Source organism: Streptomyces sp. NPDC006551, assembly GCF_040611675.1.
Classification (GTDB): Bacteria; Actinomycetota; Actinomycetes; order Streptomycetales; family Streptomycetaceae; genus Streptomyces.
The window spans coordinates 112,310-169,980 of sequence record NZ_JBEXOT010000005.1 but is presented as its reverse complement, the minus strand read 5'-3'; the positions used below and the strand labels follow the sequence as shown (position 1 = coordinate 169,980).

At 71.2% G+C, this 57,671-nt stretch carries 47 protein-coding genes, 1 tRNA gene and 4 pseudogenes (2 of these 52 running past the window's edge); 28 read left to right on the top strand and 24 right to left on the bottom strand.

The annotated features are described in order from the left end of the window. From ABZY12_RS08280 to ABZY12_RS08260, 5 genes are all read right to left on the bottom strand, one after another. Positions 1-563, bottom strand: the 5' end (the start) of a protein-coding gene (locus ABZY12_RS08280) for an alpha/beta hydrolase (RefSeq protein WP_356888426.1). It extends 607 nt beyond the left edge of the window; only the first 563 of its 1,170 coding nucleotides appear in the window; it begins with the start codon at positions 561-563; its stop codon lies off the left edge, out of view. A gap of 1 nt (position 564) precedes the next feature. Then, positions 565-1,506: a chlorinating enzyme gene (locus tag ABZY12_RS08275; protein WP_356888424.1), complete on the bottom strand. Its 942-nt coding sequence runs from the start codon at positions 1,504-1,506 to the stop codon at positions 565-567. An 11-nt stretch (positions 1,507-1,517) separates the two neighbouring features. Next, positions 1,518-3,368: an amino acid adenylation domain-containing protein gene (locus tag ABZY12_RS08270; protein WP_356888422.1), complete on the bottom strand. Its 1,851-nt coding sequence runs from the start codon at positions 3,366-3,368 to the stop codon at positions 1,518-1,520. 198 nt (positions 3,369-3,566) lie between these two features. Then, positions 3,567-3,896, bottom strand: coding sequence for a hypothetical protein (locus tag ABZY12_RS08265; RefSeq protein WP_356888420.1), 330 nt, complete (start codon positions 3,894-3,896; stop codon positions 3,567-3,569). A 120-nt stretch (positions 3,897-4,016) separates the two neighbouring features. Beyond that, positions 4,017-5,054, bottom strand: coding sequence for a helix-turn-helix transcriptional regulator (locus tag ABZY12_RS08260; RefSeq protein ID WP_356888418.1), 1,038 nt, complete (start codon positions 5,052-5,054; stop codon positions 4,017-4,019). 546 nt (positions 5,055-5,600) lie between these two features. On the opposite strand from ABZY12_RS08260, the gene ABZY12_RS08255 reads away from it, so the two are divergent. From ABZY12_RS08255 to ABZY12_RS08185, 15 genes are all read left to right on the top strand, one after another. Beyond that, positions 5,601-6,674 (top strand): lytic transglycosylase domain-containing protein, encoded by a 1,074-nt coding sequence (locus ABZY12_RS08255; RefSeq protein WP_356888416.1) that lies wholly within the window; start codon positions 5,601-5,603, stop codon positions 6,672-6,674. A gap of 100 nt (positions 6,675-6,774) precedes the next feature. Beyond that, the gene (locus ABZY12_RS08250) at positions 6,775-7,845 is read left to right on the top strand and encodes a sigma-70 family RNA polymerase sigma factor (protein WP_356888414.1); all 1,071 of its coding nucleotides are present in this window, start codon (positions 6,775-6,777) and stop codon (positions 7,843-7,845) included. Positions 7,846-7,930: 85 nt separating this feature from the next. Then, positions 7,931-8,881 carry an ABC transporter ATP-binding protein gene (locus tag ABZY12_RS08245; protein WP_356888412.1) on the top strand — a complete coding sequence of 317 codons (951 nt, stop codon included), beginning with the start codon at positions 7,931-7,933 and terminating at the stop codon, positions 8,879-8,881. Beyond that, positions 8,878-9,648, top strand: a complete 771-nt coding sequence (locus tag ABZY12_RS08240; protein ID WP_356888410.1) for an ABC transporter permease — start codon at positions 8,878-8,880, stop codon at positions 9,646-9,648. The genes ABZY12_RS08245 and ABZY12_RS08240 overlap by 4 nt, the downstream gene beginning before the upstream one ends. A 2-nt stretch (positions 9,649-9,650) precedes the next feature. Beyond that, positions 9,651-10,493: an ABC transporter permease gene (locus tag ABZY12_RS08235; RefSeq protein ID WP_356888408.1), complete on the top strand. Its 843-nt coding sequence runs from the start codon at positions 9,651-9,653 to the stop codon at positions 10,491-10,493. A 4-nt stretch (positions 10,494-10,497) separates the two neighbouring features. After that, on the top strand, positions 10,498-11,742 hold the full coding sequence (locus ABZY12_RS08230) for an MCE family protein (RefSeq protein WP_356888406.1): 1,245 nt from the start codon (positions 10,498-10,500) through the stop codon (positions 11,740-11,742). After that, complete coding sequence (locus tag ABZY12_RS08225; protein WP_356888404.1) at positions 11,739-12,779, top strand: MlaD family protein; 1,041 nt, start codon at positions 11,739-11,741, stop codon at positions 12,777-12,779. The genes ABZY12_RS08230 and ABZY12_RS08225 overlap by 4 nt, the downstream gene beginning before the upstream one ends. Next, the gene (locus tag ABZY12_RS08220; RefSeq protein ID WP_356888402.1) at positions 12,776-13,759 is read left to right on the top strand and encodes an MCE family protein; all 984 of its coding nucleotides are present in this window, start codon (positions 12,776-12,778) and stop codon (positions 13,757-13,759) included. Before ABZY12_RS08225 ends, ABZY12_RS08220 begins: the two co-directional genes overlap by 4 nt. Further along, complete coding sequence (locus tag ABZY12_RS08215) at positions 13,756-14,913, top strand: MCE family protein (RefSeq protein WP_356888400.1); 1,158 nt, start codon at positions 13,756-13,758, stop codon at positions 14,911-14,913. The genes ABZY12_RS08220 and ABZY12_RS08215 overlap by 4 nt, the downstream gene beginning before the upstream one ends. Further along, on the top strand, positions 14,910-16,205 hold the full coding sequence (locus tag ABZY12_RS08210) for an MCE family protein (protein WP_356888398.1): 1,296 nt from the start codon (positions 14,910-14,912) through the stop codon (positions 16,203-16,205). Before ABZY12_RS08215 ends, ABZY12_RS08210 begins: the two co-directional genes overlap by 4 nt. Then, positions 16,202-17,470: an MlaD family protein gene (locus tag ABZY12_RS08205; protein WP_356888396.1), complete on the top strand. Its 1,269-nt coding sequence runs from the start codon at positions 16,202-16,204 to the stop codon at positions 17,468-17,470. The genes ABZY12_RS08210 and ABZY12_RS08205 overlap by 4 nt, the downstream gene beginning before the upstream one ends. After that, positions 17,467-17,988, top strand: coding sequence for a hypothetical protein (locus tag ABZY12_RS08200; RefSeq protein WP_356888394.1), 522 nt, complete (start codon positions 17,467-17,469; stop codon positions 17,986-17,988). Before ABZY12_RS08205 ends, ABZY12_RS08200 begins: the two co-directional genes overlap by 4 nt. A gap of 28 nt (positions 17,989-18,016) precedes the next feature. Then, the gene (locus tag ABZY12_RS08195) at positions 18,017-18,766 is read left to right on the top strand and encodes a hypothetical protein (protein WP_356888392.1); all 750 of its coding nucleotides are present in this window, start codon (positions 18,017-18,019) and stop codon (positions 18,764-18,766) included. 184 nt (positions 18,767-18,950) lie between these two features. Next, a complete protein-coding gene (locus ABZY12_RS08190; protein WP_356888390.1) occupies positions 18,951-19,775 on the top strand; it encodes a BTAD domain-containing putative transcriptional regulator in 825 nt (274 codons plus the stop codon). A gap of 163 nt (positions 19,776-19,938) precedes the next feature. Further along, positions 19,939-21,912, top strand: coding sequence for a helix-turn-helix domain-containing protein (locus ABZY12_RS08185; RefSeq protein WP_356888388.1), 1,974 nt, complete (start codon positions 19,939-19,941; stop codon positions 21,910-21,912). On the opposite strand, the gene ABZY12_RS08180 is transcribed toward ABZY12_RS08185, so the two are convergent. The 4 genes from ABZY12_RS08180 to ABZY12_RS08165 form a co-directional block, all read right to left on the bottom strand. Beyond that, positions 21,873-23,105 (bottom strand): transposase, encoded by a 1,233-nt coding sequence (locus ABZY12_RS08180; protein ID WP_356888386.1) that lies wholly within the window; start codon positions 23,103-23,105, stop codon positions 21,873-21,875. The genes ABZY12_RS08185 and ABZY12_RS08180 overlap by 40 nt on opposite strands. A 721-nt stretch (positions 23,106-23,826) precedes the next feature. Beyond that, on the bottom strand, positions 23,827-24,042 hold the full coding sequence (locus tag ABZY12_RS08175; protein ID WP_356888384.1) for a hypothetical protein: 216 nt from the start codon (positions 24,040-24,042) through the stop codon (positions 23,827-23,829). 17 nt (positions 24,043-24,059) lie between these two features. Then, positions 24,060-24,275: a hypothetical protein gene (locus tag ABZY12_RS08170; protein WP_356888382.1), complete on the bottom strand. Its 216-nt coding sequence runs from the start codon at positions 24,273-24,275 to the stop codon at positions 24,060-24,062. Between the two features lie 235 nt (positions 24,276-24,510). After that, positions 24,511-25,449, bottom strand: a complete 939-nt coding sequence (locus ABZY12_RS08165; RefSeq protein WP_356888586.1) for a ScbA/BarX family gamma-butyrolactone biosynthesis protein — start codon at positions 25,447-25,449, stop codon at positions 24,511-24,513. 129 nt (positions 25,450-25,578) lie between these two features. Here ABZY12_RS08165 and ABZY12_RS08160 point away from each other — a divergent pair, with 129 nt between their 5' ends. After that, positions 25,579-26,205, top strand: a complete 627-nt coding sequence (locus ABZY12_RS08160; protein WP_356888380.1) for a ScbR family autoregulator-binding transcription factor — start codon at positions 25,579-25,581, stop codon at positions 26,203-26,205. Beyond that, positions 26,202-27,176, top strand: coding sequence for an NAD-dependent epimerase/dehydratase family protein (locus ABZY12_RS08155; protein WP_356888378.1), 975 nt, complete (start codon positions 26,202-26,204; stop codon positions 27,174-27,176). Before ABZY12_RS08160 ends, ABZY12_RS08155 begins: the two co-directional genes overlap by 4 nt. Before the next feature lie 59 nt (positions 27,177-27,235). Here ABZY12_RS08155 and ABZY12_RS08150 read toward each other — a convergent pair. Continuing rightward, a pseudogene (locus tag ABZY12_RS08150) lies at positions 27,236-27,490 on the bottom strand (transposase); the annotation flags it as partial. A gap of 289 nt (positions 27,491-27,779) precedes the next feature. On the opposite strand from ABZY12_RS08150, the gene ABZY12_RS08145 reads away from it, so the two are divergent. The 7 genes and pseudogenes from ABZY12_RS08145 to ABZY12_RS08115 all read left to right on the top strand — a co-directional run bounded on the left by ABZY12_RS08145 (position 27,780) and on the right by ABZY12_RS08115 (position 32,992). Then, the gene (locus tag ABZY12_RS08145) at positions 27,780-28,214 is read left to right on the top strand and encodes a hypothetical protein (protein WP_356888376.1); all 435 of its coding nucleotides are present in this window, start codon (positions 27,780-27,782) and stop codon (positions 28,212-28,214) included. Between the two features lie 111 nt (positions 28,215-28,325). Then, positions 28,326-29,015 carry a hypothetical protein gene (locus tag ABZY12_RS08140; RefSeq protein ID WP_356888374.1) on the top strand — a complete coding sequence of 230 codons (690 nt, stop codon included), beginning with the start codon at positions 28,326-28,328 and terminating at the stop codon, positions 29,013-29,015. A 710-nt stretch (positions 29,016-29,725) separates the two neighbouring features. Beyond that, a pseudogene (locus tag ABZY12_RS08135) lies at positions 29,726-29,845 on the top strand (DNA primase); the annotation flags it as partial. Positions 29,846-30,029: 184 nt separating this feature from the next. Continuing rightward, a complete protein-coding gene (locus ABZY12_RS08130; protein ID WP_356888372.1) occupies positions 30,030-30,194 on the top strand; it encodes a hypothetical protein in 165 nt (54 codons plus the stop codon). Further along, positions 30,191-31,296 (top strand): annotated as a pseudogene (locus ABZY12_RS08125) (DUF3631 domain-containing protein); the annotation flags it as partial. The gene ABZY12_RS08130 and the pseudogene ABZY12_RS08125, both read left to right, overlap by 4 nt. Positions 31,297-31,330: 34 nt before the next feature. Then, positions 31,331-31,519, top strand: coding sequence for a helix-turn-helix domain-containing protein (locus ABZY12_RS08120; protein WP_356888585.1), 189 nt, complete (start codon positions 31,331-31,333; stop codon positions 31,517-31,519). Between the two features lie 63 nt (positions 31,520-31,582). Further along, positions 31,583-32,992, top strand: coding sequence for a tyrosine-type recombinase/integrase (locus ABZY12_RS08115; protein WP_356888370.1), 1,410 nt, complete (start codon positions 31,583-31,585; stop codon positions 32,990-32,992). Positions 32,993-33,037: 45 nt separating this feature from the next. Here the strand turns inward: ABZY12_RS08115 and ABZY12_RS08110 are convergent. The 11 genes from ABZY12_RS08110 to ABZY12_RS08060 form a co-directional block, all read right to left on the bottom strand. Next, a tRNA-Thr gene (locus tag ABZY12_RS08110) sits at positions 33,038-33,111 on the bottom strand. A 74-nt stretch (positions 33,112-33,185) separates the two neighbouring features. Then, positions 33,186-34,721: an alpha/beta hydrolase gene (locus ABZY12_RS08105; protein ID WP_356888368.1), complete on the bottom strand. Its 1,536-nt coding sequence runs from the start codon at positions 34,719-34,721 to the stop codon at positions 33,186-33,188. Positions 34,722-34,782: 61 nt separating this feature from the next. Continuing rightward, entirely contained in the window at positions 34,783-35,988 is a 1,206-nt protein-coding gene (locus tag ABZY12_RS08100) for a DNA polymerase III subunit delta' (protein ID WP_356888366.1), read from the bottom strand. A gap of 261 nt (positions 35,989-36,249) precedes the next feature. Further along, entirely contained in the window at positions 36,250-39,504 is a 3,255-nt protein-coding gene (gene tmk, locus ABZY12_RS08095; RefSeq protein ID WP_356888364.1) for a dTMP kinase, read from the bottom strand. A 134-nt stretch (positions 39,505-39,638) separates the two neighbouring features. Continuing rightward, positions 39,639-42,494, bottom strand: coding sequence for a type I DNA topoisomerase (gene topA, locus ABZY12_RS08090; protein WP_356888362.1), 2,856 nt, complete (start codon positions 42,492-42,494; stop codon positions 39,639-39,641). Between the two features lie 246 nt (positions 42,495-42,740). After that, positions 42,741-42,938 carry a hypothetical protein gene (locus tag ABZY12_RS08085; RefSeq protein WP_356888360.1) on the bottom strand — a complete coding sequence of 66 codons (198 nt, stop codon included), beginning with the start codon at positions 42,936-42,938 and terminating at the stop codon, positions 42,741-42,743. A 531-nt stretch (positions 42,939-43,469) separates the two neighbouring features. After that, the gene (locus ABZY12_RS08080; protein WP_356888358.1) at positions 43,470-45,008 is read right to left on the bottom strand and encodes a methyltransferase; all 1,539 of its coding nucleotides are present in this window, start codon (positions 45,006-45,008) and stop codon (positions 43,470-43,472) included. A 290-nt stretch (positions 45,009-45,298) separates the two neighbouring features. Further along, positions 45,299-45,928, bottom strand: coding sequence for a small secreted protein (locus tag ABZY12_RS08075; protein ID WP_356888356.1), 630 nt, complete (start codon positions 45,926-45,928; stop codon positions 45,299-45,301). Positions 45,929-46,115: 187 nt separating this feature from the next. Further along, positions 46,116-48,512 (bottom strand): sodium-translocating pyrophosphatase, encoded by a 2,397-nt coding sequence (locus ABZY12_RS08070; RefSeq protein ID WP_356888354.1) that lies wholly within the window; start codon positions 48,510-48,512, stop codon positions 46,116-46,118. Between the two features lie 303 nt (positions 48,513-48,815). Further along, on the bottom strand, positions 48,816-49,274 hold the full coding sequence (locus ABZY12_RS08065; protein WP_356888352.1) for an ATP-binding protein: 459 nt from the start codon (positions 49,272-49,274) through the stop codon (positions 48,816-48,818). A gap of 83 nt (positions 49,275-49,357) precedes the next feature. Beyond that, positions 49,358-49,711: an STAS domain-containing protein gene (locus ABZY12_RS08060; RefSeq protein WP_137988538.1), complete on the bottom strand. Its 354-nt coding sequence runs from the start codon at positions 49,709-49,711 to the stop codon at positions 49,358-49,360. Between the two features lie 79 nt (positions 49,712-49,790). Here ABZY12_RS08060 and ABZY12_RS08055 point away from each other — a divergent pair, with 79 nt between their 5' ends. Then, positions 49,791-52,268 (top strand): DEAD/DEAH box helicase, encoded by a 2,478-nt coding sequence (locus tag ABZY12_RS08055; protein ID WP_356888350.1) that lies wholly within the window; start codon positions 49,791-49,793, stop codon positions 52,266-52,268. On the opposite strand, the gene ABZY12_RS08050 is transcribed toward ABZY12_RS08055, so the two are convergent. The 3 genes and pseudogenes from ABZY12_RS08050 to ABZY12_RS08040 form a co-directional block, all read right to left on the bottom strand. Further along, positions 52,210-52,551, bottom strand: a complete 342-nt coding sequence (locus ABZY12_RS08050; RefSeq protein ID WP_356888348.1) for an Rv3654c family TadE-like protein — start codon at positions 52,549-52,551, stop codon at positions 52,210-52,212. The genes ABZY12_RS08055 and ABZY12_RS08050 overlap by 59 nt on opposite strands. A gap of 14 nt (positions 52,552-52,565) precedes the next feature. After that, on the bottom strand, positions 52,566-52,922 hold the full coding sequence (locus tag ABZY12_RS08045; RefSeq protein ID WP_356888346.1) for a TadE family type IV pilus minor pilin: 357 nt from the start codon (positions 52,920-52,922) through the stop codon (positions 52,566-52,568). Then, positions 52,909-53,046 (bottom strand): annotated as a pseudogene (locus ABZY12_RS08040) (DUF4244 domain-containing protein); the annotation flags it as partial. The pseudogene ABZY12_RS08040 and the gene ABZY12_RS08045, both read right to left, overlap by 14 nt. A gap of 95 nt (positions 53,047-53,141) precedes the next feature. On the opposite strand from ABZY12_RS08040, the gene ABZY12_RS08035 reads away from it, so the two are divergent. The 3 genes in view from ABZY12_RS08035 to ABZY12_RS08025 are tightly spaced (each overlapping or abutting the next) and all read left to right on the top strand, a layout consistent with a single transcriptional unit that may run on beyond the window. Continuing rightward, entirely contained in the window at positions 53,142-54,590 is a 1,449-nt protein-coding gene (locus ABZY12_RS08035) for a site-specific integrase (RefSeq protein ID WP_356888344.1), read from the top strand. After that, a complete protein-coding gene (locus ABZY12_RS08030) occupies positions 54,584-56,332 on the top strand; it encodes a hypothetical protein (protein ID WP_356888342.1) in 1,749 nt (582 codons plus the stop codon). Before ABZY12_RS08035 ends, ABZY12_RS08030 begins: the two co-directional genes overlap by 7 nt. Further along, positions 56,329-57,671 carry the 5' portion of a hypothetical protein gene (locus ABZY12_RS08025; RefSeq protein ID WP_356888340.1) on the top strand. Its footprint extends 892 nt past the window's final position, so 1,343 of the gene's 2,235 nt are visible here — the first part of the coding sequence; it begins with the start codon at positions 56,329-56,331; its stop codon lies off the right edge, out of view. Before ABZY12_RS08030 ends, ABZY12_RS08025 begins: the two co-directional genes overlap by 4 nt.

Sequence of the window (57,671 nt, the reverse complement as noted above, 5' to 3'; positions counted from 1 at the left end):
TCCCCCTCCGGGGTGTCGAGGGAGCGCCACTCACCGAACAGATAGGGGTTCTCGTAGGTGATGACGAGCCGGTCCGCCGACAGCTCCTCCAGCCAGGGCCGGAACAGCGTGGCCGGCACCCCGGACGGCAGGATCAGGACGATCGCCTCTCCACCGGCCGGTCCCGCCGAGAAGGAGTCGAAGGCGGGCACGCCCTCGGCCTCGATCCGGCGGCGGCCGGGGAGGGCGGCGAGCCCGGCGAGGCCCGCCGCCCCGCCGGCCGGGTCCCCCGAGCGGTCGGCGACCGGCTGCCAGCCGCCCAGTTCCAGGTCGCAGAAGTTGCTGAGCGCCACTTCCAGGCTGGAGGGCCTCTCCGGGGCCGGCCAGACGAACCGGGGCACCGTCAGGCCGTACGCGGCGCCGATGCCGGCCAGGACCTCGTTGCACCGTTCGACGTCCTCGGGGGCGAAGCCCGCGCCGTCCCGGTCGTGCGCCGGGAACACCCGCAGCGTCTCGCGGGCCGATCCCAGCAGGGGCTGGCAGAGCTCCAGCACATCGACCACGCTCAGGGTCTTCGTGGTCATCTCAGAACTTTTTCCCGCGCGTGGTCTCGGTGACCATGCGGTTGGACGGGTTGTTGTTGGCGCCGTTGACCAGGACGCTGCCGTAGCGCTCCAGGCTGATGCGGCCGCCGTACTCCTCGATGTGGTCGCTGCCGGGGTAGACGGAGACCGAGGAGGGGACGTAGCGGGAGGCGAAGCCCATCCGCATCTCGTTGGTCAGGCCGTCGTGCGGGTGGGAGGCGTGCATCAGCGTGGACCAGAAGATGATGAACTGGCCCGGCTCCATGATCTGCGAGACGGCGGAGTCCTCGTCGGGCTTCCAGTCCGGGTCGACCTGCAGCTGGCGGTAGTCGTAGCCGAAGAAGCCGCGGCGGACGCCGTCCTTGTCGACCCCGTTGATCGAGTTCGGGTCGTAGTGCATCCGCTTGGTCTCGTCGTAGTTCATCTGCTGGTGCGTACCGGGGATGAACTGCAGGCAGCCGTTCTCCACCTTCGCCTCGGTGAAGGCGGACCAGACGGTGATCGTGCCGCCGAACTCGGCGTTGTCCGGCCAGAGGATCTGCGGGGTGCCGGAGGCGTTGGCGAAGGTGTCCGCCTGGTGCCAGTCGGTGCCCTCGTCGCCGGGGTGCTTGGGGAAGAACTCCGTACGCCAGCAGATGACGTCCGGGCCGAGGATGGAGGCGACCCGGTCGACGATCTCCCGCTTGCCGACGTGGGCTGCGAGGAAGTCGTTGTCGAGGTGGCGGTCGTAGTTGGAGATGTTGGTGGCGCCGGACAGCTCGTCGTCCGGGTAGACGGCGTGGCTGCGGTCGAGCATCTGCAGCCGGGTCTTGCGCCAGATCTCACGCATCTCGTCGGGCTGGTAGAGCGTGAAGGGGCCGATGAATCCCTGCCGGTGGAAGGTGGCGAGCTCTTCCTCGGAGAGGGCGAACGACTGCTGTGTCTGCTGGGCTTCCGTGGTCATGTGCTGCGCTCCTAGCGGGAGGTGAGGGCGAGCTGGTTCTTGACGGCGGCGGCGAGGGCGGCGATGTTCGCGCCTTCGGCGAGCGTGCCGACGCTGAGGCTGAGACCGAATCGGTCGTTGACGACGCTGAGCATGTGGATCAGGGAGAACGACGTGCCGCCGAGGTCGAAGAACTCGTCGGTGTCCTTGATGCCGTCGGTGCCGAGCACCTCCGACCAGATCGCGCGCAGGCTTTCCTCGACGGAGCCCCCTTCGGCCTCGCCCTTCGACGTCTCGGCGAGCTTCAGCTCCAGCCGCTTGCGCAGCACGCCCTCGTCGAGCTTCCCGTTCACGGTGACCGGGAGTTCGTCGAGCGGGAGGTAGGCCGAGGGCGCCATGTAGGCGGGAAGCGCGGCGGCGACCGCGTCCTTGAGCTCGGCGACCAGCTGCTCCGGCGCCGCCGTGGTCACGGGGTACGCGACCAGGCGCGGGTCGCCCTCGCCGAAGTCGGCGGCGATGACGACGGCGTCCCGGACGGCGGGGTGCCGGCTGAGGACGGCCTCGATCTCACCGGGCTCGACGCGGTAGCCGCGGACCTTCAGCTGGCGGTCGGCGCGGCCGGTGTAGGCGAACGTGCCGGGGGCGGTCTGGACGCCGCGGTCGCCGGAGTCGTACCAGCGCAGGGTGGTGCCCTCGGCGTCGGTGCGCTCGACGAACCGTTCGGCGGTGAGCTCGGGGTGGTTCAGATAGCCGCGGGCGACACCGGCGCCGGCGACGTGGATGACGCCCTCCTCGCCGAGCGGCAGGGAGCGCCCCCGCTCGTCGAGGATGTCGAGGCGCAGGTCGGCGATGGGCTCGCCGATCGGGCTGGGGCCCTCGTCGGCCAGGTCGGCGGCGGCGATCCGCTTCCACGTGACGTGCACGGTGGTCTCGGTGATGCCGTACATGTTGATCAGCGCGGGCGTGTCGAGGCCGTGCCGGTCGGTCCACGGCGTCAGGGCGCGGCAGTCCAGCTTCTCGCCGCCGAAGATGACGTACCGGAGGCTGAGCGCCGCGGTGGCCTGGTCGGCGGCGTGGGCGTCGAGGTCCGCGCTGATGAGGTTGCGGAAGGCCGACGGCGTCTGGTTGAGGACCGTCACCCGCTCGCGGCGCAGCAGGGCGTGGAAGGCCCGCGGGTCGCGGGCGGTGTCGTGGTCGACGACGACGAGGCGGCCGCCGTGCAGCAGCGCGCCCCAGATCTCCCAGACGGAGAAGTCGAAGGCGGCGGAGTGGAAGGCGGTCCAGACGTCGTTCTCGTCGAAGCCGAAGACCGGCGCGGTGGCGGTGAAGAGCCGGACCGCGTTGCGGTGCTCGATCATGACGCCCTTGGGCTCGCCGGTGGAGCCCGAGGTGAAGATCGTGTACGCGAGGCTCGACGGCTCCGCGGCCTGGTGGCCGTCCGGGATCCCGGTGTCGTCACCGTCGCCTTCGGGCAGTGCGTCCACGAGGACGACGCCCTGTCCGGTCACCAGACCGGCCGTGGCGCCGCTCGCGACGACGACACCGGCGTCACACGCGGCGAGGACGAAGTCACGGCGGTCGGCCGGGTAGGCGGGGTCGACCGGAACGTATCCGGCACCGGACTTGAGGATGCCGAGCAGACCGACGACGAGGTCGGTTCCGCGCTCCACGCAGAGCCCGACCCTCCGGTCCCGGCCGGCACCGGCCGCCCGCAGCGCACGGGCCACCCGCTCGGCGCGGGCGTCGAGCTCGCCGTACGTCAGCCGGGTCCGGCCATCGGTGACGGCCACGGATTCCGGGAATCGCGCGGCGATCCGCTCGAAGTTCTCGTGCAGGGTGAGCGAATCATCGAGCGATTCGCTGGAAATCGCACCAGGATTCATAGACGTGGAGCCTTTCCCAGTCATGGAGCAGGAGGTTTCGGAATTCGCGGTATTCGCGGGATTCTCATGATTCTCGGAATTCGTGGCGCTCTCGGCGGCACCTTCCGCCGTCCGCCTTCACCGAATGTGTCAGCCGCCTCAGGGGCCCTTCAAGGGAATCTCCTGGCACCAAGGTGCAGTGGCTGCAAGTGGCCAGCGTCAGGGCGCCCCGGCGTCGACGACGCACACGATCCCGTGGCAGAGCCCGAGGTCCCGGCCCTCCTGGGGCACCCTCAGCTCGACCCGTACCCGCTCGGCCGGGGGCCGCAGCAGGAACTGGACGGCCGCGAGGACGCTCGTGCCGGCCTCGGGCGCGGAGGCGGCGGAGACGAAGACCACCGAACGCCGGTCGGTCTCGGGCGGCTTGGGCAGATAGACGTGCTCCACCTGGCAGCTGGAGACCTGGGGGACCACACTGGCCAGATCATCGGGATCGATCCGCGCGACCCCGAATTCATCGGGCGGGACATCGAGATGGATGGCGTACATGGCAGAGAGAATCCCAGCCGTTTCCCGCGGTTCGTCCCCACGGTCAGGGCAGCTTGATGCCATGGCAGCAAAGGGCCCGCCGGTATTCGGCGAGCCCTTGGAAGGACCGTGCGACGAGCGTCAGAGCCAGCCGGCCCGCTCGGCGAGCACACCGGTCTCGAACCGGCTGCGTGCGCCGAGCCGGGCCGAGATGGCCGACATCATCCGGCGGGCGGTACGCAGCGAGAGCCCCAGCTTCCTGGCGGCCACCTCGTCGGTGTGCCCGTTCTGCAACAGCCGGAGCAGCTCGATCTCCTGCTCGGAGGGCGCGTCGACGGCCGGCCGGGACTCGCCGTGCAGCGGGGTGGCCCGCTCCCAGACCATCTCGAACAGCGCCAGCAGCGCGGTCACCACGCCGGGGGCGCGCAGGATCACCGCTCCGGCGCGGGTGTCGTCGGGGCTGACCGGCAGCAGCGCGACCGACCGGTCGGCGATCAGCATGCGCAGCGGCAGCGACGGCATCGTGCGTATCTCGCCGCCGAGTTCGGAGAGCCAGCGGGCGTACTCGGTGGTGGCCCGGCAGTTGCGCACGCTGTCGAGATAGATGGTCCGCAGCTTCACTCCGGCGGACAGGCTCTGCTCGTCGAGCGGGCGGCTGGCCTCCAGCGCCTCGGGGCTCTGCGCGCCGCCGGGCATGAAGGCGAGGATCTCGGATCCGGCGTGCCGGGCGAGTTCGGACAGCCGGGCCCGCACCTCGTTGACGCCTTCGAGCTGTTCGAGGCCGACGTTGCCGTGCCGGGCGCGCTGCGAGGCGTACATCGCGGTGAGTTCGGCGGTGGCCGCGCGTACCGCCGCCAACTCCAGTTGCTGGGAGTGAATGTCGGTTTCCCGCCGGTGAATGTATGCGGCGAGACCGACTTCGGGACTGATCGGGGCGACATCGGTCGCGTCCTTCGTCGGGTAGAGCATCGAGAGCTCCGCCAGCCGGTCCAGGCACTCCCGGACCGCGGCTTCTTCGACTTCCAGCTCCTTGGCGATCTCCGCGAGCCCCCAGCCCGGCTCGGTGATCACCAGGCGGTAGACGTCGACGCAGATCTCGTCCTGTCCGATCAACGCCGCGAGCGACGAGAAATCCGTGTCCCCGCGCGTTCCGCGGCACGGGTCGGCGAAGCCCCCCATGTACCCCATCCTCACCCAACGGATCGATACTCGGCCGAATCCTTTGTTCGCCCCTTAGCATTCAGCGCCGGACGGTCGATTCCGGTACGGATTCAGGGCACCCTTTCGGGTGCTTGACGTTACAGGACGAGAGCGGAAAAGGGGACCACGCCGAATCGTGGTTTTAAACCGCCGGGACCTGGGAAACCCGGGCGGAATGATGAAGGACGAACAAACTGGTCTTGGAACGGCATACGCGCCGGAACCGCGTGACTTCCCTGATCAGCGCGGGGCCGTGTCCATGTCCCCGAGAGCTTCGTCGACGGCCTCTTCGACCGCCTCTTTGCGTGCGGCCGGGTCTCTCCCACCGAGGACGCCTCCTACGCCGTAGATCATCGCGCCGACGGGAGCCGGGCTCTCGCCCGACCGATGCCGCGACCGGTCCGCCGAGATGAGCGAAAAACAAGCGGTACTCCGCGACGGACGCGCGCCGTCTCCCCGTAGAGCGGGTGACGGATGCCGCGCCGGTCCTCGGCGCGGCGGTGGGAGCCGGGAGGGGTCCGGGACATGGCGAGACGGGTCGCAGGACGGATACGCAGGGGTGTGACGGGGACGGCGGCCGCGGCGGTGGCCGTGGCGATGCTGACCGCCTCGCAGCCACCGAGCCCCGTGGCACAGGAGGTCACCGGACAGCCGGACGTCTCCCTTCCGGGCGATGCGTACTACTACACCGCACTGCCCCCGCTGTCGGTGCGCGGCGGGACCCTTCCGCCTCGGCGTCCCGCCCCGGCCGTCACCGACGGGACGGAGGACGGTGCCGTTCCCGCCATCGTCCTCGACGCGTACCGGAAGGCGGAGGCGGCCGTCGCGCGGAGCACCCCGAGCTGTGCCCTGCGCTGGCAACTGCTCGCCGCGATCGGCCAGGTGGAGTCCGCTCAGGCGCGGGGCGGCAGGGTGGACCGGAGCGGTACGACCTACGCGCCCATCCGCGGCCCGCGGCTCGACGGCAACGGGTTCGCGACCATCCACGACACCGACGACGGCGCGTACGACGGCGACACCGCGTACGACCGGGCGGTCGGCCCCATGCAGTTCATCCCCTCCACCTGGGCCCGGTGGGGCTCCGACGGGAACGGCGACGGCAGCGCCGACCCCCACAACGTCTACGACGCGGCCCTCGCGGCCGGCCGCTATCTGTGCGCGGGCGGACGCGTCCTCTCCGATCCGGACGATCTCGACCGCGCCGTCCTCTCCTACAACCGGTCGCGGGAGTACCTCCGCGTCGTCCGGTCCTGGTTCGCGTACTTCCTGAACGGCCACATCCCGGACGGATCCGGCTGGGGCGGTCTGTACGGGGACGGCCTGAGCGGAGGCAGCGACGCGGGCCCGGCGGGGGCGGCCCCCTCCAGCGCCCCGCCCGCCCGGCCGCGCAGCCCGCGTCCGCGCACCGGTACCTCGCCCTCCGTCGCACCCGCCCCTTCGGCCGCGTCCAAGCCCACGCCCGCGCCCACGCCCACCCGGTCACCCGAGCCCTCGCCCACCCCCTCGTTCACGCCCCCACCTGCGGTCACGACCCCCGGCACGGGTATCGGACTACCGGACGACCCCGTCCTTCCGACGACCGGACCACTCACCCCGTAACGGTGCGGACTCACTCCGGCTCCACCCCTCCACAACTCCGGATACCGGGCGGTAATGTCACCGCCGCCCTGCAGTCCGGTGTGAGCGTGAAGGGGCCCTCATGGCGACGGACCTACATTTCGGGTGGCAGCACCTGTGGAGCCATCGCGAGCAACTGCTCAAAGTGGCGCGCCGGAGATCCTTGAGCACCGAGGACGCCGAGGACGCCGTCCAGGAGGCGATGCTGCGCGCCGCGGAGAACCCGCACCTGGACCTCGACGACCCGCGGCTGGGCGCGTGGCTGACGACGGTGACCATGCGCCTGTGCGTCGACCGGTACCGGCAGGTCAACCGCGAGGCCGAGGTGCGACGGATCCCGAGGCTCGTCGCGCCCGGCCCGGTCCCCGTCGACGAGGCGGTGTGCGACCGCGCGGAGGCGAAGTGGCTGGCGTTCCGGAGCCAGGAGCTGCCCGCCCGCCAGGCCGAGGCGCTCCGGCTGAAGGCCCAGGACCGGGATGTCGGTCAGGTCGCCCAGGAGATGGGGCTCAGCTACGAGGCGGTCGAGTCGCTGCTGGCGAGGGCCCGGCGCACGCTGCGCAACTCGCTGGCGGGCACGCTGGCGCTGGCCCTGTGGCTGTGCGGGCGCGGCCGGACGCAGACGGGCGGGAACGCCCAGATGGCGGTCGCGACCTCCACGGCGGCGACGCTCGCCGTGGTGGGGCTGACCCTGCCCTTCACGTACGAGTACGAGCCGGACCGCTCGGGCCGCCCTCCGCAGGGCGCGTCGGCGGCGGTGGACCCGGCGGAGACGGGAAGGGCGAAGGCCACGGACGGTCCGGCCGGCCCCGCCGGCGCGGCCGACCCGTCCGCGCCCCCCTCGCCCGCCCGTCCGTCACCGTCGGGCACGAAGGCATCGCCGTCCGGCCTCTCCTCGGTGCTGCCGGAGGTGTTCGTCACCGAGGTGCCGGTGCCGCGGGTGCCCGTCCCCGACCTGCCCGTACCGGCTGTCCCGGCGGTTCCGGCGCCCGAGGTGCCCGAGGTGCCCGAGGTGTCCGTACCCGAGGTTCCGGTGCCCGAAGTGCCCGAAGTGCCCGCGGTCGAGACGCCCGACGTGTCCGACGTGCCCGTACCGGACGCCCTGCCGGACGTCCCCGCCCGCCTGTCGGGCAACGGCCCGGTTTCCGCCCCGTAAAAAATCTTCGCCTTTCCGCGACGGACGCGCCGCCCTTCCCCGTAGAGCAGATGTCGGAGCTGCTCCCCGCTGAAGGGTGAACCGGATGGGTGTCGAGATCTGTGTGGAAGGGTTGACCAAATCCTTCGGCCACCAGGTCATCTGGCAGGACGTCTCGCTGACGCTGCCCGCCGGCGAGGTGTCCGTCATGCTCGGCCCCTCGGGCACGGGCAAGTCGGTGTTCCTCAAGACGCTCGTCGGCCTGCTGAAGCCGGACCGGGGATCGATCACGATCGCGGGCCAGGACATCACGCGGCTGCGCGAACGCGACCTCTACGAGGTGCGCAAGCTCTTCGGCGTGCTGTTCCAGGACGGCGCCCTGTTCGGGTCGATGAACCTGTACGACAACATCGCCTTCCCCCTGCGCGAGCACACCCGTAAGCCCGAGAGCGAGGTCCGGCGGATCGTCCTCGAGAAGATGGACATGGTCGGTCTGATCGGAGCCGAGGAGAAGCTGCCGGGCGAGATATCCGGGGGCATGCGCAAGCGGGCCGGTCTCGCGCGGGCGCTGGTGCTCGATCCGGAGATCATCCTGTTCGACGAGCCCGACTCGGGGCTCGACCCCGTCCGCGTGGCCTATCTCAATCAGCTCATCGTGGATCTGAACGCGCAGATCGACGCGACCTTCCTGATCGTCACCCACGACATCGCCTCGGCCCGGCAGGTCCCGGACAACATCGGGCTGCTCTTCCGGCGCGAGCTGGTGATGTTCGGCCCTCGCGAAGAGCTGCTCGCCAGCGACGAGCCGGTCGTACGGCAGTTCCTCAACGGCCGTATGCAGGGGCCGATCGGCATGGCGGAGGAGAAGGACGCCGCCCAGGTCGAGCAGGAGCTGGCCCAGCTCGACGCCGGGGACCGCCGCGGCCCCCAGGGCGGCAAGGGAGCGTCCGGAGCGGGCATCACCCCCCGCCTGCTGCCCAGCCCCGGAGTCACCCGCCCGCCCCGGTGGCAGGCGATCGCCGCACGCGAGGACAGGCGGGAGGTGGCGGAGGCATGAGCCTGTCCCCGACAGGGGCGCTCCGGCACACCGGAAGCCTCTTCGCCATGGCCCTGGACGTCCTGCGGACGCTGCCGCGGCGCCCCTTCCAGGTGCGGGAGTTCATCCAGCAGGCGTGGTTCGTCGCCAGCGTCACCATCCTGCCCACGGCCCTGGTCTCCATCCCCTTCGGAGCCGTCATCGCGCTGCAGATCGGCAGCCTGACCCGGCAGCTCGGCGCCCAGTCGTTCGCCGGCGCCGCCTCCGTGCTCGCCGTCCTTCGGGAGGCGTCCCCCATCGTCACGGCCCTGCTCATCGCGGGGGCCGGAGGCACCGCGATCTGCGCGGACCTCGGGGCGCGCAAGATCCGCGAGGAGATCGACGCCATGCAGGTGCTCGGGATCGACCCGATCCACCGTCTCGTCGTGCCCCGGGTGCTGGCCACGATGCTCGTGGCGGTCCTGCTCAACGGCCTGGTCTCCGTGGTCGGGGTGGCGGGCGGCTACTTCTTCAACGTCGTCCTGCAGAACGGCACACCCGGCGCGTACCTCGCCTCCTTCACCACCCTCGCCCAGCTGTCCGACCTGTGGGCGGCCGAACTGAAGGCGCTGGTCTTCGGCGCCATCGCCGCGATCGTCGCCTCGTACAAGGGGCTCACCGCGAAGGGCGGCCCGAAGGGCGTCGGCGACGCCGTGAACCAGTCCGTGGTCATCACCTTCATGTTGCTCTTCGTGACCAACTTCGTGCTGACGGCGGTCTACTTCCAACTCGTTCCGCAGAGGGGTTAGCGATGGCTCTGCCGAACCGGCTCAACCGGCTCAGTCCACTCGGCGGCGCCGGGCGGCTCCTCGAGGAGCTCGGCCGCCAGATGTCGTTCTACGGCCGCTCCCTCGCCTGGACCGGCCGCACCCTGCGCCGCTACAAGAAGGAGGTGCTGCGCCTGCTGGCCGAGGTGAGCTTCGGCCGCGGCGCGCTGGCCGTCGTCGGCGGCACCGTCGGCGTCATCGCCTTCCTCTCCTTCTTCACCGGCACCGAGGTCGGACTCCAGGGGTACGCCGCGCTCAACCAGCTCGGCACGTCCAACTTCGTGGCGTTCCTGTCCGCCTACTTCAACACCCGTGAGATCGCCCCGCTGGTGGCCGGGCTCGCCCTGTCCGCCACGGTCGGCGCGGGCTTCACCGCCCAGCTCGGCGCGATGCGGATCAGCGAGGAGACCGACGCCCTGGAGGTGATGGGCGTCCCGTCGCTGCCCTTCCTGGTCACCACCCGCATGATCGCCGGGTTCGTCGCGGTGATCCCGCTGTACGTGGTCGGGCTGCTCTCCTCCTACTTCGCCGCCCGGACCATCACCACCGGCTACTACGGGCAGTCCGCCGGCACCTACGACCACTACTTCCAGCAGTACCTGCCACCCGTCGACGTGCTGTGGTCCTTCGGCAAGGTGATCGTCTTCGCCGTCGTGATCATCCTGGTCCACTGCTACTACGGCTACCACGCGAGCGGCGGCCCCGCCGGAGTCGGTGTCGCGGTCGGCCGGGGGGTCCGTACGTCCATCGTCGCCATCAACATCCTCGACTTCTTCCTCAGCCTGGCGATCTGGGGCGCGAACACGACCGTACGGATAGCGGGGTAAGGCCATGCGTCGACCGACTCTGTCCCCGACCGCCCGACTGCGGGTGTACGGCATCGTCTTCCTCGCCGTGATCGCGCTCCTGCTGTCGCTGACCGTCGCCGTCTACCAGCAGGTGTTCACCCCGGTCGTCCGGATCACGCTGGAGGCGGACACCCTGGGCAACCAGCTGGATCCGCGCGCGGACGTCAAACTGCGCGGCCTGCTGGTCGGCGAGGTCCGCGAGGTGCGGGCCGACGGCGAGAAGGCGGTTCTCTCCCTCGCGCTCAAGCCGGAGCACGTCGCCCTCATCCCGGCCGACGTCCACGCCCGGCTGCTGCCCAAGACGCTGTTCGGCGAGAAGTACGTCGAGCTGGTCCCGCCACGGAACCCGTCGTCGCGGCACATCGCCGCCGGTGACGTCATCACCCAGGACCGCACCACCGTCGGCATCGAGCTCCAGCGGCTGATGAACGACCTGCTGCCGCTGCTGCGCACGGTGCAGCCCGCCAAGCTGAACGCCACCCTGTCCGCGTTCGCCACCGCGCTCGAAGGGCGCGGCGACAGGATCGGCGACAACCTCGTCCGCGTGGAGGAGTACCTCCGCAAGCTCAACCCGCACATGCCGTCCCTCAGGGAGAACATCTCCCGGTTCGCCGACGTGGCCGAGGTGTACGCCGACGCCGCGCCCGACCTGATGCGGATCCTGAACAACACCCTCACCACCAGCCGGACCCTGGTCGAGAAGGAGGACCGGCTCGCGTCGGCCCTGACCTGGACCGCCACCGCCGCGGGCACCACGGAGGGCTTCCTCGACGACAACGCCGACCGGCTGATCACCCTGGGCCGGGTCTCCCGTCCCACGCTCGCCCTGTTCGCCCGCTACTCCCCCGAGTACCCCTGTCTGCTCTCCGGCCTGGTGCGGCAGGAGGCGGCCGCCGAGGAGACCTTCAGGGGCGGGGAGATGCGCATCACCCTCGAGTTCGTACGCCCACGGCCCCCCTATCACCCCGGCGAGGAACCGCGCTATGCCGACCGCTCCGGCCCCGACTGCAGAGACCTGCCCCACCCGCGCGTGCCCGCGCCGCACCCCAAGCTCGACGACGGCACGTCGCGTACGTCCGGGGAGACCCTCTCCGGCACGGCGGCCGAACAGCGCGCCGTCGCCACGCTCGTGGCCCCGGTCATGGGGATGCCCGCGGCCGACGTTCCCGCGGTCGCGACCCTGCTCTTCGGACCGATGGCACGGGGAACGGCGGTGAGCGTCGCATGAGCGCGAGGACGAGTGCACGCGCGACGGCGCCCCAGCTGGTCAAGTTCAGCCTCTTCACCGTGGTGACCGTGCTGGCGACGGCGGTGCTCGCCGCCACCATCGTCAACGTCTCCTTCACGCCCCAGGACACCTACACCGCGGTGTTCAGCGACGTCACCAGCCTGGAGGAGGGCGACGACATCCGGGTCGCGGGGGTGCGGGTCGGCGAGGTCGAGTCCATCCGCATCACCGAGCGGACACTGGCCGAGGTCACCTTCAGCGTCTCCCGCGACCGGCCGCTGCTCACCAGCACCGGCGCCGTCATCCGTTACCGGTCCCTGGTCGGACAGCGGTACATCGCGCTGACGGAAGGCGCGGGGAACGGGACGCGGCTGCCGCCCGGCGGACGGATCCCGCTCTCCCGCACCGAGCCGGCGCTCGATCTCAACGCGCTGCTGAACGGCTTCAAGCCGCTGTTCGCCGCGTTGAGCCCGAAGGACGTGAACCAGCTGGCCACCGAGATCATCAAGACCCTGCAGGGCGAGGGCGGCACGGTGAACAGCCTGCTGGCGCACACCGCCTCGCTCACCACGACCCTCGCCGACCGCGACAAGCTGATCGGTTCGGTGATCACCAACCTCAACACCGTGCTGACGACCGTGAACAAGCGCAGCACCCGCTTCTCCGATCTCCTCGCGCAGCTGCAACGGGTGATCTCGGGGCTCTCGGCCGACCGGAAGCCCATCGGTGACTCGCTGGCGGGGATCAACGGCCTCGCGGAGGCCACGTCCGGCCTGCTCAAGGACGCCCGGCCGCCGCTGAAGACCGACATCGCCGAGCTGTCGAAACTCACCGGAACGCTGAAGGACAACGAGAAGACCGTGGAAGGCGTCCTGCAGCGACTGCCGAACAAGCTGAACAAGCTGACCGGCACCGCGTCCTACGGCTCCTGGTTCAACTTCTACCTCTGCGACTTCGACGGCCGGATCGTGCTGCCGAAGACCGGCGAAGTCATCACACCCGAACTCCATGTCGCGCGGGCGAGGTGCAACGGATGATCCCCTTCCGCGAACGCAATCCCGTGGTGATCGGCGCCATCGGCCTCACCGCGATCGTGGCGCTGATCGCCACGGCGTTCAACGCCGACAGCCTCCCGCTGATCGGGAACGGCGAGGAGTACAGCGCGGCGCTCTCCGAGTCGGGCGGGCTCAAGTCCGGCGACGAGGTCCGCATCGCCGGGGTGAAGGTCGGCAAGGTCGACGACGTCGACCTCGACGGCGACCACGTCAAGGTGACCTTCCGGATCAAGGGAGATCCGGAACTCGGCGAGGAGACCGGCGCGGCCGTCCGGATCAAGACGATCCTGGGCGCGAAGTACCTGGCGCTGGAGCCGAAGGGCAACGGCCGCCTGGAGCCCGGAAGCGAGATCCCGCTGAGCCGCACGGTGGCGGCGTACGACGTGGTGGAGGCGTTCAGCGATCTGACCACGACCACCGAGCAGATCGACACGGAGCAGCTGGCCACCGCCCTGGACACCATCTCCACCACCTTCGAGGACTCGCCCCCCGAGGTCCGTGCCTCCATCCAGGGCCTGTCGCGGATCTCCACGACCGTGGCCTCCCGTGACAAGGCGCTGCGCGAACTCCTCGACCACGCCAACGGCGTCACCGGTGTGCTCTCCGAGCGGACGGACGAGTTCACCACGCTGGTCAAGGACGGCGACAAGCTGTTCAAGGAGATCACCCAGCGCCGCGACGTCATCCGCGCGCTGCTCAAGAGCTCGGTCGCCCTGGGCATCCAGCTCTCCGGCCTGGTGCGGGACAACCGCGAGGAGATCGGGCCCGCCCTCAGCAACCTGAACGCGGTGGTCAAACTGCTGGAACGCAACCAGGCGAGCCTGGACCGCAGCGTCAAGCTGATGGCGCCCTTCGCCCGTGTCTTCACCAACACCCTCGGGAACGGCCGCTGGTTCGACAGCTACATCCAGAACCTGGTCGCGCCGACCCCGGTGACTCCTCGCACGGGAGGATCGCGATGAAGAGGATCACGATGAACCGGCGGGTCGTCCGCCGGCTGGCACTCCTCACCGCGCTGGTGGCCGTCGCCACCACGCTCGCCGTCGTGTACTGGCCGCAGTCACCCACCGTCCGGGTCACCGCGTACTTCCCGCGCACGGTCGGCATCTACCCCGGTTCCGACGTCCGCGTCCTCGGCGTCAGGATCGGCGAGGTCACGAAGATCACCCCGCAGGGCGACCGGGTGCGCGTCGAGCTGGAGTACGAAGGCGAACGCAGGGTGCCTGCGGACGCCAAGGCCGCGATCATCAACTCCTCGGTGGTCAGCGACCGTTACCTCCAGCTGCTGCCCGTCTACCGAAGCGGTCCCACGATGCGCGACGGCGACGTCATCCCCGAGCACCGGACGGCGGTCCCGGTCGAACTGGACCGCGTCTTCGACAGCCTCCGTACGACGGCGGACGCGCTGGGCCCGCGCGGTGCCAACAAGGACGGGTCACTGTCCCGGCTCCTCTCCGTCGGAGCGGACAACCTCCAGGGCCAGGGCGATCAGCTGCACCGGACGGTGGAGAACCTCTCGCAGGCCGTCACCACCCTGTCCGACGGCCGGCAGGACCTTTTCGGGACCGTACGGAACCTCCAGGTTTTCACGGCCGCGCTGGCGGCCGACGACGCGAGCGTCCGGGCGTTCAACGACAGCCTGGCCGCCGTGGCCGGGCAACTGGCCGGCGAACGCAAGGACCTCGCGGCGGCGATCAAGCACCTGGCCGTCGCACTGGCCGATGTGGCCGACTTCGTTAAGAAGAACAAGAAGGCGCTGACCGCCGACGTGAAGGGGCTCGCCAAGGTGACGAAGGTGCTGGTCACCCAGCGCGCCGCCCTCGAGGAACTGCTCGAGGTCGCCCCCGCCGGGCTCTCCAACCTGCAGAACGCCTACAACCCGGGGTCCGGCACACTCGACACCCGTAACAACCCCGACCACCCCCAGGACCCCGCCTCCCTCCTCTGCTCCATTCTCCGAACGACCGGGGAGAAGGCCGACTGCGCGGACCTGAAGAAGCTGTTCGACTCCCTGCCGGAACTGCCCGCGGCGGGCACGGACCCGGCACGTGCGGCCGCCTCGGGCACGGGCTCGGTCGACAGGACGCTCGGCGGAATCCTGGAGGCCCGTACATGAGCACCCACACCACGCGTCGGGCGGTCGTCTGGGCGGCCGCCGGTTCACTGCTGCTGACCGGCTGTTCCTTCAACGGGCTGTACGACGTGCGGCTGCCCGGCGGGGCCGCCGCCGACGGCGACGCCTACCGGATCACGGTCGAGTTCAGAGACGTCCTCGATCTCGTGCCCCAGTCCACGGTGAAGGTGAACAACGTCACCGTCGGAGCCGTCGAGAAGATCGAACTCGTCGGCTGGCACGCCCGGGTCCGGCTGCGCGTCTCCGATTCGGTCAAGCTGCCCGGGAACGCCGTCGCCGAGCTGCGGCAGACGAGCATGCTCGGCGAGAAGTACGTCGCCCTGTCGGCACCGACGGACGGCGCGCCCGTGGGCCGGCTCACCGACGGCGCGAAGATCCCGCTCTCCCGCAGCGGCCGCAACCCCGAGATCGAAGAGGTGCTGTCGGCGCTCTCCGCCCTGCTCAACGGCGGCGGCGTGGCCCAGCTCAAGACGATCTCCACGGAGCTGAACAAGGCCTTGGAGGGCCGCGAGAACCGGGTCAAGTCGCTGCTCACGGAGCTGGACACCTTCATCGGCGGTCTCGACAAGCAGCGCGCCGACATCGTCCGCGCGCTGGCGGGCCTCGACAAGCTGGCCAAGACGCTCGCCAAGGAGAAGGCCACGATCGACCAGGCCCTCACGACCGTGCCGCCCGCACTGAAGGTCCTGGCCGACCAGCGCACGAAGCTGACCGCGATGCTCACCTCGCTGTCGGAGCTGGGCAGGACCGGCACCCGCGTGATCAACGCGTCGCGGAACGATGTGGTCGCCAACCTGCGGAGCCTGCGGCCGATCCTGGAGCAGCTGAACAAGGCGGGCGCCGATCTGCCCAACTCACTGGAGCTGCTGACGACCTACCCGTTCCCGCGCAACGCCGTGGACGCCATCAAGGGCGACTACGTCAATCTCAAGGTCACCGCCGATCTCGATCTGCGCGGCATCTACGGCAACCTCACGGACGACCCCGCGAAGCCGCCGAAGCCCGGAGCTCCCCAGGTGCCCGGCGTTCCCACGCTCCCGGGCACCCCCGACCTGCCCGGCACCCCGGAACTGCCGGACACACCGGGTCTGCCGACGACACCCGTCCCCTCTCCGACGGCCCCTCCGGCCGGGCCGGGGGGCGGGACGGGCGACGGTGGCGTGCTCTGCCCGCCGGTGTGCACCAGCAGCCACGCCTCGTACGGCGGCGGGGACGCCCGGCACGGCGTGAACCTTCCGCTCGCGGAACTGATGCTGAAGGGGATGCAGCTGTGATCACGCGTACGGTCAAGGCCCAACTGGTCGCCTTCTCGCTCGTCACCGCCGTCGGGGTCTCCTACGTCGGCGCCGAGTACACCGGTCTCGCCGACAGCCTCCTGGACCGCGGATACACCGTACGGGCGGACTTCGCCGATTCCGGGGGGATCTACTCGGGCGCCGAGGTCACCTACCGCGGGGTCCCCGTGGGCCGGGTGGGCGATCTGCGGCTGGCGGACTCCGACGGCGTATCGGTCGCCCTCCACATCGACGACGGCACGCGCATCCCGACCGACGCCCTGGCGGTGGTGGCGAACCGATCGGCCGTGGGCGAGCAGTACGTGGATCTGCAGCCGCGCGCCGACAGCGGCCCGTACCTCCGGGACGGCGGCACCATCGCCCGCCGGAACACCCGGGTGCCGGTGCCCACCACCGATTTGATCCTCAGCCTGGACCGGCTGGTGAACTCGGTGGACAAGAAGGACCTGCGGGTCACGGTCGACGAACTCGGCAAGGCGTTCGCCGGCACGGGCCCGCATCTGACCCGGCTGGTGGACTCGGGCAACGCCCTGGTGGAGTCGGCGTCGGACTCGCTCCCCCAGACGATCAGACTGATCGAGGACTCGCGGACGGTCCTGAAGACACAGGCCGACAAGGGCTCGGCGATCACGTCGTTCTCCCGCGATCTCGCGGCTCTCACCGCTCAGTTGAAGGCCTCCGACGGCGATCTCCGGGCTCTCATCGACCACGGCACGCCCGCCGCCCAGGAGCTGAACTCCCTGCTGAAGGCCAACGAGACGCACCTTCGGGTCCTGTTGGGGAACCTGATCAGCGGTGGTCAGATCACCGTCGCCCGGCTGCCCGGTGTGGAACAGATGCTGGTCACCTTCCCGGTGGTGGTCGCCGGCAGCTACACCGTGATCCCCGGTGACGGCACCACACACTTCGGGATGGTGGTGAACGCCGACGACCCCCCGGCCTGCCGGCAGGGATACGAGACCCGGCGCCGCGACCCCGCGGACACCACCGACCGCCCGGCGAACACCGATGCCCGCTGCACGGCTCCGCGCGGCGGTGACACCTCCGTCCGCGGCGCCCAGAACGTACCGGGCGCGCAGGGGCGGACGGCCGGCCGGGGCTCGTACGTCACGGCCTACGACCCCGACACCGGAGCCGCGTACGGCCCGGACGGAACGCCCGTCGAGATCGGCTCGACGGGCGGAGCACGGAACGCGTTCGGAAAGGACTCATGGCAATGGCTGCTCGTGGGACCCATGGCATGACCCGCGTACTCTTGCGGAGCGTGGCGGTGCGGGCGGCGCGTCACGGGAGGGCACTCACCGCCGGCCTCGCCGTCGTGGCCGCCGTCCTGACGGCCACGTCCCTGTGGCTGGGCCACGAGCTGTACGAACGTCACGAGACGGAGCGGCGGCACCAGGACATCCTGGCGGCGGCCCGCCAGTCGGCGCTCAACTTCACCTCGCTCGACTACCGGCACTACGACCGGGACAGCGAGAACGTGCTGAACGGCGCGACCGGGGAGTTCAAGAAGCAGTTCGCGGCGCAGACCGCGGAGCTGACGAAGCTCGTCGCCGCCAACAAGTCGGTCTCCGAGGGGCAGGTGCTCGACGCGGGCATCGCCAGGGCGGACGCCCGCTCGGCCCGCGTCCTGGTGGTGACCGACAGCAAGGTGAGCAACGTGTCGGCTCCGGAGGGCACCGCCCGCAACTACCGGCTGCAGCTGGACCTCGTGTTCGAGGGCGGCCGGTGGTTGACCTCCAACGTCGAGTTCGTCGGCTGAACCCGTATCACCCGTAAGGAGAAACGTCGTGGCGAACCAGCCCGTCCGAGTAGCGGCGGCCGCCCGAGCCGCCGCCAAGCGCGCCGAGAAGGCCCGCCGCGCCGAGGGGCCCGGGACCGACTCGTCCCCCACGCCGCCGGTACCGGGCGCGGAGGAGACCGAGAGGCCGGAGGTCGTCGAGGACGTCGAGGACACCAAGGTCGGCGAGGAGGTCGAGGTCGAGGTCGACGAGGAGGGTGAGGCCGGCGAGGCCGGTGGCACCCCGTCACGTCGCCGCCGAGGCCGCCTCGTCGCGGTCCTCGCGGTCCTCGTCGTCGTGGGCGTGACCGCCACCACCCTCCTCGGCCTGCGGTACCGGGAGGCGGTCCGGACGGATCAGGCCCGCACGAGCGCGGCGGCCGCGGCGCGCACGGCGGCCCCCGTGATCCTGTCGTACGACTACCGCCACCTGGACCGCGACTTCGCCGCGGCGCGTGGACACCTCACCGGTTCGTTCCTCGACGAGTACGAGAAGACGACCACGACGGTCGTCGCGCCGACGGCCAAGAAGTACCAGGGCGTCGTCAAGGCCAGCGTGGCCAAGCCCCCGGGCGACGACGCGGCACCGGCCGTGTCGGTGGTCTCGGCGTCGCCGGACGAGGCCGTCGTCCTGCTCTTCATGAACCAGGTCACCAACAGCACCCAGGTCTCGGGCCCCCGCGTCGACCTCAACCGCGTCCGGATGACCCTGGCTCGGACTCCCCAGGGCTGGAAGGTGAGCGCCGTCGACGCCCTGTGACCGCCTCGGCGCGGCGCCAGACGTTTCCACTCCGTCAAGTTCTGCTTCCCCCTAGAGACAAAATAATGACCACTATTTATTATTCGGTGGGAGAGGGGATAAGTGTCGGTAGCGCTTGCGCCCGGCGCGGTCCCCCGTCATGTGCCATACGGAGGGGGACGGTATGGATCTGAAGGTGCTGGGCGTGTTCTCTGTCAAGGAGAGCGGAACGCCGATCGTGCCCGTCGCGGCTCCGGCCAGACGGATGCTCGCCCTGCTCACCGCGTTCGCGGACCAGGTCGTCCCGACGGCCGTCGTGGTGCAGGAGCTCTGGCCCGAGGGCCCGCCGGCCCACGCGCTCGACATGGTCGAGACGTATGTCCGGCAACAGCGCGACCTCATCGACACCGCGCTGCGCGCCGGTCGCGAGGAGACGGGTACCGACCCCCGTCCCCTGCCCCGGGCGGCCCGGGACGTCCTGGTCTCGCTCCCCGGCGGCTACCGGCTCGACACCGGCGGGGGGAGCTCCGACGTCAGCGTGTTCCATCGCGCGGTGGGTGCCGGTTACCGCGCCATGGAGTTGGAGGACCTGGAGACGGCCGCCGAACGGCTGGGGCAGGCCCTCGCGCTGTGGACCGCCGACGCGTACACCGAGGTCGCGGCCGGACCGCAGCTGCGCGCCCACATCACCCGCCTCGAACAGTCCCGCGTCCAGGCCCTCGACCAGTGGATCGAGGCGCAGCTCAGGCTCGGCCGCCGACGCGAGCTGTACGCCGGGCTGCCCGGGATCCTCGCCAGGTTCAGCGGTCCGCAGCCCACGTACGAGGGGCTGTTGGCGGAGCTGGCACACGGCCCGGACCCCGTTCACGTGCTGGAGGACTGCAAGAGGCTGCTCCGGGGTACGCGCCGGCAGCGCCGGGAGCCCGCGGCGGGCCGCGTCAGGACCGCCCTGCGCACCGCCCGTCCCGTCGGCCTCGAACGGCCGCGGCCGGCCAGGACCGCTCTCGTGATCGGCGGCGCGAGCGGCTGAACCCGGATCCGGCGAGATGTGGCCGGAGCACCCCGCCCTCGCCGCGGCTGGTGCTCCGCCCACCGGCGCCCGGCATAACCGCAGGTCACCGGTTGACTGGCGGATCAGGGGCGAACTAGCTTCCGCTGAGGGTAAACAAACTTTCGACGGGGGCTCGCGCACGATGACGGATGCAGAGACGAGAGACGCCGACCTGATGCTCGTCCTCGAGCTTCTGGCCGAACAGGCGCCACCCGAACGGTTCGAGGAGTTGTTACAGCGTGCGCGGCGCGACGGCACGGCGGAGCAGGACGTCGCCCGCCTGGAGCAGGCCGTGCACCTGGCCCGTCACGTGTACGACTGGCAGGGCCGGCGACGTCGGCGGGAGGACGGCCTGGCCGATCTGGTGGACACCGCCCGGGACCTGACCTCCCCTCATGATCTCGACGCCCTGCTGCGCGTGGTCACCAGGAGGGTCAAGCGGCTGCTCAACTTCGACATGACGTCGGTCGCCCTCCTCGACCCGGAGGGCGGCCTTCGCGTGCGGGCCGCGGACGGCTCGACCACCGCGCTCGTCGCCGGTCAGGAGGTCCCCGCCGGGCACGGCCTCGGACACCAGAGCCTGGAGGTCCGGGCCCCGCTGTGGACGGCGGACTATCTCAACGACGACTCCCTCCCCCACAACGAGAGCGTCGACGACGTGGTCCGGGCCGAGGGGCTGCACGCGATCATGGCCGTGCCGATCTGCCGGGGCGACGAGGCCGTCGGTGTGCTCTACGGATCGGCGCGCACGGTCCGCCACTTCAGCCCGGACGAGATCGGACTGGTCTGCTCGCTGGCGGCGCTCGCCGCCGTCGCCATCGAGCGGGCCGAACGTCTCGAACAGGCCTGGGGCGAGGTCGGCCAGCTCGAACTGGACAGTTTCCGCACGCGTACCAGCCTGGTCCGGCTCCAGCAGCTCAACGAGGCGCACAGCCGCGCCCTCGGCATGCTGCTCGCCGGTGCCGATCTGACCACCGTGGCCGCGGCGGCCGGCAGCGCGCTGGACGCGGCGCTGCAGCTGCGCGATCCGGGAGGCCGGGTCCTCGCCGCCAGTGGCGACCTCGGCGACCAGGACGAGTCCGCTCTGTCCGAGGCGGTGCTGGACGCCCACTCCCACCTGCGCCCCGTCGTCACCGCCCAGGGCACCTGGGTCACCCCGGTGGTCGCCGGCGCGGAGGATCTGGGCGCGCTGCTGCTGCGGCCGACGACGGCCCTGGTGGGCGAGGACGAGGGTCTGTTGCAGCTGACGGCGCAGACCTTCGCGATCCAGCTGCTGCTGCGGCGGAGCACGGACGTGGCCGAAGGGCCCGTACGCGACGACCTGTTCGAGGAACTCCTCGCGGCCGATCCGCGGACCGGACGCCAGACACACCATCTCATCCATCGGGCCGGCAGCCTCGGGATCGACCTGGACGCGCCCCATGTCCTGCTCGTGGCCCATCCCGAGGGGGGCGAGCAGGGGCGCGCCGTGGTGTGGGCCTCCTCCTACGCGCACCGGCTGTCCGGGCTCAAGACGGTCCACAGCGGCCGCATCCTGTTGCTCCTGCCCGGTACGGACGCCTCGGCCGCCGCCCGCGCCGTCGCCGACGAACTGACACCGCTGCTCGGCCATCCGGTGTCCGTGGGCGCGGCGGGGCCGGGTCGGGGCGCGGCCGCGATCGCCCCCATGTACCGGGAGGCGATGCGCTGCCTGGACGCGCTGACCGCGCTGGGCGGCGCGGGCGGCGCCGCCGCCGCGAAGGACCTGGGCTTCCTCGGTCTCCTGCTGTCCGACAGTCACGACGTGGAGGGCTACGTCCGGTCCGCGATCGGTCCCGTCCTCGACTACGACCGGGACCGGCTCACCGACCTCACCGACACCCTGGAGGCGTACTTCGCGTCAGGGTGCAGCCCGAGGGGCGCCGCCGCCGTACTCGATGTCCACCCCAACACCGTCTCCCGTCGGCTGGACCGGATCGGCGACCTCCTGGGCGACGAGTGGCAGCAGCCGGCCAGGACGCTGGAGGTGCAGCTGGCGCTGCGGCTGCACCGCTCCCGGGAGGCCCTGCGCCGACAGCGCTGGTCCGGTCCGGCCTCTCAGGCGGAGGCGAGTTCGGCCGGCCGGTCCGTGCCGTAGCCGTCCGCGGCCGCGGAGAGCACGACCGCCGCGTGGGCCACGGAGGCGAGCGTGGTGTGCCGGTGCCAGCCGCGGAAGGACCGGCCCACGTAGTCCCGCAGTCCCGCTTCCTCGCCGACGCGCGCGAAGTCGGCGTCGACTCTGCGGGTCAGCCGGGTGAGGCGCAGCAGGGGCCCCGCGGCCGGGTGGGCCATGCCGGTGAGCCAGAGGGCGGAGGGCGGGCGCGTCGGGTCCTCCCACTCACCGAGCAGGGACAGCCGCCGCGGAGCGGCGGACCGTTCCGGGAACGCCACGGGGACCAGGGCGGCGAGCGAGACACGGGAGGCGTGCCCGGCGGCCGGGTCCCGCCAGTGCACGGGCGCGCGCATTCCCTTGACCAGCTCGACGATCCGCTGGGCCGGCAGGGAGCCGCTCCCGAAGCCGGGCAGGGCGCGGTCCGCGACGGACAGCCGGCGGGAGCCGCTGATGCGGGCGAGGAAGGGGACGTTCGCCGCGGCGAGCCGGGCCACCGAGGCGGTGGCGTCGCCGCACCGCAGATCGATCAGGACCGGCCGGCGGGGGGCGCCCCAGTGCCGTACGGTCTCCAGCGCGGCGGCCACGGTGCACTCCTCCGGGCTCTCCGCCTCGGCTCCGTGCGGAACCTCCGCCCGGTCGCGGCGCTCCCGGTCGTTGACCCACTGGTCGGACAGGTGCAGGCGCCAGTCGACGGGCGCGCTCAGCTCCTGGGAGGCGAGCCATACGCCGGAAGCCTGCTGGCCGCGGAACATATGGCCCAGGCGCGGGGCGAACCGCCGGTCCACGCCCACCGAGTGCTCACCCGCCTTCGGTATCTCCATCTGGCGTACGACCCAGGCCTGGGGGGCGGCCGTGCGCTCCAGGTGGGAGGCGAGGGCGGCACGCAGCGGCCGCCAGTCCCAGGTGGAGCTGGCGATGAAGTGGTGCAGGCTCTGTTCGGTGGCCGAACCGCCCAGTTGGAGGGCGATGTTGCGGATGGACTTGCGTCCTCGGGTGGTCAGCAGTCCGTGCAGGTACCGCTCCGCCTTGCGCCGCTGGTCCTTCCGTCGGAACGAGGAGAACAGGGTGTCGCCGAGTTCGGCGAGGACGTGGTCGGCCGCGGCGCTGCCGGTGGGGATTCCGACCCGGTGGGGCACGGTCAGGCGGTAGGCGAGGTCTCCGTTGCCAGTTGTGTTCACGACGCTCCAGTCGTGGTGGGGCGACTACGGTCACCCCCACCCTGGCGTCGCGGACGTATGGGGACGAGGTGCTCAGGCCACCCACTTGTGACCATCCGTGCATCCTTGGCCACAGGTCGACCGTGGGGGCCGGTCGGGCATCGGCGGACGTGCGGGGGTTGTGACGGGGACCGCCCCGGGGCCGAGCGACGCGGGTGGGGCCCCAGACCGGGCTGTGCCGGTGGGCAGGACCACCTCCGGGCCGGGCTGTGCGGGTGAGGGCCCCACGGCCGGGCGGCGCGGGTGGGCGGGACCACCTCCGGGCCGGGCGGTGCGGGTGGCGGGACCACCCCCGGGCCGGGCTGTGCGGGTGAGGGCCCCACGGCCGGGCGGCGCGGGTGGCGGGACCACCCCCGGGCCGGGCAGTGCGGGTGGGGACCCCACGGACGAGCGGCGCGGGTGAGGGCCCCACGGCCGGGCGGTGCCGGTGGGCCGGACCACCCCCGGGCCGGGCAGTGCGGGCGGCGAGACCACGGACGAGCGGCGCGGGTGCCCGCAGCGCCCGCGTCCGCGGCGCCGTCAGGCGTACATGCGGTCGTGGTCGGGCGCCGAGCCGGCCCTCAGGGGGCGGCGAGGAGGCCGGCCGCGTCGCGGACGGGGGATGACGACGACAGCACCCGGCCTCCTGACGGAGATCGTGGCAAGGCGGCGAACCACGCGCCACCGGCGGTGCCCGACTACGTCACCTTCCCGGCCGCGAACGGTCGACGGGCGACTCCAGGGCGGCACCCCGCCCGGCGAGCGCGGGGACGGCGAACTCGCCCTCGACGTCGGCCTCGACGTCGAGGGCGTACCGCTGCGTCGGCGGGTAGCCGATCAGTTCGGCCGCCCGGGCGGGCAGCGGCGCGGCGGCGGCGGCGGCGGCGACGGCCGACTCCCCCAGCAGCACGGCCCCCACCGGTTCGCAGAGCGTCCTCAAACCCGGGCGATCAGCGCCTCGACCGCCTCGCTCGACGTGACGTCGGCGGGGAAACCGGTCACGGAGAGCCCCTCCGCTCGCGGCTCGGCCACCGTCGTGTCGAGCCGGTCCGGCGCCAGGCCGACGGTGGCGACGGTCTCCTCCGTACGGGATGGGCCGGAGGGGGAAGCGGGGCGCGGGGCGCCCGGGTCACGCGGCGGATCCGCGCTCATCCGCGCCACGCCGCGACGGCCTCGATGGCCTGCCGCGGATTGAGGCGCAACCGGAGCTGACCGAGACCCGCGTGTGACCTGTCGGCGGCGGCCCCACGCGCCGCCGCCCCACGCCCCCGGAAACCACCGTGCTCCGGTCCACCGCGCCACCGCGGCGGCCCGGACGACACATGACGCCGAGGGCCCGGACAGTCCACGACCGTCCGGACCCACGCGGGTCAGAGGGAGCGGGCGATCACCCGGCCGGGACTTCGCCCAGGGCGACGACGGAGGTGAAGATCTCCTCGTCGTGCTGCTGCGCCGAGACCAGGACGCGCCGCCGCCCCTCGAGGTCGTCGGGCAGCGGCTTGGCCGTGATCCAGCAGGGCGCGTCGAACTCGGCGTAACGGACGAAGTCGGAGTGCATGCCGACGACCAGGGTCGGCCGGGGGCGAGCCGTGGCCTGCGCGGCCTGGCGCACGGCCTCCAGAAGCAGCATCCCGGGGACGTGGTCGACGGGGTGGTCGAAGAGAATCGGGTGCGACGTGTCCGTCCGCAACTGCCAGCGGTGGGGGACGTCGGTGCACGAGAGCACGACGTCCTTGAAGGAGTTCCGGCCCACCGCCTGCGCGGGCGCGGGCGGCGGCAGCGGAACGGCCCGGGCGTTGGCGCTCGCGATGTCGGCGTAACGGCCCCGGAGCCGCTCGTACACGGCCCGTTCCTGGATCGTGAAGCGCGTCCTCGCGTGGGCCAGCCGATCACCGTCCCGCAGGGCCTCGACGAACAGCGTGACCGCCGTCGCCCGGCCCTTGCGGTACTTCACATCCGAGCAGGAGAGGCGCAGTTCGACCTCGGCGCCCTTCTCACCGTCGACGCGCAACGCCGCCGGGTCCAGGTCCCAGCCGAAGTCCTTCCAGAGCAGCTGATGCCCGAACGGGACGCCGTACGCGGCGTGGGCGAGCAGAGGCAGCGTCTGGCGCACGGTCTCGCTCAGCAGCAGGGGGTCGTGCAGTCCGAACCGGGTCAGGTAGAAGCCATGGGTCTTGGGCCACCGGGCGGTGACGACGAAGGAGTCCTCCCCCGTCCGGCACCACGTCGCGAGGAGCACCTCGGACGGATCCGACTTGTGGGTGTACGACGTGGGTACGGGTACGGGATCGGTCGGCCGGCGGTCCAGGTCCAGGTCCAGGTCCATCGAGGACAAAACAGCTCTCCCCCAAGTCTGTTTGTGGTCTGCGGGCTCGCACACACTTGCGCCGAACACCGCGCCGATAAGATAGTGGTCATTCTTTTGGTTTGTCGAGGTACGCGAGGTATCGGGCGAGTGGCGGAACAGAGGCAGGAACGAGCGGTCCGTACCCGGGAGTTGCTTCTCCGGGCCGCGGCGGAGGTGTTCGACGAGGCCGGGTATCTGGGAACGAGCATCACCAAGATCCTGGACCGGGCGGGCCTCACCGCGGGCGCCGTGTACTTCCATTTCAAGTCCAAGGAAGGGCTGGCCCGGGCCGTCATCCTCGAACAGGCCGCCGATCTGCGGTTCCCCGAGGGCGAGCCGGGGCTCCAGCACCTGCTGGACATGACCGGGTACCTCGCGGTGGAGATGCAGCGCAACACGCTGCTGCGCGCCGGAGTCAGGCTGGCCGTCGAGCAGGGCGTGGCGGGCGGTCAGGAGTACTCGATCTACGAATGGTGGGCCGAGCGGTTCCGCCAGGAGCTCCTGAGCGCGCGGGAGAAGGGTCAGCTCCTCCCCGCTGTGGACGAGGCCGCCTTCGCCCAACTCCTGGTCGCCGCGTACACCGGCACTCAGGTCATGTCCCAGATCTCCACGGGCCGCGCCGACCTGCCCCAGCGGATCACCGCCATGTGGCGATGCCTGCTTCCGGCGCTGGCCCCGGCCGACGTCATCGCGGGCCTGACGGTCCCCGAGGCCGACACGGTGGCCGCCGGGTGAGACCGACGAGGATCGTGCTGACGGGGGCGACGGGCTTCGTCGGCTCCCACGTCCTGCGCCGGCTGGCGGCCGCCCACGAGGCCGACTCCGGGATCACGGTACGGGCGCTCGCCCGTACCGCGCCCGAGTCCCCGCCGGCGCCACCGGGCGTGACCTGGACACGCGCTGATCTGACGGACCCGGCGTCACTGCGGGACGCCATGAGCGGGGCGGACGTCCTGCTCCACCTCGCCTCACGGATCTCCGGCGACGAGGCCCAGTGCGCGGCGGTCAACGTCGGCGGTACGACGGCCCTGGTCGACGAAGCGGTGCGGTGCGGGGTCGGCCGCATCGTCCACCTCTCCACCACCGCGGTCTACGGCGCGGGCCCGCACCGGGGGATCGCGGTGAACGAGATCACCCCCGCCCCGGTCTCCGCCGCGAGCCGCACACGGCTCCTCGGCGAGACACCGGTCCTGGCCGCGGGCGGCATCGTCCTGCGCCCCGGCCTCGTCCTCGGCACCGGCGACCGCTGGGTGGTGCCCGCCCTGGCCGAACTCCTGGACCGGGTCCCGGCCCGCTGGGACGGCGGCCGCGGCTTGCTGTCCCTGGTGGACGTGGACGATCTGGCCGGACTGATCACCACCCTGGCGACCACACCGCACGCGCCCGCCTCCGGGATCTACCACGCCAGCCACCCCGAGCCCGTGAGCAACGGCGAACTGATGGCGGAACTCGCGGCGTTGAAGGTGCTGCCGGCCGCCGAGGAGGACTGGCCCTGGGAAGCATGCCTCCGCCGCCTGAACCGGACGCCCGGAACCATCAGCGAGCGCCAGTTCTCACTGCTGGCCCAGGACCACTGGTACCGCGGCACCGAAATCTGGCACGCCCTCCCCTGCCCCACGGGCCCGGGCCCCCTCCCCCGCCTCACGAAGGCGGCCCCGTGGTACCGCGCCTTCCTCAGGGACCACCGTCAGCGCCGCGACGGGTGAACTCACCGCCGCCCGCACGAGACCGAGGTCACACCGGCTCCCGCGCGAACAGATGGGCACGCGACGGGCCGCCACTGTTTCAAGCGGTTGATGCAGCGTTCGACAGTGGTGCGCGGCTTGTATGCCCCACGGTCAAAGGCGGGCGGCCTGCCGCGCCGCAGGTGGTGGCCGCGTTGATCGGCCGGGAACTGGGATGCCCGCCCGGATACCGCGCCTGCGCAGGTGCTCGCGGATTGCACGGGAGGAGTACACCTTGTCGGCCATGACCAGGTCCGGCCTGGTGCGGGGCTGTCCTCGCCGTCACGGACGCGCAGGCGGGCCGTGATGTGAGCGAAGGTGGGTGTGTCGCCGGCTTGTCCGGCGGTGAGCACGAAGGCCAGTGGCCGGCAGTGGGCGACGGGGGCTGACGGGACCACGAACGCTGGGCCATCGCGGCACCTGCCCCCCTGGACACCCGATCCATCCCTTCCCGAGGTCTGAGTCGCACGGCGCCGCTCAGGTTCCGACTCGGCTCCCTCGGCCTGATCCTGGCGGGGCATCGCCGGAGGCCCGGGCCATCTGCGCGTTGATGCTCACCACGGGCTCCATTGATATACGTACGCCATGACCGTCTTCCATGACTTCAACTTCAAGCTCCTCGTCGTCGAGAAGCTCATGTACTGGGACGAAACGCTGTCTCCTGCGTTCAGCCTGAAGCAGCACATGCGTGCGCGCGGGGTCGAGGACCTCGACGCCTACGTCGAGGAGAACGAGCTCGAGTACACCGTTCTCGACGAGGCCCGCACGTACTTCGAGGAGTTGGAGATACCGATGGAGCTGCTTGCCACCGTGGAGGAGCTGACCTTCGACGGCGGCCATCAGGTCTTCATGGAGTGCGCCCCGGTCTGGGACGGCGAGGACGACCTCTTCGACGTGCACCGCCTCGACGACCTGGACCTGCTCCCGAACCTCAAGCTGTTCACGGGGAGGCGCGAGCTGGAGCACATGCTCCCCGGTGCACTGGAGATCCTCGCGGCCAGGGGAATCACCACACGCTAGCTCGGAGTCGGTTGTGGCCGTCAGGCTCATTGAACCAGTCGGTGCGCGGGTCTCCGTGGGGCATCCGGCCCCCGGCGTACCGGTGTCAGTGGCCACCTTTACTCTCCCTTTATGAGAAACACGAAGATTCTTGTCGGACTGACCGCCGCGGGCCTGCTCATCGCGGGCTGCGGCTCCTCCGACACCGAGGACGCGGCCGGCGGCGCCTCGCAGAAGGCGCTGCCCGTCGCCGTCGACGGTCCCCGGCCGGGCGTCGTGCCCCAGCGCGAGACCGGCGAGAAGCTCAAGGTCACCCCGGCTCCGGCGATGGACGCGCCGTTCGTCAAGAAGGTGGAGCACAGCCTGCGGGAGAGGGTGCTCCGTTCCGCCCGGGTGCCGGGCACGACCGCCGCGAAGTGCCCCGACGGCGTGGATCAGAACGCCGGCGCGGTGAGCACGTGCATCGCGACGTACCAAGGGGTCGACGTCCCCTACGAGGTCAAGATCAGTGATTCGGCCAAGAAGGGCAGCGCCCTCATCTTCTTCGAGGCCACGCCCAAGAAGGGCCTGCTGGTGGGGGAGGCGGTGTACGACTCGTTCAACGAGCAGTTCGGCTCCGAGTCCGGTCGCACCGACGCGAGCAAGCTCGCCTGCGACAAGCTCCCCGCCGCGAAGTCGGTCGCGATGGACACCGACACAGGCTTCACCTGCCAGTACTGGACCAAGTTCGCGGACCGGGGCGAGCCCGGTTACGTGACCCTGCGCATCAAGATGGGCAAGCAGGGCTACGGCCTCGGTTTCGACCCCGTTCCCACCAAGTAGCCTCTCGGCTGCTCAATGCTGGAAGCCCGGTGTCCCAGCACGGCAATGTGAGTTGCTTCATGCGGCCCGTCCGGCATGATCCAAACGAGAGGCCCTAGGTCAAGAGCCCGTTCGCGCGGCCGGGGGTGCTTGTGATCGGCGATCCGTCGGGTGTCGGGACTGACAGCGACGTTGCGCCGGCAGACAGGGCAGGTGATTCGTGGACATGAGGGCATGACGAAGTTCCCTTCGTTGAAGGCGTGACGAGGATGGGCGCGTCCGAGAACCGGGGTGCGTTTGGAGCGTATGGCCGCCCACCGAAGCTGGCGACAGACCGCAGCGAGAACTGCTCACCGGTGCGTTACTGCAGGTGAAAGGCCATGAAAGGCCATGAAAGGACGAACTGTGACTAACTCCTGCTAACTACTGCTAGGCCACTCGGCACGAAGTTGGCTGAATCGCGTCCGGTGCGCACCGTCGGCCGGCACGGCGGGGATTCGGGACATGGCGAGGACCCTTACCGTGAGGCATGGCTGAGGATGGCGGCCGGATTCGACCCGTTGCAACGAGAGTAGGGCGCGGGGGCCTGCGCCATCGAGTGGCGCCGTCGGAACCCGCCAAGGTCGGAATCACCGCAGGTCGTAGCCAGTGTGTAGTCAAGCTGTTCCGATGCGGTGTCGAACTGTTCCGAGCGGTAGCCAAGCTGTTCCAACCTGTTCCCGCAGCACGGAAAGACGGCTTTTCAGGTGGCGGGGGAGTCGGCGGGTCTGCGGCCGGCCGAGTGCCGCTCGACTCTGCGTAGCGCTCTGAACTGGTCCATCCTTACCGCCCGGCCCCGGGAGACGGCATGAGCCCCCGCCCGAATCTCCGCCTGAAAAGCAATACCCCGACCACCGAAGGGGCGGTAGCCGCCGAGCAGCCCCGGCACCTGCGGGCCGTGGGCGCCTCGAAGAGCGTCGGCCCTCGGGCCGTCCCTCAAGCCCCGACCTGCACCCGGCGGACGGGCCCCGGATCGTCGGCATGCTCCACGTCTCCATGCCCAGCCCCCGCGCCATCCCGAGCGCCACGTCCCGTTGCGACTGCGGACTCAACCGCAGCGCCGTCGGACACCGCCAGGTGCTCACCCTGACCGACGAACACGCCGCCCACCACGCCGTGTGCCCGCTGCTCAACTCCACCGAAGGGAGGTCTGCCGCATGAGCGTGCAGCCCATCGACGGCGCCGCCCTGCTCGCCGAAGTCGAGCAGTTCCACCGCCGGTTCAACGTCTTCCCCCGCGAGGCCGCCTACGTCGCCGTGGCGCTGTGGGACGCCCACGCGCACCTCCTCGACGCGTTCGACTCCACCCCGCGTCTGGCGTTCCTCTCCCCGGGAGCCGGGGTCGGGGAAGTCCCGCGCGCTGGAGGTCGTGGAGACGCTGGTGCCGCGTCCGATGCTGGCGGTGAACGCGCGAGCTGCCGCCCTGTTCCGGTCCGTCTCCGACCCCGCCGGACGTCCCACGATCCTGTTCGACGAGATTGACACCGTCTTCGGCCCCAAGGCCGGGGACAACGAAGAACTCCGCGGCTTCCTCAACGCTGGCCACCGACGCTCCGGAGTCACCTACCGGTGCATCGGCGACGGCGGCAACCAGACCGTCGTGGAGTTCCCCTCCTACACCGCCGTCGCGGTCGCCGGGCTCGGCTACCTGCCCGACACCATCACCACCCGCTCCGTCATCATCCGGATGCGTCGCCGGGCGAGGAACGAGCACGTGGAGCCGTTCCGGGCCCGGGCTGCACGAGGCGGAGGGCAACAAGCTGCGCGACCGGCTCGCCCAGTGGGCCGACCAGGTCCGCGAGGACGTCGCCGGACGCTGGCCCGAGATGCCCGAGGGCGTCACCGACCGCCCCGCCGATGTATGGGAGCCGCTGATCGCCGTGGCCGATGCGGCCGGCGGGCGGTGGCCCGAGCGGGCGCGCGCCGCGTGCGTGGAGCTGGTCAACGCCTCCCGCGCCGACGACAAGGGCAGTCTCGGGATCCGGCTGCTGACCGACCTGAGGGACCACGTGATGGCGGGCATCGACCGGATGCCCACCGTCGCCGTCCTGGATCGGCTGTGCGCGCTCGACGAGGCGCCGTGGGCGGACATGAGCGGCCGGCCGCTCGACTCCCGGATGCTCGCCAAGATGCTGGGCGAGTACATGACCAGCGACAACACCCCGATCAAAGCCCGCAACATCAAGACCGCCGGGACCGTCCTCAAGGGGTACTACGCGCTCGATCTCCACGACGCGTGGCAGCGGTACTGCCCCCCACCCCCCTCCAGGGCCGGCTTTCCAAGTGACCACCGCCGTCATGCCCGTCGCCGATCGGATCCTGCTCACCGTGGACGCCGCCGCCCAAGCGCTCTCGTTCGGACGCTCGACCGTCTACGAGCTGATGGCCGCTGGCGTCCTGCCGTACGTGAAGGTCGGCCGCTCCCGCCGTATCAGGCGGACCGACCTGGAGGCGTTCGCCGCCGAACTCACACAACACGCTGCCTGAATCACGAACCACGTGAGGTGGCCCCGGAGTTCACCGGGGCCGCCTCGCTCATGAAGGGAAGAGATGAGCCCCCGCAAGCTCAACATGGAGTCGTCCATCTACCTGGGCAGCGACGGCCGATGGCACGGCCGCGTGACCATGGGCGTGAAGTCGGACGGCAGCCCGGACCGCCGCCACCGGACCGGCAGGACCGAGACCGAGGTGACCCGCAAGGTGCGGGAGTTGGAGAAGCTGCGCGACGAGCAGCGAGCGCCGAAGGCCGGTCGCGTGCCAACGGTGCAGCAGTGGATGGAGACCTACCTCACGACGATCGCGAGCCTGAAGCTCAAGCCGCGCTCACTGGATGACTACTGGTCCAAGACTCGCAACGACATCGTTCCTGGCATCGGCCAACACCGGCTGAACAAGCTCGAGCCGGAGCACCTGGAGGCCATGTACGCGGCGATGCTGTCCGAGGGGCACGCCCCTTCACACGTTCTCAAGGTCCACCGCATCCTGTCCCGCGCGCTGAAAATTGCCCACCGCCGACGGATGATCGTCGAGAACGTCGCAACGCTGGTCGACCCGCCGACCGTGGACGAGACCGAGGCGAACCCCTTCACTCAGGAGGAGGCGCGAGCCTTCCTGGAGGCAGCGGCCAAGCGCTCGACGTTCGTACGCTGGCTGATCGGTGTGGGCATGGGCTTTCGTCAGGGTGAAACGCTCGGGATGCGGTGGCAGTACGTCGACCTGGATGCGGAGCTTTTCCACCCCCGTTGGCAGCTTCAACGGCTCACCTGGAAGCACGGCTGCACCGACCCGCACCTCTGCGGTGAGCGGCTTCACCGGTTCGCCCCGTGTCCGCCCGTCTGCGCCGTCCACAAGGGCTACAAGCGTGGCTGTCCGGAGCCATGCGGCAAGGGATGCACGAGGCATGCGAGCGTGTGCCCCGACCGGAAGGGCGGCGGTCTCGTGTTCACCCGCCCCAAGACGAAGAAGAGTCAGAACCCGGTGCCCATCCCACCGCCGTTCATCCCGCCGCTGCGGGAACTCCGAGCCCTCCAGGAGGAGGAACGGGCCGCGGCAGGTGAACTGTGGGAGGACCACGGTGTGGTGTTCTCGCGGCCCGATGGTCGACCGCTCGACCCGCGTCAAGACTGGGAGGAATTCAAGGAAATCCTGGAGGAGGCAGGGATCGACGACCGCCGCCTCTACGACGGGAGCCGCCACACCGCCGGCACGATCCTGAACGAGTTGGGGGTGCCCCTCGTGACCATCATGGAGATCCTGCGGCACACCCAGGTGACCCAGACCCGCCGGTATGTGAAGGGGCGGTCCGAGCAGTCCAGGGACGCAATGAAGCGCATGGGAGATGCCTTCCTCCCCCAGCTCCGGCCTCCAGTTCAGCGCGTCCCGCAGGGCCCTACTGAGACCAGAACTGAGACCACCGACAGCCGGGCGGCCCGTGCTCGGCTCCGACGCCGGATCCGCTAATGAAAAAGCCCCAGGTCACGGCGAGTGAGTCCTGGGGCTGATCCGAGCCGCCTTCGGGATTCGAACCCGAGACCTACGCATTACGAGTGCGTTGCTCTGGCCAACTGAGCTAAGGCGGCATGCCGTGCGTTCCCATGGTGGGTGCAGCGGCCTCGCCAAGTCTACACAGTTTCCCGGGGTGCTCCGACCACCCCTATGAGCAGCGCTTTCCGTCCTGGGGGACCGTGCCTTCCAGGAGGTAGGTGTTGATCGCGGTGTCGACGCAGTCGCTGCCGCGGCCGTACGCCGTGTGGCCGTCGCCCTCGTAGGTCAGCAGGGTTCCGGAGGCGAGCTGGTCGGCGAGGGAGCGGGCCCACTTGTAGGGGGTGGCCGGGTCCCGGGTGGTGCCGACGACGACGATCGGGGCGGCGCCGGGCGCCGTGATGCGGTGGGGGCGGCCCGTCGCGGGGGTGGGCCAGTACGTGCAGTTCAGGGAGGCCCAGGCGAGGCCGGTACCGAAGACCGGGGACGCCTTCTCGAAGGACGGCACCGCCTTCTCGACGTCGGCGGGGCCGGCGAAGGAGGCCGGAAGGTCCAGGCAGTTCACGGCGGCGTTGGCGGACATCAGGTTCGTGTACGAGCCGTCCGCCCCGCGCTCGTAGTAGCTGTCGGCCAGGGCGAGCAGGCCCGAGCCCTCGCCGCCGATGGCCCGGGTCAGCGCCTCGCGCAGCTGCGGCCAGGCCCCCTCGTCGTACATCGCGGCGATCACCCCCGTCGTGGCCAGCGACTCGCCGAGCTCACGACTCTCGCCGGTCGGCAGGGGCTTGGCGTCGACCTCGCGGAAGAAGGCCTTCAGCTTGTCACCGGCGGCGGCGACCGACTCCGTACCGAGCGGGCAGTCCGGCTTTCCGACGCAGTCCGCGGCGAAGGACCGGAAGGCGGTCTCGAAGCCGGCGGTCTGATCGCGGTTGAGCTCGCCGGCCGAAAGCGAGGGGTCCATCGCCCCGTCCAGGACCAGTCGGCCGGTGCGCTGCGGGAACAGTTCGGCGTACGTCGCACCGAGGAAGGTGCCATAGGAGGCCCCGACGTACGTCAGCTTCTGGTCGCCGAGCACCGCCCTCACGATGTCCATGTCACGGGCGGTCTCCACCGTGGAGACATGCGGCAGCACCCTGCCGGAACGCTTCTCGCAGCCCGCCGCGAACTCCTTGAAGGAGGCCGTGAGCGCGGCCGTCTCACGCGGGTCGTCCGGCGTCTGGTCGACCTCCGTGTACGCGTCCATCCGCGGGCCCGTCAGACACTCGACGGGTTCGCTGCGGGCCACCCCTCGCGGGTCGACGGCCACCACGTCGTAGCGGGCACGGACCGGGGCGGGGTAGCCGACGCCCGCGTACCCCTGGAGGTAGCCGACGGCGGAGCCGCCCGGCCCGCCGGGGTTGACCAGCAGCGACCCGAGGCGCTTGCCCGGGCCGGTGGCCCTGACCCGGGAGACCGCGAGCCGGATCTCTCCACCCTCCGGCTTCGCGTAGTCGAGCGGGGCGCGGAAGGTGGCGCACTCGAACTTCGGGACACCACAGTCACGCCACACCGGCTTCTGGGCGTAGAAGGCCTCCAGGCCGGCGGTCGAGGCCCTGGCCGCGGCCGACGATCCGGGCGCGGCCGCGTCGCTCCCGCCCGTGCAGCCGGAGAGGATCAGCCCGGCCGCCGCGAGGGCGGTGGCGGACGTACGGAGAAAACGCCTGGAGTCCATCCCCGGAGCGTATCCATACGCATACGTAACGTGTCCAATCGGTGCCCCCGCGACCTGGACATCAGTCCCGCAGGGCCATGGTCATCGCCTCCACCGCGAGCAGCGGGGCCACGTTCCGGTCCAGGGCCTCCCGGCAGGCGAGCACCGCCTCGATCCGGCGCAGGGTCCGCTCGGGGGTGGTGTCCCGGGCGATCCGCTCCACCGCGTCGCGTACGTCCTCGTTGGCCAGCGCCGAACTCGCCCGCAGCTGCAGCGTCAGCACATCGCGGTAGAAGCCGGTCAGATCGGTGAGGGCGAGATCCAGGCTGTCGCGCTGCGTACGCGTCTTGCGCCGCTTCTGGCGCTCCTCCAGCTCCTTCATCGCACCGGCTGTACCGCGCGGCATCCGCCCGCCCTGCCCGCCGCCGAGAGCGGCCTTCAGCTCCTCGGTCTCCTTGACGTCGACCTCCTCGGCGACCTGCTTGGCGTCCTCACCCGCCGCGTCGACCAGCTCCTGAGCGGCCTTCAGGCAGCCGCCGACGTCCGCGACCCGCATCGGCAGCTTGAGCACCACGGCGCGCCGGGCCCGAGCCCGCTCGTCGGTCGCCAGCCGGCGGGCGCGGTCGATGTGCCCCTGGGTGGCGCGGGCGGCGGCCTGCGCGGCGGCCGGTTCGACGCCGTCGCGGCGTACGAGCATGTCCGCGACCGCCTCGACCGACGGCGTACGCAGCGTCAGGTGGCGGCAGCGCGAGCGGATCGTGGGCAGGACGTCCTCCAGGGACGGCGCGCAGAGCAGCCAGACCGTACGCGGCGCGGGCTCCTCGACCGCCTTCAGGAGCACGTTGCCCGCTCCCTCGGTGAGGCGGTCGGCGTCCTCCAGGACGATCACCTGCCAGCGGCCGCCCGCCGGCGAGAGCTGGGCGCGCCGGACGAGGTCGCGGGTCTCCTTCACGCCGATGGAGAGCAGGTCCGTACGGACGACCTCCACGTCGGCGTGCGTCCCGACGAGAGAGGTGTGGCAGCCGTCGCAGAACCCGCATCCCGGGGCACCGCCCAGCGCCCGGTCGGGGCTGACGCACTGCAGCGCGGCGGCGAAGGCGCGCGCCGCGGTCGCCCGGCCCGATCCCGGAGGGCCGGTGAACAGCCAGGCATGGGTCATCTTGGACGCCGCCTCGGAGGCCGGCTCTCCGGCGGCATGGGCGGTCACGAACGCGTCGGCGTCGCGCGCGGCGGCGGCGAGCTGTTCCTCGACCCGCGCCTGTCCGACCAGGTCGTCCCATACGGCCATGTGCCCTCCTCAGGTACGCCCTCCATTGTGGAGTACCTGACTGACACCGGGTCTCACGGCGACGGCGGGCGCCCGAGGCCGACCGCCTCAAGCCCCGCCGCTCCGGGCGGGACCCGCCGGGCACCTGTCGGCCGGGCCCCGCCAAACGCCTGCCGTACGCCGGGACCCCGCCAAACGCCCGCCGCTCGTCGGCCCGCCGTACGCCGGGCGCCTCTCAGCCAGGTCCTGCCGTACGCCGGACTCGCCCCCACCCCGCGGGCGTCAGCGGCGCCGGCGCCGCCCGTCGTCCTCGTCGTCGTGCGGGCCGAGCAGCTCGTCCGCCAGGCTCGGCAGGTCGTCGAGCGGCGTCTCCTCCGCCCAGTCGGAGCGGCGGCGGGGCCGGCCCTGCTCGTCGAGCTGCGGCAGCTCGCGCGTCATGTCGTTCGCACCCTCCGGCTCGGCGGCGGGCCGCTCGTCGCGGAAGAAGCCCGGCGGCACCCGGTCGGCCGGCGCGGCATCCCGTACGGGCGGCAGGACGGCGGTCTCGTCCGCGTCCCGTACGGGCGGCAGTACGGCCGTGTCGTCCGCCTCCCGCACCTGCGGCAGAACCGTCGTCTCGTCCTCGGACGGACGCACGTCCTCCGGCTTCACGATCGGCGTGGGGACGGTGATCTCGTTCGGCGACACACGCGGGAAGGTCTGCGTCACGTCGTCGGGCGCCACGTCGTCGGGCTTCACGATCGGCGTCGGCACGGTGATCTCGTTGGCCGAGACCTCCGCCGCCTCGGCAGCCTTCGCGGCCCGGGCCGCCTCCGCCGCCTTCGCCTCGGCAGCCTCCTTGGCCGCCTTCTCCGCAGCCGCCTTCTCCGCGGCCTGCCTCTCCGCCGCGGCCTTTTCCGCGGCCTTCTCCGCGGCCGCCTTCTCCGCCGCGGCCTTCTCCGCCGCCTCGGCAGCGGCCTTCCTCGCCGCCTCCTCCGCGGCCTTCGCCGCCGCGGCCTCGGCAAGGCGCCGTGCCTCCTCGGCCCTGACCAGCGCCTCCTCGGCCTTGCGCTGCTTCTCGCGGCGGCGCTCCTCCGCCTCCGCGCGCAGCCGGGCCTCCTCCTCGGCCTGCTTGCGGAGTCGCTCCTGCTCCGCGCGCCGGGCCTTCTCCTCGGCCTCGCGCCGCTTGCGCTCCTCCTCGGCGGCCAGCCTGGCCTCCTCGGCCCGGCGACGGGCCTCCTCGGCCTGCCGCTCGGCCTCGCGCTGCCGCGCCTCTTCCTCCTCGCGGCGCTTGCGCTCCTCCTCCTCGGCCCGGAGCCTGGCGAGCTGCTCCTGGCGCTCGCGCTCCAGACGCTCCTCCTCCGCCTTCCTGCGCGCTTCCTCCTCGGCGCGGAGCCGGGCGGCCTCCTCGGCCTTCCTGCGCGCCTCCTCCTGGGCCTTCACCTCGGCCTCGGACAGCGGCAGCATCCGGTCGAGCCGGTGGCGTACGACGGTGGTGACCGCCTCCGGCTCCTGGCCGGCGTCGACGACCAGGTAGCGGCCGGGGTCCCCGGCGGCCAGCGCGAGGAAACCGGCCCTCACGCGCGCGTGGAACTCCGGCGGCTCGGACTCCAGCCGGTCCGGAGCCTCGGTGAACCGCTCCCGGGCGGTCTCCGGCGCGACGTCCAGGAGCACGGTCAGGTGGGGGACGAGGCCACCGGTCGCCCAGCGGTTGATCCGCGCGATCTCGGTCGGCGAGAGGTCGCGGCCGGCGCCCTGGTAGGCCACGGACGAGTCGATGTACCGGTCGGAGATCACCACCGCGCCCCGCTCCAGGGCGGGCTTGACCAGGGAGTCGACGTGCTCGGCACGGTCGGCGGCGTACAGCAGCGCCTCCGCCCGGTTCGACAGCCCCGCCGAGGAGACGTCGAGCAGGATCGAGCGCAGCCGCTTGCCGATCGGCGTCGCGCCCGGCTCGCGGGTGACGACGACCTCGTGGCCCTTGGCGCGGATCCACTCGGCGAGCGCCTCGGCCTGGGTGGACTTGCCGGCTCCGTCGCCGCCCTCCAGGGCGAGGAAGAAGCCGGTCGGCGCGGGCGCCTGGACGGGGTCGGCGCCGCGCAGCGCGTCGCGCAGATCACGGCGCAGCGGTACGCCGGCCCGGTCGTCGGTCTTGGCGAGGACGAGCGCGGCGACCGGCAGCAGCAGCGCGCCGACCAGCATCAGCGTGAAGGCGGCGCCGCCGTGGGCGAAGACGAAGCTGCCGGAGGCGAGGCGGTGCGGCCCGATGGCGGCGGCGAGCAGCGGTGCTCCGAGGGCGCCCAGGGCCATGGCGACCCGGACGACGGCCTGGAGGTGCGCGGTGACCCGGGGGCGGCGGGCCTCCTCGGTCTCCTGATCGAGGAGGGTGTGGCCGGTGTGGGCGGCGACCCCGCTCGTGTACCCGGCGAGGACGGCGAGGAACAGCACCGTCGCCGTGTCAGGGACCAGGCCCATCGCGAGCAGCGCGATACCGGTGGCGGTGATCGCGAGGGCGAGGAGGCGCCGGCGGGAGAGCGCGGTGAGGACGGAGCCGGCCGTGCGGATCCCTACGGCGGTGGCCCCGCTCAGCGCGAGGATCAGCAGGGCGAAGGTGACGGGGCCGCCACCGAGGTCGTGGGCGTGCAGGACGGTGACGGCCGCGGCGGCCGCGACGGCCCCGGCCACGGTGGCGCAGGCGAGGACGAGCAGCGGGGCCACGCCCGTGCGTCCCTTCTCCGCGGCGGGACGCCTCAGGCCCTCCAGGGGCGAGCGCGGCCGCGGCGTCTTTCCGCCGGGCAGCTCCATGAAGTACAGGACGGAGAGGGAGGCGGCGAACAGTCCGGCGGCGAGGTACGCGCCGAGCGCCGCCTGGTGCAGCGAGAACCAGTCGATGCCGGTGGCGATCAGGTTCCCGATGAGCGTGGCGACCAGCAGTACGGCGGCCGCGGCCGGGACGGCGAGGAATCCGGTGCGCAGCGAGAGCCGGCGCAGCGCGTCCAGATGGTCCGGCAGGGGCCGGACGGCGGCGCCCTCCAGGGGCGGCGCGGGCAGCAGCGCCGGTGCGGCGCCCTCGCGGGCGACGGTCGACAGCCGCTCGGCGGCGCCCGCCACGAAGACGGTGCCGAGCAGGAACCACAGGGCGTTGTCCGGTGTCCAGTCGATCCACAGCGGCGCGACCACAAGCAGCGCGAGCCGCAGCCCGTCGGCTCCGATCATGGTCCAGCGCCGGTCGAGCGGGCCGCCGGGCCCGGTCAGCGCGGTGAGCGGGCCGAGGAGTACGGCGCCGAAGAGCACGGCGGCCAGCAGTCGCGCGCCGACGACGGCGGCGACGGCGAACGCGGCGCCCCGGTACCCGCCGCCGAGCGCCCCTTCGGACGCGGCGACCTGATACCCCAACAGCACCAGGACGAGGAGGCCGAGGGCGTCCCCGGTCCCCCCGACGAACTGCGCGCTCCACAAGCGTCGCAGTGGTTGATGGCGCAGAAGCGCGCGTACGGCACGCTCGCGGGAGTCCGCGACAAGGGCGACGTCGGAGTTCGGCTGCTCTGCTCGCGTCATCCGTCCACCCTATCCGGACCCCTTCACTCCCCGTGGCCTCCACCCGAACAAACGTCGGGTGGCCGGGAAACGCCGAAGGGGCGGGGGTTCCCACCCCTGCCCCTTGGCGCGCGTCCGGTACCGCTCCGGCCGTACTACTCAGGCTTCGCCGCCGCCGTCTTCGTGGCTGCGGTCTTCGCCGTCGTCGTCTTCTTCGCGGCCGTCTTGGTGGCCGTCTTGGTGGCCGTCTTCTTCGCCGCCGTCTTCTTGGCCGGCGTGGCCTTCTTGGCCGCGGTCTTCTTCGCGGCCGTCTTCTTCGCCGGCGCCTTCTTGGCCGCCTTCTTCGCCGGAGCCTTGGCCCGCTTCTCCGCGAGCAGCTCGAACCCGCGCTCCGGCGTGATCGTCTCCACGCTGTCGCCGGTCCGCAGGGTCGCGTTCGTCTCGCCGTCGGTCACGTACGGGCCGAAGCGCCCGTCCTTCACGACGACCGGCTTCTCGCTGACCGGGTCGACACCCAGCTCCTTCAGCGGCGGCTTTGCCGCGGCCCGGCCACGCTGCTTGGGCTGCGCGTAGATCGCGAGCGCCTCCTCCAGCGTGATCGTGAAGAGCTGCTCCTCGTCCGTCAGCGACCGGGAGTCCGTGCCCTTCTTCAGGTACGGGCCGTAGCGGCCGTTCTGCGCCGTGATCTCGACGCCTTCCGCGTCCGTACCCACCACACGCGGCAGGGACATCAGCTTCAGCGCGTCCTCCAGCGTCACCGTGTCCAGGGACATCGACTTGAAGAGCGAGGCCGTCCGCGGCTTCACCGCGTTCTTGCCGGTCTTCGGCGTGCCCTCGGGCAGGATCTCGGTGACGTACGGGCCGTACCGCCCGTCCTTGGCGACGATCTGGTTCCCGCTGACCGGGTCGGTGCCGAGCTCGAAGTCACCGCTCGGCTTGGCGAGCAGCTCCTCCGCGTACGCCACCGTCAGCTCGTCCGGGGCGAGATCGTCCGGGACGTCCGCGCGCTGGTGCCCGTCGGAGTCCTTCTCACCGCGCTCGACGTACGGGCCGTACCGGCCGACGCGCAGCATGATGCCGTCACCGACCGGGAAGGAGGAGATCTCGCGGGCGTCGATCGCGCCGAGGTCGGTCACCAGCTCCTTGAGACCACCGAGGTGGTCACCGTCGCCGTTGCCCGCGTCGGCGGCTCCGCCGGAGGCGCCCCCGGACCCGCCCTCACCGAAGTAGAAACGCTTCAGCCACGGCACGGCCTGGGCCTCGCCCCGCGCGATGCGGTCGAGGTCGTCCTCCATCTTGGCGGTGAAGTCGTAGTCGACGAGCCGGCCGAAGTGCTTCTCCAGGAGGTTGACCACGGCGAAGGAGAGGAACGACGGCACGAGCGCCGTGCCCTTCTTGAACACATAGCCGCGGTCGAGGATCGTGCCGAGGATCGACGCGTACGTCGACGGGCGGCCGATCTCGCGCTCTTCCAGCTCCTTGACCAGCGAGGCCTCGGTGTAGCGGGCCGGCGGCTTGGTCGCGTGGCCGTCGACGGTGATCTCCTCGGCCGACAGCGCGTCGCCCTCGGCGACCTGCGGCAGCCGGCGCTCACGGTCGTCGAGCTCCGCGTTGGGGTCGTCGGCCCCCTCCACGTACGCCTTCATGAAGCCGTGGAAGGTGATCGTCTTGCCGGACGCGCTGAACTCCGCGTCCCGGCCGTCGGCGGCCCGGCCGCCGATCTTCACGGTGACGGAGTTTCCGGTCGCGTCCTTCATCTGGGAGGCGACGGTCCGCTTCCAGATCAGCTCGTAGAGCCGGAACTGGTCGCCGGTCAGACCGGTCTCCGCCGGGGTGCGGAAACGATCACCCGAAGGGCGAATCGCCTCGTGCGCCTCCTGCGCGTTCTTGACCTTGCCCGCGTAGACCCGCGGCTTCTCCGGCAGGTAGTCGGCGCCGTACAGCTGCGTGACCTGCGCCCGGGCCGCCGCGACGGCGGTGTCCGACAGGATCGTCGAGTCCGTACGCATGTAGGTGATGAAGCCGTTCTCGTACAGCTTCTGCGCGACCTGCATCGTCGCCTTCGCACCGAAGCCCAGCTTGCGGCTCGCCTCCTGCTGGAGGGTGGTGGTCCGGAACGGGGCGTACGGGGAGCGGCGGTATGGCTTGGACTCGACCGAGCGGACGGCGAACGAGGTGTCGGCGAGCGCGGCGGCGAGCGCCCGTGCGTTCTCCTCGTCCAGGTGGAGCACCTGCTCGGACTTCAGCTGTCCGTCCGCGCCGAAGTCACGACCCTGGGCGACCCTCCGGCCGTCGACCGTCGCCAGGCGCGCCACCAGCGACGACGGGTCGGACGGATCACCGGCGCGGCCCGTGGAGAACGTGCCGGTCAGGTCCCAGTACTCGGCGGAGCGGAACGCGATGCGCTCACGCTCCCGCTCGACGACGAGACGGGTGGCGACGGACTGCACACGGCCGGCCGACAGCCGGGGCATGACCTTCTTCCACAGGACCGGCGAGACCTCGTAGCCGTAGAGCCGGTCCAGGATGCGGCGGGTCTCCTGGGCGTCGACCATGCGCTTGTTCAGCTCGCGCGGGTTCTCGACGGCGGCCCGGATCGCGTCCTTGGTGATCTCGTGGAAGACCATCCGGTGGACCGGGACCTTGGGCTTCAGGACCTCGAGGAGGTGCCACGCGATGGCTTCGCCCTCGCGGTCCTCATCGGTGGCGAGGAAGAGTTCGTCGGCCTCGGCCAGCTGCTCCTTGAGCTTCCTGACCTGCGCCTTCTTGTCGGCGTTGACGACGTAGATCGGCTGGAAGTCGTGTTCGACGTCGACTCCGAGGCGGCGCACCTCGCCGGTGTACTTCTCCGGGACCTCGGCGGCGCCGCTGGGGAGGTCGCGGATGTGCCCGACGCTCGCCTCGACGACGTATCCGGGGCCGAGGTAGCCCTTGATCGTCTTCGCCTTGGCAGGCGACTCGACGATGACGAGTCGGCGGCCGCCCTGTGCGGTCTCGCTGGTCGGGGACAACTTCGCTCTTCTCTCCGGTCGACGCTCGGTGGCACGTACGCAGTGGTCACGTACGGCACTGGCCCTGGCACGCATGGCAGCGGCACCTGTGGTGGCGCTGCCGTCGCTGCGGAGTGTGACGGTACAACCCGCCCCCGTGTCAAACGGCGAAAGCCCGCAACGGCCACTCGAACGGTAACCCGACTTCTGGCATTCCTGCCGCCCGGACTCCCGGTCGGGCGGGGCGGAGGTGTGCGGATGATCTCGTCAGAGGCGTCCGAAGCACCAGACGCCGAGAAGGAGGGAGGCGGCGCCGAAGAGCGTCGTGAGGGCGGCCGCCGCCCCCGGCGCGACGCCGAGCGCCACGGGCTCGCGGTGCAGCACGCGCACCCCCGTCCACAGCAGCAGCGCGGTCCCGAACAGCGCGAACGCCGTTCCGGCGAAGATCGCAGGCACGCTCTCCATGGTCCGTACCCCGTTCGTCCGTCATGCCCTGGTCATCCCTGCGGGAGAGGCTGGCACTTTCCGGCGTCGAGGGCGCGAATTCCGGGTGAACGGCGCGGGCGCGCCGGTCGGTTTCACGAAGATGGCCGGTACTCACCGACCGGCGGACCGACGAGCCGGCCGGTGAGCTGTCTCACGACGGACGGGCTGACCGACCGGCCGTCGCTGAGCGGCAGGCCGTTCGGACCCCTAAGAGGCGGAAGCCGGGAGCACGACGTCGCCGGCCCGGGGGAACCGTCCGTCGGGGACGCCGACTTCCCTGCCGGGGAGACGAGGACGAAGGCCCTGCGCAGCGGTCCCACCAGCGGCGTTCCGCTGAACACGGGCGGTGTCGCCCGGCCGGGACGGGCGCGGCCGGAGATCGCTCCGCCGACCACGACGGGGCGGGCGGCGGCAGGAAGCGGAACATCCCCCGGCCTCTCGGGCGAGGGCCCGTCCGGCTCGATCGGCGCCGATCCGTACCGATGCGCGCTCGATCGGCGCCGATCCGTATCAGGCGCCGCTTCCCTCGCCGACCGGCAGCAGGAAACCCTCCTCCACGAGGAGCCGGATCGCCTGCGGGGTACGGTCCCGCAGCAGCACCGGGTCCTCGCCCATCAACTGTCCGATGGCGTCGAGGATGCGGCCCGCGCTGAGCGACCCGTCGCACACGCCCGCGAATCCGGCCCCGACGTGATCCACCTTGGTGGCACGACGCATGCCGCGGTTCTGCCGCAGCACCACGTGCTCGGGGTCCTCGGCGCCCGGCAGCCCGACCTGCTCCTGCATCACCTCGGGCGCGAGGGCGAAGTGCTCGGCCAGCAGGGCGGCGTCGTCGTGGGCCCGCAGATAGTCCTGGCGCTCGAAGTGGGCCCGCACGGTGTCACCGAGCGGCTGTTCGACCGGGTGGGGCCACTCCTCGATCACGATCGACGGCTCGACCGCGCCGGAGGCGACGGCGGCGTTCTTGCGCAGGGTGATCCAGCCGAAGCCGACGGCCCTGGTCTTGCGGGCCTCGAACTCGTCCAGCCACGCCTCGTACCGTCGCACGTACTCCGCCGGGTCCTCGCGGTGGTCGCCGCTGTCCCGCAGCCACAGTTCGGCGTACTGGGTGATGTCCTGGACCTCGCGCTGCACGATCCAGGCGTCGCAGCCGCGCGGCACCCAGGAGCGCAGCCGGTCCTGCCACTCCTCGCCCTCCACGTGCTGCCAGTTGGCGAGGAACTGGGCGTATCCGCCGTCGTTGAGCCGCTCCCCGGCCTCCTGGACGAGCGTGCGGCACAGATCGTCACCGCCCATCCCGCCGTCGCGGTAGGTGAGCCGGGCTCCGGGGGAGATGACGAACGGCGGGTTGGAGACGATCAGGTCGTACGTGTCGCCGTCGACGGGCTCGAAGAGGGAGCCCTGGAGCAGTTCGGCCTCGCGGGCCCCGGAGAGCGCGAGCGTGAGCCGGGTGAAGTCCAGGGCGCGCGGGTTGAGATCGGTCGCGGTCACCAGGGTGGCGTGCTGGGCGGCGTGCAGTGCCTGGATCCCGGAGCCGGTGCCGAGGTCGAGCGCGGAGGACACGGGCGTACGGACGGTGATGCCTGCGAGGGTCGTGGAGGCCCCGCCGACGCCGAGGACGACGCCTTCGTCCTTCCTGCCGATACCGCCGGCTCCGCCGACGGCGCAGCCCAGGTCGGAGACGATGAACCAGTCCTGTCCCTCGGGCCCGCCGTACGGCCGTACGTCGACGGTGGCCCGGACCTCGCCCTCCGACTCCCGTACCCAGCCGTCGGCCAGGGCCTCCTCCAGCGGCAGCGCGGCGGCCGCCCGCTCGGCGGGAACGGCCCCCTGGAGCAGGAACAGCCGGACGAGGGCCTCCAGCGGGGAGTCGCCCCGGGTGGCGCGCAGCGCGGGCACGGTCTCGCTGCGGGCGAGCGCGGCGTAGGCCGGGGCGCCGAGAAGCTCGAGCAGACCGTCGGCGGTGAAGTCGGCGGCGAGCAGCGCCTCGCGCAGTCGGGCGGCGTGCGCGGGCACCGGAAGGCTGGTGGTCAAGCTGGTCGTACTCACCCGCCCATTGTGACGGCCCCCACCGACATTCCCCGCCCGACCCGACCACGGCGGACGGGCGGGCGGCCGATCGGGGGCAGTTCCTCAGGCCCCGGGGCATGAGGTCATCGGCGCGAAGCCCACCCCGCACGCGCCCGTCGGTCGGCGTGGGCCGACGGCGCAGAGCCCGAAGCCCGTGCCGCACGCGCCCGTCGACGAGGGTCGTCGGACAAAGCCCGCACCGCACGCGCGCGTCGACGAGGCTCATCGGACAAAGCCGCCGCCGCACGCGCGCGTCGGCGTGCTTCGTGCTACTCCGCGCTCCTGCTCGCGGCCGGCGTCGGCTTCGCCGTTCCCGCGTCCTTCGAGGGCGTCGAGCCCGGCTTGGCGGCCGGGCTCGACGGCTTCGCCTTCTGACAGCCCGGCTGCTTCGCCATCGCCGTGCCCAGTTCGCCGCCCTGCAGCTTCGCCAGCGCGTCCTGGTCCATCTTCTCGATCTTCTTCAGACCGTCGGCGACGCCCTGCAGCCCGTCCGCGAACTTCTGCTGGTTGCCCGGGTCGAGCGCGTCGACCTGCTTCTTCAGCCCCTCGTACGCCACCGCGGTCGCGTTGAGCTCCTTGATCGCGTCCTGCTGCACCTTCTCGCCGTTGTCGACGGGCGGCGCCCCGGCGCCTTCGATGGCCTTGGCGAGCGCGCGGTCGGCGTCGGCGATGTCCTTGAACGCCTTCGAGTCGGCGGCCTGGATGTCCGCGGGCTTTCCGTCCGCAGCCGTCGAGATGATCAGCTGCTGGGCGTCGGCGCGCTTCTGGATCTGGGGCTTCGCCTGGTCGCAGACAGTCTTGGCCCAGTCGTTTACCTTGTCGCCCTCGTCGGCGCACCCGGACAGCGCGAGCACCAGTACCGCGCCGCCGGACAGTGCGGCTGCAAGCTTCTTGTTCACCGGATCGGTCCCTTCCAAGGCTCTCGGCCCCGGAACATACACGCCAAGCGGGAGAGATCCACCTTTCGTACGACTGTTTCATCACCGATTGCAGCCTTTTGCACCAAGGGAGACACGCCTCACGTCCTCCACGCGGAAAGCGGACGGCGCGTCAAACCGCGCCGCCCGCCTCCACTTTGACCAGGTGTTACGGCGCCACCGGCGCGTCCGGTGACCGGGTCGTCCGGTCGCCGGCGTTGTCTTCGTCACCCACGGCCACCGACCGCCGCTTCGAGACGTAGACCGCGCCGACGATGACGACCATCGCGAGGGTCGCGATCAACGCCCGCAGTCCGGCGCTCGCGTCGACGCCGAAGCTGAACTGCACCACCGCTGGCGCGATCAGCAGCGCGACCAGGTTCATCACCTTCAGGAGCGGGTTGATCGCCGGGCCGGCGGTGTCCTTGAACGGGTCGCCGACGGTGTCGCCGATGACGGTCGCGGCATGGGCGTCGCTGCCCTTGCCGCCGTGGTGGCCGTCCTCGACGAGCTTTTTGGCGTTGTCCCAGGCCCCACCGGAGTTGGCGAGGAAGACAGCCATCAGCGCGCCCGTACCGATGGCTCCGGCGAGATACGCGCCGAGCGCGCCGACGCCGAGCGAGAAGCCGACCGCGATCGGTGCCATAACGGCGAGCAGCCCGGGCGTGGCGAGTTCGCGCAGCGCGTCCTTGGTGCAGATGTCGACGACGCGCCCGTACTCGGGCTTCTCGGTGTAGTCCATGATCCCGGGGTGTTCGCGGAACTGCCGCCGCACCTCGTAGACGACGGCTCCGGCGGACCGCGACACCGCGTTGATCGCGAGTCCCGAGAAGAGGAAGACGACCGCGGCGCCGAGGATCAGCCCGAAGAGGTTGTTGGGCTGGGAGATGTCCATCGTGAGGTTCATCTCGGTGGCCCTGGCCCCGACGTCGGCGACCGCCGTGGCGATCGCGTCGCGGTAGGAGCCGAAGAGGGCCGCGGCCGCCAGGACGGCGGTGGCGATGGCGATGCCCTTGGTGATCGCCTTGGTGGTGTTGCCGACGGCGTCGAGGTCGGTGAGGACCTGCGCGCCCGCGCCCTGGACGTCGCCGGACATCTCGGCGATGCCCTGGGCGTTGTCGGAGACCGGGCCGAAGGTGTCCATGGCGACGATCACGCCGACGGTGGTGAGAAGGCCGGTACCGGCGAGGGCGACGGCGAAAAGGGCCAGCATGATGGAGGTGCCGCCGAGGAGGAACGCGCCGTAGACGCCGAGGCCGATCAGCAGGGCGGTGTAGACGGCGGACTCCAGGCCGATGGCGATGCCGGCGAGGACGACGGTGGCGGGGCCGGTGAGGGAGGACTTGCCGATGTCCCGGACGGGACGCCGGCCGGTCTCGGTGAAGTAGCCGGTGAGCTGCTGGATCAGCGCGGCGAGGACGATGCCGATGGCGACGGCGACCAGGGCGAGGATCCGCGGGTCGCCGGCGTGGGCCTGGACGCCGGGCTCGGTGACGCCCTTGAGGTCGGCGTAGGAGGACGGCAGGTAGGCGTAGACGGCGATGGCGACGAGCGCGAGCGAGATCACCGCGGAGATGAAGAAGCCACGGTTGATGGCGGTCATCCCGCTGCGGTCGGCGCGCCGCGGGGCGACCGCGAAGATGCCGATCATCGCGGTGACCACGCCGATCGCCGGCACGATCAGGGGGAAGGCGAGGCCGACGTCGCCGAAGGCCGCCTTGCCGAGGATGAGCGCGGCGACGAGCGTCACCGCGTACGACTCGAAGAGGTCGGCGGCCATGCCTGCGCAGTCGCCGACGTTGTCGCCCACGTTGTCCGCGATGGTGGCGGCGTTGCGCGGGTCGTCCTCCGGGATGCCCTGCTCGACCTTGCCCACCAGGTCGGCGCCGACGTCGGCGGCCTTGGTGAAGATGCCGCCGCCGACACGCATGAACATGGCGATGAGCGCCGCGCCCAGACCGAAGCCCTCCAGGACCTTGGGGGCATCGGCGGCGTAGACGAGGACGACACAGGACGCACCGAGCAGGCCGAGGCCGACGGTGAACATGCCGACCACTCCGCCCGTACGGAAAGCGATCTTCATGGCTTTGTGCGAGACGGTCGTCAGATCCTTTTCCGGTTCGCCGGGCGCGGGGGTCGCCTCCCGTGCGGCGGCGGCCACCCGCACATTCGCCCGTACGGCGAGCCGCATGCCGATGTATCCGGTGGCAGCCGAGAAAAGCGCACCCACCAGGAAGAAGAGGGAACGCCCGGCGCGCTGCGACCAGGTGTCGGCCGGAAGCAGCATCAGCAGGAAGAACACGACGACGGCGAAGATCGCCAGAGTGCGCAACTGCCGGGCGAGATAGGCATTCGCGCCCTCCTGCACGGCGGCCGCGATCTTCTTCATCGCGTCGGTGCCCTGTCCGGCCGCGAGCACCTGACGGACCAGCAGCTGGGCGACGAGCAGGGCCGCGACCGCGACGGCCGCGATGACGATCACGATCGTCCGGTTTCCGTCGGTGAGTACCGCGGCGGCGAGAGAAGTGGGGTGTCCGGCCAGTTCTGGGTTGAAGAGCCCCGCCATTCGTCCTCCTTGACGTTGCGAGCTCAAGATGTGGACGGATTGTAGGGAGCGGAACCTGATCAAAACAGGGCGCCGCAAATGGAATTCCCCATTGTCTCACTCTTCCCCACCGGAAGCAGTAATGGGGCAAAAGCATTGACACATGATCCATGATCTAGAGAAATGATAAGAGGCCCTGCTCGGCAGGGCCTCTTATCGTTTTCCGTCACGTCTGGGTCGTGTCGGGGTCCCCGTCAGGACGTGTCGGGTCACGACAGGTCGTGTCATGTTGTGGCGGGTCGCGTCAGGTTCTGACGGGCCGCGTCAGGGGATGACGGCCGCCGGGGTCGTCGGCCAGGTCATGCGGAGGACTCCGCCTTCCTCGCCGGCGCTCACCTCGACGTCGTCGACGAGCCCGCGGATCACCGCGAGACCCATCTCGTCCTCGCCGTCCACGTCGTCGAACTCCTCGGCCGGCGCCGCGGACCGCGCGCCGGGGACACCGACGGCATCGGCCGCCGCCACCCCCGCGCCCGGCACCTCGTCGCCGACCTCGATGGAGAACGTCTTCTCCTCCTCGGTCAGCACGACCCGGACCGGGGTGGTCACACCATGGCTGCGGTGCAGCCCGACCGCCCGGGAACACGCCTCGCCGACGGCGAGTCTGACCTCGTCGAGCACCGCCTCGTCGACCCCGGCCCGGCGCGCCACAGCGGCCGCCACCAGGCGGGCCGTGCGGACGTGCTCGGGCTGGGCGCTGAAGCGGAGTTCGACGGTGGCCATGCGGTCCTCCTCAGAGAAGGATGGGCGGGCAACTCGGAGGACCGGGCCTGGCCGGCCCGGCTCTCCTCGACCTTCTTCCGACCTCAGTCGGTGGCGTTGACGGCCTCGTCGACCGTGGTGTGGATGGGGAACACCTTGGTCAGACCGGTGATCCGGAAAATCTTGAGAATGCGCTCCTGGTTGCAGACCAGGCGCAGCGAGCCCTCGTGCGCGCGCACGCGCTTGAGGCCACCCACGAGCACGCCGAGACCGGTCGAGTCGAGGAAGTCCACGCCCTCCATGTCGACGACCAGGTGGTAACTGCCGTCGTTCACCAACTCGACCAACTGCTCGCGCAGCTTGGGCGCGGTATACACATCAATCTCGCCACCGACCTCGACGACCGTACGGTCGCCGCTCGGGCCGGACACATTGCGAGTCGACAGGGACAGGTCCACGGATCCTCCAGCACCTTGCTATCGGGCGGTCGCCCCTCGGGTCTCCCGGGCGGAGTCGGGGGACGGATCGCCAGCCGCGATGGCATTCAATCACTTACCAGCAGCCATGCACGACGCCTTGGGAGCATTGTCCGTCATGCCAGTGACACACTCGGTGCCGATGGCCAAGAATCACCGCCCCAGTGGACCCGCCGGAAGCACGGGCAACCGCCCGTCCCCCAGCGTGGTCCTCGACCGGCTCACACAGGGCGAGAGCCGGGCCGCGCGCATCACTCATACGGAGCACTTGCCCGCCCGGGCGGGTCGGCATGCCGTCTGGCCGCATCGCATCCGTACGGAAGTGATCAGCGCGATCCGGTCGGCCGGAATCGAGCACCCCTGGGCCCACCAGGCAGAGGCCGCCGAGCGCGCCCTGGACGGCGAATCCGTGGTGATCGCCACCGGCACGGCCTCGGGCAAGTCGCTGGCCTACCTCGCCCCGGTCCTCTCCACGCTCCTGGACGGCTCGGAGGCGGCCAACGGCAGGGGCACCACCGCCCTGTACCTCGCCCCCACCAAGGCTCTCGCGGCCGACCAGCGGCGGGCCGTACGGGAGCTGGCCGCCCCGCTCGGCAACCGGATCCGGCCCGCTGTCTACGACGGCGACACGCCGGTCGAGGAACGCGAGTGGGTCCGTCAGTACGCCAACTACGTGCTGACCAATCCCGACATGCTGCACCGCGGCATATTGCCCTCCCACCCCCGGTGGTCCTCCTTCCTGCGCTCCCTGCGCTATGTCGTGATCGACGAGTGCCACACCTACCGTGGCGTCTTCGGCTCCCATGTCGCCCAGGTGCTGCGCCGGCTGCGCCGCGTCTGCGCCCGGTACGGCGCGAACCCCGTCTTCCTCCTCGCCTCCGCCACCTCCGCCGAGCCCGCCCTCGCGGCGGGCCGGCTGACCGGCCTGCCGGTCTCTGAGGTCTCCGACGACGCCTCCCCGCGCGGCGAGCTGGTCTTCGCGCTCTGGGAGCCGCCGCTGACCGAGCTCCACGGCGAGCAGGGCGCCCCGGTGCGCCGCACGGCCACCGCCGAGACGGCCGACCTGCTGACCGATCTGGCCGTGCAGGGCGTCCGCTCCGTCGCCTTCGTCCGCTCCCGGCGCGGCGCCGAGCTGATCTCGGTCATCGCCCAGGAACGGCTCGCCCAGGTCGACCGCGCCCTGTCCCGCCGGGTGGCCGCCTACCGGGGCGGCTATCTGCCCGAGGAGCGCCGTGCCCTGGAGCGGGCCCTGCACTCCGGCGAGCTCCTCGGCCTGGCCGCCACGACCGCCCTGGAGCTGGGCGTGGACGTCTCCGGCCTGGACGCCGTCGTGATCGCCGGCTACCCGGGCACCCGCGCCTCCCTGTGGCAGCAGGCCGGCCGGGCGGGCCGCTCCGGCGAGGGGGCCCTGGCGATCCTGGTCGCCCGCGACGACCCGCTGGACACCTTCCTGGTCCACCATCCCGAGGCGCTCTTCCAGCAGCCGGTCGAGTCGACCGTTCTGGACCCGGACAACCCCTACGTGCTCGCCCCCCATCTGTGCGCCGCCGCCGCGGAGCTCCCGCTGACGGAATCCGACCTGGCCCTCTTCGGGCCGGCCGTCCCCGATCTTCTGCCCCAGCTCGAGGCCGCCGGACTGCTGCGCCGGCGCTCCAGCGGCTGGTTCTGGACCCGCCGGGAGCGGGCCGCCGACCTGACCGACATCCGCGGTGGGGGCGGCAGCCCGGTGCAGATCGTCGAGGCCGCCACCGGCCGCCTCCTCGGCACGGTCGACGAGGCCGCCTCCCACACCGCCGTCCACGACGGCGCGGTCCACCTCCACCAGGGCCGCACCTATCTGGTGAAGCACCTGGACCTGAAGGATTCCGTCGCCCTGGTCGAGGAGGCGAGCCCGCCGTACTCCACCACCGCCCGGGACACCACCACCATCTCCGTCCTGGAGACCGACACCGAGATCCCCTGGGGGGCCGGCCGGCTCTGCTACGGCTCCGTCGAGGTCACCAACCAGGTCGTCTCCTTCCTCCGCCGCCGCCTGATCACCGGCGAGGTGCTCGGGGAGACCAAGCTCGACCTGCCTCCCCGCACCCTGCGCACCCGCGCCGTGTGGTGGACGGTCACCGAGGACCAGCTGGACGCCGCCCGGATCAACCCGGAGATCCTCGGAGGCGCCCTGCACGCCGCCGAGCACGCCTCCATCGGCATGCTGCCGCTCTTCGCCACCTGCGACCGCTGGGACATCGGCGGGGTCTCCGTCCCGCTCCACCCCGACACCCTGCTGCCCACCGTCTTCGTCTACGACGGCCACCCGGGCGGCGCCGGCTTCGCCGAGCGGGCCTTCCACACGGCCCGCGCGTGGCTGACCGCCACCCGCGAGGCGATCGCCTCCTGCGAGTGCGAGGCGGGCTGCCCCTCCTGCATCCAGTCCCCGAAGTGCGGCAACGGCAACGATCCGCTCCACAAACGCGGCGCCGTACGGCTCCTCACGGAACTGTTGCGGGAAGCCCCGGCAACGCCTGAGGAGGCCCCGCCCGCGCCCTGACCGCCGGTGAGTACGGGCCCAGGCGCACCATCGCCGTCACATCGGCGATGTCGCCCCGCACCGAGCACCGCGCGACGGCGGCGCCCTGTGCCTCCGCCACGCGGGCGGCCGCGGCGCAGGCGGTCTCCTCGCCCCACAGAGCACGGTCGGCCGCGGCGAGGGCCGCCATGTCGGCGGCGCCGCCCGCCCGGTGCCGGGCCACCACCGCCTGCCCCAGGGCCAGCACGGCCCCGAACACCACACACAGCACGCAGGCCGCGAATGCTGTCCACACGGTCGCCATCCCCCGGTCGCTCCTCATGACGCGGCCGCCCCCATGCCGTCCTCGGCGAGCGCGGCCGCCCCGGCGCGCAGGGTGAGGCCCATCCCGCCCGGCCCCGGAGCCGGGGCCCGCACGGTCACCCGCCACATCTCGCCCGCACGCTCCACCGAGACCATGGCGTCTTCGGGCGCGGCCGCCCTGGCGGCCGCCTCGGCCGCCGCCACCGGTTCCGACCGGGCCGCCACCCTGGCCCCGGCCCGCGCGGCGTCCACACACTGGATCTGTGCGGCGGCCGCCGCGAGCGCCCAGACCAGGGCCATGGTGAACACCACCAGGGCGGGCAGGGCCATCGCCGCCTCCACGGTCACGGAGCCCCGGTCAGAACGGCGCATCGAGAGCCTTCCCGATCACCGATTCCAGGGCCGCCGACACCGTCCCACTGGTCACGATCTTGTACAGCACGGCGGCGAAGGCCGCGGCGGCGATCGTCCCCATCGCGTACTCGGACGTAGTCCCGGCTTAGTTCTTGTGTCTCTTTAGGCAGACCCAAGATCAATTGAAGTTTGGATGTCTCTTGCACTCTTTCCCGTCTCATTCATACGTTGTGCAGCATGTATCTGATCTTCTACAGCCGAACAGGCTGGGAGAGCTGGGGAATTGGGCGGCAGCCGATGATCCCCGAAGGCATGCCGATCCTGATCGACGAAGATCTGGCCTTCGAGGACGACGGTGTACCCCGGCCCACGGTGGCGGCCAACCGATGGCTGCGCGAACTCCCTCTCAACGGGGCGCGATCGCATAGGACCTGGAAGAACTACGCGCAGGCTCTGCGGTGCTGGCTGGAGTTCCTGGCCAGGATCGGCGTGGATCCTTTCGGGGAGCGGCAGCCCTTGCGGGACGCTTTGAGTGCGTTCTCGGAGTACCGGTTCGCGGGACCGCTGGAGGCCCGCTGGGACGAGGGCACGTGGGACCAGAACATCAATACCGTGGCCCGCTTCTACGCGTGGGCTGACGATGAGGGCCTTTGCCCCGCTGTGCCGTTCACGTACCAGATGGTCCGGCGGTACACCGAGGCCGGCGTGCAGCTCGCGCGGCGGAACACGGCTACGGTGCGGCGCGCGAAGCCGCACGTGACGGTGAAGTATCTGGAGCGCGACTTCCTTGAGCTGTTCGTGCGGGCCCTGGCTGGCCTGCGCCCGGACGGGGAGCCGGACTCGTTCCGCGGCCGTCACCTGGGGCGCAACGCCGCGATGGGCTCCTTGGTGCCCTCAAGCGGTCTGCGGGCCCAGGAGTTCACGCACTTGCTGACGTACGAACTGCCTGCTCTTCCGGCCCGCAGCAGCGCGGTTCCGATCCGGTTCCCGCTGGCCGCGCAGATCACCAAGGGCAAGAAACCCCGGGAGACGTGGGTCAGCTATGACGCCTTGACCGATGTGCACCAGTACATCGAGCTGGACCGCGCAATGCTGACGGAGGGCCGCCAGTACCGGCCCGATCCGCGCCTGGGCGAGCCGCTGGTGATCACCGCGCCGGACTGGGAGGGCGGGAGGGTCAACGGCCGCCGGGTCTCCTGGCGCAAGCTGACCTTGAATGAACGGCTGCGGCTGGTGACGCCCGAGGGCACGCCCGCGATCATCGCGGTGCAGTCGGACGGCACGCCTTTCACCGACTGGGCAACGGTCTTCCGGCGGACCTCGGAGCGCATCCGGCGGGACTTCGAGCCGCGGTTCCCCACGGTTGGCCCCCACATCCTGCGCCACACGTTCGCGATGGCGACGCTGGAGAGGCTGGTCAAGGGCCACTACCAGCGGGCGGCTGCCCTGGTAGCGGACGCAGATGAGGACGCCGCGCTGTCTCTGTACCTGACGAAGGCGGACCCACTGATGGTGCTGCGAGATTTGCTCGGGCATTCCAGCGTGACCACCACGGAGATTTATATCCAGCGCCTGGACGTGCAGCGGATCTACCGCGAGCTCTACGACGAGGCGGGCAAGTACAGCGGCCAGGCCGCTGCGGAAGCCGACGCCGAGTTCGCTGACGAGGAGGATCCGGCATGGTGACCCGTGTCGAATACGACCCGCTGCGCATCGAGTTTACGTTCCCCAACGACCCCGCCTGGACGGGTGACTTGAGCGCCACGGCCAACGACAGGCTGGCGGAGGACCTCGCCCATGGCCTGGTCCAGATGGTGCACCCTCTGGGGCGCATCGCCGCACGTCAGAGTGCGGTCACGTACACGTCGACGATCCGCCGGATGATCGCGGAGCTGGCCGCGATGGGCTTTCACGGGGGCCTGGCGGATCTGCGAGCGAGCCACGTCCTGTCGTACTGGATGTCCGTCGGGGGCAGGCGCGTCTTCCACACCCGGCGCCTGTTGGCCGGCTGCGGGGACCGCGTGGATGCCGGCATTCGGGCCTACCTGGATGGGAAGGCCGTCAAAGGCCGCCCACGAGGCAAGCCTCTGAAGCCGTACACGGACGGCGAGTGGCGGCAGATCGAGGCCGGGCTCCGGGACTATCTGCAGCAGGCCATGGCTCGTCAGCGCGAGGTCCTTGACCTGGCCGTGCTCGGTCCTGACAGCTCCAATCTCGGCCGAAACCGGCAGAACTTCGCGTGGCTGCTCCGCGAGCACGGCCCGCTGAAGGTCGCTGACGCCACCAGGATGATGGGGCTGACCGTCGACTACTTCCGCGACGGCATCGGCGGCCAGTACCGGGACGTGCGGAGTGCGATGTACCCGCCAGTACAGGTGGCGACGGCCATGCGTCTTCTGTTCGGCGTCTACAGCGGCGTCGTCCCGGACGGTATCCGCGATCTGGGGCTGGACGATTTCACGTGGACCGGGGACCGCACGGTCCTGATGGACTACGTCAAGGGGCGCCGCGGCCCGGAATCGGTGAACCTTCCGGCTCGGGCCGTGCGGCTGCTGGAGCGCTGGCTGGAAGTGTCGGAGCCGGTGCGACAACTGGCTCCAAAGTCGATAGCCGGCGACTTGTTCGTCTTCCTGGACACCGAGTACCGCAACACGGACGGCGCGAAGTCCCAGCTGTCGACGCTGTCCACCCGGGCCGCCCCTAAGAGCGGGAACAAGGCCCGGCGCCGACTGGCGAAGGAGCTCGATCTGCGTACGGACGCAGGAGAGCCGCTGCTGTTGCACTCGGCGCGGATCCGCACGACGTACCACAACGTCCTGGCCCGTCGGGGCTGGACCGGCCGAACGAAGATCGACCCGAATCACACAGCCGCGGTGGAGGGCAGCCACTACGTCTCGACTACGACGCCAGCCCAGGCCGAGTCGGTGGAGGCCATCATCGAGGACGCCCAGGCCGACATCCTGAGGCGCAGCCGCCCGCCCATCGTGTTGAGCGACGAGGAGGCCGCCGAGTTCGTCACCGAGCAGCCCGAGCAGGCCGCCCGCCTGGGCCTGGACGCCGAGGCCATGGCCGAGCTGCTGGGCGGCGAGATGGACGTGTTCACCGCGGCGTGCGCCAACCAGCTCGCTGGGCTCCACGGCCCCAAGGGCAAGCCCTGTCCGGCCCGGCCCTGGGTGTGCCTTCTGTGCCCGCTGGCGGTCTTCACACCCCGGCATGCACCGAATCTGCTGCGGCTGAAGGCCTACTTCGCCCGTCAGTCACGGCAGCTCACCGTGCAGCAGTTCCTCGCGGTGTTCGGCCCCTACGCCGACCGCCTCGACCACGACATCCTCCCCCGCTTCGACGCCCGCCTGCTCGAGAAGGCGGCCGGCGAGGTGGACGACATCGACTCCGAGCTGCCGCTTCGGCCTGAGGAAGGAACCCAGTGACCCGCGCTACCGCCCTGGTGGTCGAGAGCCCCGCTGGTCCCATCCCCCGCCAGTGGGCCATGAAGTCCCCGTTCGCGGGACTGGACGTATGCCGCAAGGCCGGATGGGACATGTGGCCGGACGGCCCGCGTCCCGTGTTCGACGAGGACTTCTGGGACCTGTCAGGAGTGAAGTTCCCCAAGGGGGTGCGGAGCAACGTCAAGCGTCTGGACTTCACCGGCATCATTAACCCGGCCCTGCGGCTGACCGCCAAGGAGTACATCTTCGCGTTGGTCGTGCCTGATCACGAGCGTGTCCTGGCTCTCCCGGAGGCCCGGCGGGAGCCGTACAAGCCGGAGTCCGCATTCAACTTCTGTGTGCAGCTGGTGCGGTGGATGAACTTCGTGACCGAGCAGGGCATGGCCTCACTCGGCGAGGTGATGCAGGAGCACTGCGAGGTGTACCGGCAGATCCGATCGGTCCGGAGCCGCAAGCGCCGGCAGGGCAGCGGGCCGATCACGCCGGGCACCATGCTGACGATCCTGCGGCCGGTCGTGGACCTGGCCACCTACCGCGAGCTGTTCACGGTGGACGCCTACCGGCCCGGGTTCACGCCGTGGGAGGGGCACACGATCAGCGAGGTCGCGGGCTGGGAAACCTATGCCGTGTCGCAGACCCCGCCGGTGGCGGAGGAGGTGTTTCAGCCCTCGGTGGCCGCGGCTCTGTATTTGGTGGAGACGCTCGGGCCGCTGGTGGCCGAGGAGTTCGAGCGTCTGCTGGAGTTCCGCGCGAACAAGGGCGGTCAGAACCCCCGGGCCGTCACCGCGAAGCACCGGGCCGCCGTCACGGCCGCCGCCAACTGGCACGTCAGCGAGCAGGTGCAGCTGCTGGCGATCGATGCCCGGCAGGTCACACGGCGCGTCAAGCGGGGCTGGCGGCCCGACGATCCGCTGCTGCACGTCGATGTCGGCGAGTTCTTCGGACAGGCGACCCGCTCCAGATACGCGAGGGTCGCGGACCACCTGGTCGAGGATCTCCGTCCGTTCCTGGAGCCCGTGGTGGCCAGGGTGGGGGTCGCGGGCATGTTCGGCCGGGACGCCTCCCGGGTGCCCCGTGCCGACGACTCACAGCGGCTGGTGCCGTGGACGCTGCCGTTGACCGGGGATGAGCTACGGAGCCTCCAGTTCGTTCTGCTGGCGGCGTGCCGGGTCCTGGTCGCGTCCCTGAGCGGCATGCGGGCCGGGGAACTGGACGAGCTGACGGCCGACTCCCCGCAGCCGCCGGCCACCGTCTCCGGCGGCACCCAGCGCTTCAAGCTGGGCAGCAAGCTGATCAAGGGGCAGGAGTTCGGCGGCGTCGC

Bases quoted from the DNA above. Each gene is read 5' to 3' on its own strand.
- ABZY12_RS08275 (WP_356888424.1), bottom strand. From the start codon at position 1,506: ATGACCACGGAAGCCCAGCAGACACAGCAGTCGTTCGCCCTCTCCGAG.
- ABZY12_RS08270 (WP_356888422.1), bottom strand. From the start codon at position 3,368: ATGAATCCTGGTGCGATTTCCAGCGAATCGCTCGATGATTCGCTCACC.
- ABZY12_RS08265 (WP_356888420.1), bottom strand. From the start codon at position 3,896: ATGTACGCCATCCATCTCGATGTCCCGCCCGATGAATTCGGGGTCGCG.
- ABZY12_RS08260 (WP_356888418.1), bottom strand. From the start codon at position 5,054: ATGGGGGGCTTCGCCGACCCGTGCCGCGGAACGCGCGGGGACACGGAT.
- ABZY12_RS08255 (WP_356888416.1), top strand. From the start codon at position 5,601: ATGGCGAGACGGGTCGCAGGACGGATACGCAGGGGTGTGACGGGGACG.
- ABZY12_RS08250 (WP_356888414.1), top strand. From the start codon at position 6,775: ATGGCGACGGACCTACATTTCGGGTGGCAGCACCTGTGGAGCCATCGC.
- ABZY12_RS08245 (WP_356888412.1), top strand. From the start codon at position 7,931: ATGGGTGTCGAGATCTGTGTGGAAGGGTTGACCAAATCCTTCGGCCAC.
- ABZY12_RS08240 (WP_356888410.1), top strand. From the start codon at position 8,878: ATGAGCCTGTCCCCGACAGGGGCGCTCCGGCACACCGGAAGCCTCTTC.
- ABZY12_RS08235 (WP_356888408.1), top strand. From the start codon at position 9,651: ATGGCTCTGCCGAACCGGCTCAACCGGCTCAGTCCACTCGGCGGCGCC.
- ABZY12_RS08230 (WP_356888406.1), top strand. From the start codon at position 10,498: ATGCGTCGACCGACTCTGTCCCCGACCGCCCGACTGCGGGTGTACGGC.
- ABZY12_RS08225 (WP_356888404.1), top strand. From the start codon at position 11,739: ATGAGCGCGAGGACGAGTGCACGCGCGACGGCGCCCCAGCTGGTCAAG.
- ABZY12_RS08220 (WP_356888402.1), top strand. From the start codon at position 12,776: ATGATCCCCTTCCGCGAACGCAATCCCGTGGTGATCGGCGCCATCGGC.
- ABZY12_RS08215 (WP_356888400.1), top strand. From the start codon at position 13,756: ATGAAGAGGATCACGATGAACCGGCGGGTCGTCCGCCGGCTGGCACTC.
- ABZY12_RS08210 (WP_356888398.1), top strand. From the start codon at position 14,910: ATGAGCACCCACACCACGCGTCGGGCGGTCGTCTGGGCGGCCGCCGGT.
- ABZY12_RS08200 (WP_356888394.1), top strand. From the start codon at position 17,467: ATGACCCGCGTACTCTTGCGGAGCGTGGCGGTGCGGGCGGCGCGTCAC.
- ABZY12_RS08185 (WP_356888388.1), top strand. From the start codon at position 19,939: ATGACGGATGCAGAGACGAGAGACGCCGACCTGATGCTCGTCCTCGAG.
- ABZY12_RS08170 (WP_356888382.1), bottom strand. From the start codon at position 24,275: ATGAGCGCGGATCCGCCGCGTGACCCGGGCGCCCCGCGCCCCGCTTCC.
- ABZY12_RS08165 (WP_356888586.1), bottom strand. From the start codon at position 25,449: ATGGACCTGGACCTGGACCTGGACCGCCGGCCGACCGATCCCGTACCC.
- ABZY12_RS08145 (WP_356888376.1), top strand. From the start codon at position 27,780: ATGACCGTCTTCCATGACTTCAACTTCAAGCTCCTCGTCGTCGAGAAG.
- ABZY12_RS08140 (WP_356888374.1), top strand. From the start codon at position 28,326: ATGAGAAACACGAAGATTCTTGTCGGACTGACCGCCGCGGGCCTGCTC.
- ABZY12_RS08130 (WP_356888372.1), top strand. From the start codon at position 30,030: ATGCCCAGCCCCCGCGCCATCCCGAGCGCCACGTCCCGTTGCGACTGC.
- ABZY12_RS08120 (WP_356888585.1), top strand. From the start codon at position 31,331: ATGCCCGTCGCCGATCGGATCCTGCTCACCGTGGACGCCGCCGCCCAA.
- ABZY12_RS08115 (WP_356888370.1), top strand. From the start codon at position 31,583: ATGAGCCCCCGCAAGCTCAACATGGAGTCGTCCATCTACCTGGGCAGC.
- ABZY12_RS08105 (WP_356888368.1), bottom strand. From the start codon at position 34,721: ATGGACTCCAGGCGTTTTCTCCGTACGTCCGCCACCGCCCTCGCGGCG.
- ABZY12_RS08100 (WP_356888366.1), bottom strand. From the start codon at position 35,988: ATGGCCGTATGGGACGACCTGGTCGGACAGGCGCGGGTCGAGGAACAG.
- tmk (WP_356888364.1), bottom strand. From the start codon at position 39,504: ATGACGCGAGCAGAGCAGCCGAACTCCGACGTCGCCCTTGTCGCGGAC.
- ABZY12_RS08085 (WP_356888360.1), bottom strand. From the start codon at position 42,938: ATGGAGAGCGTGCCTGCGATCTTCGCCGGAACGGCGTTCGCGCTGTTC.
- ABZY12_RS08070 (WP_356888354.1), bottom strand. From the start codon at position 48,512: ATGGCGGGGCTCTTCAACCCAGAACTGGCCGGACACCCCACTTCTCTC.
- ABZY12_RS08065 (WP_356888352.1), bottom strand. From the start codon at position 49,274: ATGGCCACCGTCGAACTCCGCTTCAGCGCCCAGCCCGAGCACGTCCGC.
- ABZY12_RS08055 (WP_356888350.1), top strand. From the start codon at position 49,791: ATGGCATTCAATCACTTACCAGCAGCCATGCACGACGCCTTGGGAGCA.
- ABZY12_RS08050 (WP_356888348.1), bottom strand. From the start codon at position 52,551: ATGGCGACCGTGTGGACAGCATTCGCGGCCTGCGTGCTGTGTGTGGTG.
- ABZY12_RS08045 (WP_356888346.1), bottom strand. From the start codon at position 52,922: ATGCGCCGTTCTGACCGGGGCTCCGTGACCGTGGAGGCGGCGATGGCC.
- ABZY12_RS08035 (WP_356888344.1), top strand. From the start codon at position 53,142: ATGTATCTGATCTTCTACAGCCGAACAGGCTGGGAGAGCTGGGGAATT.
- ABZY12_RS08030 (WP_356888342.1), top strand. From the start codon at position 54,584: ATGGTGACCCGTGTCGAATACGACCCGCTGCGCATCGAGTTTACGTTC.